We start from the raw sequence: 57671 nt of genomic DNA on the forward strand, positions 1-57671 counted from the left end.
CAGACCCGCTTCAACGTGTGAATGCACCTGGCGCCAAACACGGTTCAAGAAACGGAACGCCCCTTCCACACCTTTGTCCGACCATTCCAAGCTCTGTTCTGGAGGAGCGGCAAACATAATAAACAAGCGAACCGTATCGGCACCAAACTTCTCAATCAAGCCTTGTGGGTCAACCGTATTGCCTTTTGACTTAGACATCTTAGAACCATCCAGCAACACCATACCTTGTGTCAGTAGGTTTTTGAACGGCTCGTCGGATTTCACCAAACCTTGGTCACGCATCAATTTATGGAAGAAACGTGCATACAACAAATGCAAGATAGCGTGTTCAATCCCGCCAATGTATTGATCAACCGGCGCCCAATAATCGGCACGTTCATCCAGCATCGCTTCTGAATTATCTTTTGAGGTATAACGAGCGTGATACCAAGACGATTCAAAGAAGGTGTCGAAAGTATCGGTTTCACGTTTTGCGCGACCGCCACATTGCGGGCATTCGCAGTTTTTAAAGCTATCCATCTTAGCCAATGGCGAACCCGAACCATCCGGCACCACATCTTCTGGCAAACGTACAGGTAATTGGTCTTCAGGAACCGGCAAAGCACCACACGCTGGACAGTAAATCACCGGAATTGGGCAACCCCAATAACGCTGGCGGGAAATTCCCCAATCACGCAGACGGTAGTTGGTTTGCTTCTCACCTAGGTTTTTCTCACCCAATGCTTTTGCCATAGCGTGCAAAGCATCTTTGGACTTTAAGCCATCAAACTGACCAGAGTTGACTAAAATGCCTTTTTCGGTAAAAGCTTGTTCAGTCACGTCGGCCATCTCTTCCGCATTTGGCGCAATCACCGCTTTGATGTCTAAATCGTACTTCTTGGCGAATTCATAATCACGCTGGTCATGGGCTGGCACTGACATCACCGCGCCAGTTCCATAACCCATCAATACAAAGTTAGCCGCCCAAACCGGAACAATCTCACCGGTAATTGGGTGAGCCACACGAACGCCGGTATCGACCCCTTTCTTTTCCATGGTTTCCATGTCGGCTTCAGCGGTAGAAACATGCGAACATTCTTCAATAAAACGCTCTAATGGTTCATTATTCACCGCGGCTTTTTTACACAATGGATGATCTGCGGCAACCGCAACATAAGTCACCCCCATCAAAGTATCAGGGCGAGTGGTGTAAACATCCAAATTGCCGTCTTGGCCTTCGATTGGGAATGAGATTTGCAGACCAGTTGATTTACCGATCCAGTTTCTCTGCATGGTTTTCACTTGTTCTGGCCAGCCGTCCAGCTTATCCAGCCCTTCTAACAGCTCTTCAGCGTAATCGGTAATACGCAAGAACCATTGGGCGATTTCTTTACGCTCAACCGGTGCGCCAGAACGCCAACCTTTACCGTCAATAACCTGTTCATTCGCCAATACCGTCATATCAACCGGATCCCAGTTAACAACTGAAAGTTTGCGATAAACCAAACCTTTTTCCATCAACTTGGTGAACAACCATTGTTCCCAACGGTAATATTCTGGATGACAGGTCGCCACCTCACGAGTCCAATCGTAACCCAAACCTAACGACTTGAGCTGGTTGCGCATGTAATCGATGTTTTCATAAGTCCATTTAGCCGGCGCTACATTGTGCTGCATAGCCGCGTTTTCCGCAGGCAGACCGAACGCATCCCAACCCATTGGTTGCAATACATTTTTACCCTGCATACGCTGAAAACGCGAGATAACATCACCAATGGTATAGTTACGCACATGCCCCATGTGCAGTTTTCCGCTTGGATAAGGAAACATCGACAGGCAGTAATATTTCTCTTTGCTTTGATCTTCCATCACCACAAAGGTCTGGTTGTCGTCCCAAGTTTTTTGGATATCTGCTTCAAGTTGTTGCGGGTTATACTGAACTTCTGACATGGCGTTTTTCTTCTACTTCTTAAACGGTTATGGCAAGTCAAAATTGGAACTTGCTTATTAAATTAAATAAGTTCAATATTATAGTGTATACAACCTCTAAACAGGAGAAAATAATGAGCGACAATAAAATGCTGAAAGCGTACCGTACCCTTTTGAATCATGCGAAAGAATTTGTGATTAAAGCGGAGAATAAAAGTTGGGAAGCTTTAGGTGAAAGCATTCAAAAAGCCGAACAAGCCGACCATGCTTTGGCGGAATTAAGTGCGCAAGAATTCAAACAGGTGCAAGATGATTTACATGCCGATTTACAACAGACCGCTGAGTATTTAGCCGAAGTCGAGCAAGGTGTTGAAGAGTTTATTGAGATGGACTTACCCGTTTTAGAGCAATACCTAGCGGATAAAGCATTAAGTTTAGCCGACCCAACGAATATCACTTTACTACGTTACCGCTTGGCCGCCGCAATGGATGAAAATCACCCGGTATTTTCAAAACCGCATTAGACTCTTCCATACTAAGTTTTGAACTTTGAAGCCACAAAGACGCTGAGTTATTTAAGTCACCAGGCCTGGTAACTTTAGGCTTAGCCTCTTAAAAAATTTAAAAAGCCCTTTCACCTAAAATCTTTGTGTCTTCACAAGGTTGCGACTTACAGCGCTAAACAAAATAATCAGTTAAATCTGCCACGCTGTAAATAGCGTTTTGCCAATAGAAAACCGAAATAGGTAAACAACAAAAACAGAACCGGCATGGTTTTCCATTCAGCGTAAAAAGTCAACCCATCATAAGGTTGGACTTTACCGCGTAACACCCCTGTTTCATAAGCGGGTATCTGCTGCCTGATATTGCCTTTGATATCGACAATCGCGGTATAGCCGGTATTGGTACTTCTGGCAATTTCACGACCTAATTCCAAGGCTCGCATCCGTACTTCTTGTAACTGCTGGGCGGGCTCAAACGTATTGGCAAACCAAGCATCATTACTTACGGTAATCAAATACTTAGCCTCAGGCAATTGATTGGCCAATTCATCACCAAATGCCATCTCATAACAGATGCTTAAGCCCGCTGGCTGGCCACCCAACATCAATGGCTTTTGGTCTTTTTCGCCATGTGTAAAGGTCGCGAATGGAATGTCAAACAGTCCGCTGACAAACTCAAACGCACTGGTAAAAGGAAAATACTCACTAAACGGCACTAAATGGTGCTTGTAATAACGCTCTTCCGGACGATGAACATTGATTAAGGCGTTGTAATAATTATCTGAATCTTTACCCCCCGCAATCACACCCACCAAAATATCGGTTTTCAATAACTTCGCGTCTTTAATAAAACTTTTTAAAGCCCCCTGTTCCACCACGTCATAATACGCGGGCACCGCGGTTTCTGGCCAAACCACCACATCGGCGTCCATATTCAACTTGGTCAAACCTATATAAGTTTTTAAAGTAGGATAAAACTCATTCGGCAACCACTTTTTCTCCTGGGCGATATTGCCCTGAATCAATGCAACCTCAAGCGGTTTGCCAAGAGGTTTAACCCATTGCACATTCTGCAATAGGCCACCAACCGACCAAATCAAACACAAGGAAACGCTTGCCGTTACCCAACTTTTTTGTTTAAACAACCATAACAGCAGGCCTGCTGAAATCGCTAACGCCCAAGAAACTCCCCAGACACCTAAAACAGGGGCATAACCATCCAACCAGGTTCCTAAGTGGGTAGTGCCACTCAATAAAAATGGAAAACCGCCAAAGATGGTTGAGCGAACCAGTTCAATTAAAACCCATACTGCTGGAAACAATAAGATCAAGACCAGGCCTGGTCGGTTTGGATTTTTAAAATACTGGGCAATCCAACCACCAAGAGCAACCGATAAAGCCAGAAAAAGCACAAAACAGAAGGTCAGAACAACCGCTACCGGAAGCATGACTCCCGAATAGAAATACATGCTTGAAAAAAGCCAACTCACCCCTAAGCCAAATTGACCTAAACCGAACCATAAACCGATCTTAGCGGCTTCAAACCGTGTTTCTGCGTCAAGCCAAAGTAGAAACAAGCCCGCAACAGAAGCCAGCATAATAGGTGAAAGATCAAACGGAGCAAAAGCAAAGACACTGATCACACCTAGAAGCAAAGCGAATAGGTGTGATTTTTGAGGGACAAAAACGTTTTTCAAGAATAGGGCGACTGACTTCAAAACAGTTTCCTTTGATTCAAAATAGAGGATTTAGGTTTGCCATAATCTTTACAAGAGTCAGATTGTAAAAAATCATTAAAAACCCGTTAACTGTTTTGAGTTTGTTGTTCAAGCATTTCCTGAGATTGCTCTTCAGTAATCTCAATCATCGATTCTTCAATCGGCTTAACTTCAAAAACTTCTGCACGACGTTCAGTTGCTTTCAAAACTCGAACACATAAACCATGAGTTTCTAAAACTTCACCTACAACAGGCACATGCCCCAGTTCAGAGCCAATGAACCCACCAATGGTTTCGGTATTTTCAGTCTCTATTTCTACATTAAAGAAACTATTGAACTCTTCCAAGGTGGTTAACGCTTGTACAGAAAAAGCACCAGCCGCACGCTTTTGAATATTGGCATCTTCGTCAATATCATGTTCATCTTCAATGTCGCCAACAATCTGTTCCAAAACATCTTCGATGGTGACCAGGCCTGCTAATTCCGCATACTCATCCACTACCAACGCCAAATGGTTACGGCTTGCTTTAAATTCTCGTAGCAAAACATTTAAACGTTTACTTTCAGGGATAAAGATTGGATCACGGTAAATTTTTTGCAAATCTTCTTTGCTATTTAATTCACCCTTAACCACCGCACGTAACACGTCTTTGGCTAATAAAATACCCACGATCTCTTTATCTTGCATAACTGGGTAACGAGAGTGCGAGCTCTCCAACATGGTCTCTAAAATGGATTCTAAAGGTTCGGTAGCATCAATAATCTCAATCTGTAAACGCGGAATCATAATGTCGCGCACCCGGGATTCAGACACATCCAAAACCCCTTCAATCATCAATAATGCATCGGCATCAATCACACCTTGCGATTGCGCTTCTTTTAAAACGGTTACTAGTTCTTCTCGACTCTCCGGTTCATCTGAAAATAAACTTCCAAGACGCTCTAACCACGAAGAGCCGCTACTACTGTCACTCATTTGTTTCTCTTACCTTTTCACTATAAATTCTGTTGTTTGAATGTTTCAAACATTCAATCTTGTTCTAAATAAGGATTTTCATACCCTAGATTTTTCATAATCTCGATTTCAATGCCTTCCATCTCTTCGGCATCGTACTCATCTATATGGTCATAGCCTTGTAAATGCAAGGTACCATGGACAATCATGTGTGCCCAATGTGCTTCTAATGGTTTATTTTGCGCCTCGGCTTCCTCAGCGACCACCTCTGCACAAATCACCAAATCACCCAAATAAGGCAACTCTTCACCGATATCTACCAGGCCTGGTGGTTGTTCAAATTCAAACGACAAGACATTGGTGGGCTTATCCTTACCACGATAATCCGAGTTTAATTGCTGGCTTTCTTCCTTATCAACAATACGGATCGTCATTTCAACCGGTTCAAAACTACGAGGTTCCAACACACTGGCATGCACCCATTTTTGGCACTGCTCCAAGGTAGGAATAGCTTGCTCATCTATACCCCATTGCAAATCTATATCAATCATCTTACGGCACCTTATTGTTGAAAATCGGTTGTATACCAAAAACTTATTGGGAGTTTTGTGCGTCTTTTAACTGTTCTTGCTTACGATCATATTTATCGTATGCTTTCACGATTTTTTTCACGAGGGAGTGGCGAACCACATCATGCGCTTGATAAAAAGTAAAACCAATACCTTCGACACCTTCCAACACTTCAATAACATGCCTTAAGCCTGAACGCTGATGTTTGGGCAAGTCACATTGTGTAATGTCACCGGTAATCACCGCAGTCGAACCAAAACCGATACGCGTCAAAAACATTTTCATCTGCTCTACCGTGGTGTTTTGCGCTTCATCCAAAATGATAAAAGAGTCGTTTAACGTTCTGCCACGCATAAACGCCAATGGAGCAACCTCAATGACGTTTTTCTCCATCAAGCGCTCAACCGTTTCAAAGCCCATCATCTCAAACAAAGCATCAAACAAAGGGCGTAAGTAAGGATCAACCTTTTGGCTTAAATCACCGGGTAAAAAACCTAATTTCTCTCCCGCTTCAACAGCAGGCCTGGTGAGAATGATACGACGAACTTTTTCATTTTCCAATGCCTCAACCGCACAAGCAACCGCCAAATACGTCTTGCCCGTTCCCGCTGGCCCTATACCGAAATTCACATCGTAAGACTGGATGGCCTCAATGTAACTGGCTTGATTGGGGTTACGCGTTTTAATGGTCTTTCGACGCGTTTTTATCAAGATTTGTTCAGCATCTAAAGTCCGCTCGCCATCCAGGCCAAACTCGTGTAACAACAAATGCACTTTAGCTGGCGTTAAGGTTTCACTTTCGGTTTCTGCATACAGATCCCGAATCACCTGCTCGGCTTGTACCGTGCGATTAGCCAAGCCCGTGACCGAAACTTGAAAACCACGGGCATTAATTTCAACGCCCAAACGCAATTCAACCTGGTCAAAATGTTCATTACGCCAACCACATAGGTTTTGCAAACGCTCATTATCTTCAGGATACAACGAAAATTGAATAGTATGTAAAGCTGGCAAGATACGCCTCAAGAGTAAAATTTAATAGTGAAATCATAATAAAAAAACCAACAACATGTTGGTTTAATTACTATTTTCTTCAATCTGAAATTAATAGAATGCAAATTTATATCTATTTATGACAATTATAAAGCGTGATACTGTGGCGCAACGTGTTTGTCAGCTTCGGGTGTTGCCACCAACACACCACGTAAGGAATTGGTTAACGCCTCGGTGATTTCTACATCCACAAATTGACCGATCAACTCTGGTGAACCTTCAAAGTTAACCACACGGTTATTTTCAGTACGGCCGGCCACCTCGGTAAAAGAATTACGTGACAAACGTTCTACCAATACACTCTGTACCGTGCCGATCATGCCATCGCTAATCGCTTGGGTTTGCTTATTTAACTGCTCTTGTAACACAAACAAACGACGTTTCTTCTTTTCCATCGGCTCATCATCAGGGAAACCTGCCGCTGGAGTTCCTGGACGTTCGCTGTAGATAAAGCTAAATGAACGGTCGTAATTCAGTTCCTCAACCAACGCCAAGGTTTCTTTGAAATCATCACAAGTTTCACCCGGGAAACCAATGATAAAATCACCCGACAAACTCAAGTTAGGACGCAATGCACGCACTTTACGAATGGTTGATTTGTACTCCAACACCATATGGTTGCGCTTCATCATCGCCAAGACTTTATCGGAACCCGACTGGATAGGTAAATGCAGATGCGAAACCAACTCAGGGATTTCCGCATAACAATCGATAATGCTCTGTGTCATCTCATTAGGGTGCGAGGTAGTGAAACGAATACGGTCAATGCCGTCAATCGTTCTTACCGCATGCATCAAAATGGCTAAATCGGCAATTTCACCATCCGCCATTTCGCCACGGTAGGCATTGACGTTCTGCCCCAAAAGATTGACTTCACGAACACCCTGTGAGGCCAAAGTGCGAATTTCATGCATTACATCTTCAAACGGACGACTGACCTCTTCACCGCGGGTATAAGGCACCACACAGAAAGTACAGTATTTTGAACAGCCTTCCATAATCGACACCATCGCCGACACACCATTCACTTCGGGTTCAGGCAGGTTATCAAACTTCTCGATTTCAGGGAACGAGATGTCAATGACTGCTTTTTTCTTTTTAATCGAATCATCGCCACGCATTCTCAAGGCTTCATCAATCATCGCTGGCAAGCGGTGTAACGTCTGCGGGCCAAAAATCACATCAACACTCGGAGCACGCTGACGAATCACCTTACCTTCTTGAGAAGCGACACACCCCCCCACACCAATCACACGATTCGGTTTTTTGGCTTTCCACTTAGACCAACGACCCAGCTCAGAAAACACCTTCTCTTGAGCCTTTTCACGCACTGAACAGGTGTTCATCAAAACCACATCGGCGTCTTCTGGTTCGGTGACCAACTTTAAGCCATAGGTTTTTTCCAGCAAGCTGGCCATCTTGTCAGAATCATACTCATTCATCTGACAACCATAAGTAATCACATAAAGTCCGCCGGTAAATGGTGTGGTTTGAGACATATAAATTCCGTAACAATAAAAGGGTAATTCAATAATAAAACGGTTTCTATCTAACTGAATATACTACAGATTTTAATAGAATAGAAATAAGGGCGGGTATTCTAACATAGAACATTATAAAAACCCTAAAAACAAAAAACCCGCCAATTGGCGGGTTAAAAACTAAATTAAAATATACTTTAAAACTCTAGGCAACCAGAAGCTGCAGCACCAGCACCAGTACCAGCATCATATCTAAACTTACCTTCAACAGGATTTCCATCATCCAATTTGATATCCATACCACGAAGAAGCTCTTCAGCATTATCTACCCCAGCAGTATAATTCATGCAAACATAATTTTTATTTGCCTCTACTGTTACAGTTCCAGTAGCACCTGGGTTTGCAATACCAACAGAAATGGTTGCAGCATCATCAACTTCTGGAGTGATATTTGGATCTTTTAAGAATCCTTGCAAACCTAAATCAACAAAGAAATCTCCTGGTAAATCAGTACCTTGAATTGCACTTAGTCCCGCTGTACCACTCGTTACCCAAGGAGTAGCAGTACCTGCACCATTTTCAATTGTTAGCTTATTTGCTGTTAATGTATTTGGAGCCGCAGATCTTGCAGTTCCAGGATAATACCCCATACGATCACGATATGCATATGTACTAGCCTGAATTGCTACTAGCGTGTCAGTATCAGATTTAATCTTTGCTGCATTAATCATCTCCTGCCCCTTAAGCACACCACCTAAAAGCAAACCGATAATAACCAATACAATTGCGATTTCAACTAATGTGAAACCTTTTTGATTTTGTAAGTTTTTAACTTCCATAAGTATCTTCCTTTTTTATATTTCATTACACGTTTCGTGTAGTCTGAATATTACAGCTTTAAAAAGATAAAAAAAGAGTAAATTTTTTTTACTCCTCCAAAAAGGTGTTTAAAAAGTGTTTTTGAGCTTTTTAGATTTTGTCGTTTAGAGTAACCAGGCCTGGTAATTCGATAAGAAAACCAAACTCTGTACCATCATTTTGATAAAAATGTATTTTTCCGTCCACTTGTTTTAATAACTCTCTGGATAAAAACAACCCTAATCCCATACCGCTTTCACTGGTTGTCCAAAAGGGTTCAAACATTCTTTCTGGCATTAATACATCATCAGTGACCTTTTCACTCAAAATGTTTATTTTGATGGATTCTGTCAACGTCTCTTGTGATATAGATATTTGAATTGGTTTATTTGATGATGGATGGTCTCTGAAATTACCGAGAATGTTTTTAAATACTTCTACCAAAACCTGCTTTGGCAAATTGGTTGACACATTGCCTTTTATCTCAACCTCTAAACCATACATTTGTGCGACATCAACCAGCAGGTCTTTTATGGTTTCTACATGACCTTCATAGAACTCTGACAGAGGCTGCTGCATATGCTCAACCGTTTTACGCGCTCTTTTTGCCATAATAGGCAATGTGCCATATAAACGGTTAACTAATTTCACCTTGTTTTCATCGCTGTCAACCGTCTTGACTTGCTCAGATAGTAGCTGAATGAATTGGGCGATATTCTTGATTTCATGCTGAACAAACAGTTGATAACGTTCCAACCTCTTTTGAGAGGTCAAAATCTCAGCTTGTTTGAGCACCAAATCTTGGTCAAGAACATTTAGAAACGTCTTGATCACCAAGCTTGATACACTTTCGTGCTGACTTGCTCCTCTCTTCATATAAACAATCATTTCAAATCGCATATCTTCTCGTGACACAAGATAACTTTTGCTAACAAGCCTGGCTTTAACCGCCGCTCCTTGAACCACACTCTTTCGTTCACCAAACCATTCGATATTTGCTTGAAGCCGTTCACAACCGACCGATTGCAAAACCTTCCAGGCCTGGTCAAAAAAGTCTAGGGCATCTTGATTACAATTTTGATTTAATTCATATAGTCTGGATAAAGCGCTATTCAATCGCTTGGATTGGCGACGAAAGTAATATGCGGTAAAAAACAGTGAAATACCAATCAGGATAAAACCAAGCCAAACGGCATTTACCAGGTTATTAGAGGTTAGTTCATTCACAAAGGCGGTTTCTCGACTCTAAACACAACAGATTGAAAATGAGCAATCATTCATCTCGCTGTAAATTATATTTTTTAATCAGATAATAGACATTCTCGCGCTTAAGACCTAATCGACGAGCCGATTCATGCACATTGAAGTCGGTTTCCAGCAACACTTGTCTAACCAATTTTTCTTCAGCCTGATTACGGATTTGTTTGACTCCACCACCTAAAGGGGCATCGATTTGCATCTTTTGCAAACCTTCTTGCTGTTTAAGCTTTTCTTCCTGAAGGTAAAACATCATGGCTCTTTTAACCGATTGAATTAAAGAGTCGTTGGCAACGGGTTTTTCTAAAAAATCAAATGCACCGTACTTTAGCGCCAAATACGCGGTAGATTCTGGATTTTGCCCGGTAAGCACAATCACTTTAATTTGTGGCTGATGAAGCTGAATCCACTCAAGTACGGCAATACCTTCAGCTGGAGTATGCTCATGCGGTGGCATGCCCATATCGAGTATAGCGACCGGCAAGGTTTGTTTACCCAACAATTCAATCGCCTCTATACGTGAACCCGCTTCCAAGACGTCATAACCAGCTGCTTCTAAAGAAAAACCCAGCATGCCACGCAATGCTGGGTCGTCATCGATTAATAAGATTTCTTCCATCATTTTATGGGGCAACAAAACCACCTGATGAGCTATCATAAACTCTCAAGTCGCTCTCCCCCTCCAAACTTAAATACTCAAAGTTAGAGATAGAACTACTTAAACCACTCCAAGCCGCATCCCATTCAGCACCCGTCATTTCGACATACAGTACATCCGCACCATTGCCGCCATCAATATCGGCTGTTGAACCGATAACCACGGTATTGGTAGCCGCTGTTTTGTTGATTATCAATAAGTCGTTATCCTTACCCATATCGACCAATCCGTTAATCGCGCCATTTAGAGTGATAACATCATTACCATCATTACCATAGATTTTAGCCCCATCATCGACATTACCATCTACGACAAGGGTATCTTTACCATCGGTGGTATCAGTGGTCTCAATAACCACTTCAACACCGGCAATAATAACAATGGAGCTGTCACCCAAATTAACGACCGCCCCATCTTGAATATCTTGTCCAACATAGACCGTATCATCACCAGCACCCATTTTCACATTACCACCGGCTTCAATATCACCTTCGATATGGAAAGTATCATTACCATCCTTAAAAACAACATTGGCATTCAAATCACCCTCTTCCAGATAATTTCCATCGGCATCGGTTGCATCACCATGGTCGATATAAAAGGCATTATCAACCCCATCCGCCACGTTCAAGTCATTGGAACTGTCCATATCCCCTCGAATGATTACGTCATAACCGGCATATTCACTGTCATCAGGATTCTCTGTTGAAGCTGATGGAGGATCTTTAAAATCTCCCAAAGCCTGCTCTTTGATTTCATAGGCAGAAATAGTGACGATTTGGTCGTCATAAACACCTTCATTGAAAACCCCTCGTACCAGCGTCATATCGGCATTACAGTTCTGAGTCTCTCTTGTTTCTGTCGTACCCGCTCCACATGCAGACAAACTAGTTCCATCACCATTCTCGTTAAAGGCTACGATGACCGCAGGAATAAATTCAACCTCAACATCATTTGCACCACTACAATCGTTAGCTGCATAACGTTTACAGACTTGGTAACTATTCACTAAAGAACCGGGGATTGCTACGGTTGGAGGTGTATCTAAATCGAAAGCAGGTGCACCTTTACTATAAAAGTAGCTTCCCGCCTTACCCAACAAGACTGCCGCATCCGCGGCAACATCCACATCCAATCCCATTACCGCACTGGTAGCGGCTTCTTTATGAATACCATAACCAAATAAGTTGCTATAATCATCCGATGCTATCGCTCTGCCAATACCGATATCATCATAGGGAATGGTACCGACATCACTACTACACTCTGTCCCCAAAGCGCCAACCCTGTCTTCATGACCGTCACCATCCGTATCTGGACACGGCATATGCTTATTCACTTTTACATAATTAAGTAAAGCTTGCTTAGTTACCTTTAAACTTCCCATGGTATGCGCCTGCTTTGCGTTATCCAGGTAGGCTCCTAATGTGGTAAAACCGGCGCCAATCAAAAGCCCGACTATCACCAAAACAACGGCCATCTCAACCAAAGTAAAGCCTCTATATTTTGTATTTAGAACATTCATCGAAACTCTCCATTATAAATAAGTGCCATTTTGGCTTGGTTGACCGTAACCCAGGTTATAAAATCACGACCCTCACCGGTTTTGATATCTACAAACACCCGGTCATCATCACAGTTTTCAAGCTCGGCGGCCGTACCGACAACACAACTATTAACCGCATCGTTATAACGATAAGTTTGATCACCGTTAGCCCCCCAAGAAAGGGCCACCGCCACCGTACCATTACCTAAAGGACCGCCAAATGGATCACCATCAGAACCATCATAGGCTGTATCCGACTGCGGATAAATCTGCAAATTATAAGACCCTGCCAAAGAGCCATATGGTGGCGTCGCCAAATGAAAATAAGGCGGAAGCTGATCATTTGTTCTAGGATCAAGTTCGATACAACTAGCTGGAGAACAAACAGAATTACAAGAACCTGTGCCGCCACAATAATAAATATTGGAGTCTGGACATAATCTTAAATCACCTGCACCATCTGCACCCGACTTGACACCACCATTCCCCATAACACTGGCTGAAGAACAGACATCAGTTATATAAGTTACATTTTCAGCCTGCTGGTTCACCCTGTAATAGTAAGGATTCCCCCAAGCATCGACACCATTAATTCCCAAATCCTTATAGGGTAAATACCCCTCCCTGTCGGTGCAGCTGGCATCTGCATCCCGGTTTTCACTACCATCATTATCCGTGTCAGGACAAGGTAAAAACATATTCACAGCCAAAAAAGTATTGAGTGCTTTCTGGACTTTATAAATTCCAACACGTTCAAATTTTTCTTTTTCAGTTTCAGATAATAACTGGAATATACCCGTGAACAGAGTCAATAATAAACCCAATATCACCAGGCCTATAGTCACCTCCAACAGAGAAAACCCTTGATGATTACGATTAAAATTAAACTGTTGGTTTGATTTAATATTCATACTTGCACTTCAAATCCGTACTACGCCAGTTTGCTCCACCCGCGTTGTTGTTGGGGTCATTTAACGTGGTATAAACATAATCGTTGTACCAATGCTTTAAATCTACAGCGATTTCACTAAATGGATTAATCTCATCAGGAGAACCATCTCCGTCTTCGTCTGCATACTCCAATCCTTCATAACGAAAACGCTCCACGCACAACCTACGGTTAATGGCGTTATCTAAGTCTTGCATGGTAATCCCAACAATCTTATCCGCATTAGGATCATCCGACAGATCAGAGGCACGCGAGATAAAATGTCTGTCAACCAAGCCATCGGAAGCATCAACATTATTAGCAGCATCCAATCCATCATCTCCCGCATCGATAATCAATGCAATATAACCGGTCTTACCATTCAGTGTCAGAACGGGTTCAAAAGCATCCAAATTATCGGTTGCGGCGCTGACATCTCCAACGAATTGGGTAGGATTCATCGGCGCATATTTTTGTAAAGCATCATTAATATAATCAGCGGCTGGATTTTGAGTACTGAAACGCTCATCCAAAAAATAATAATATCGACCCGCTTCTGCGAAATGAACCCGATGGGTACTGATGGATTCCGGTACAAAACCTAACACACCACCACTTGGCACAAACCCAGTATTATCTTCATCCGGAATCGTACCTCCAGGAGTAAAAGGATTGGAACAACTACTTTCAGCTCCCTCCACATCGCCATCACCATCTAAATCAGGGCAAGGGAAATACCCCGGGGCAGGAATCTGTGCTGAATTTTGATAAGAACCGCTGTCATCCGTTGTATAAATCTCAGGATGCAACACCGCATACTCCAACAATCTTTTCTTAACCAGCTCCAATTCATAAGAATCGGCTTGAATATCATTGGTTTTAAAAACAGAGATAAGCGAATAATGTTTAGTAGAAAGCCACAAAGCCGCAATAATTGAAATCACAACTATCACCAACAGAATAACAAAACCCTGCTGAAGACTATGTTCATGATTAAGCTGTTTTTTCATAAAACCGCACCTACGTAACTTACAACACAAAACTTAGCAAACAGTTAGCAATATCTAACACCGTAATACTTAAGTTCTTTAATAGTTCATTATAGAACAAAACCCTAGCAATAAAATACTACCCAAAAGTATTAGGCGGTATTACTTAGTAATTCTAACTTTTAATTTCTACTCTCATTAACATATATTCAAAATACGACCAAACATAAGCTATACAAAATAGATGCCGTCTTAGTAAATTTAAATTAAATTGAAATACTTTACCCTTCATACAACTGAAGAAAACCTATTAAAAAATATATATTCTCAAATTACAGGCAAAAAAAAACCCCGCCATAATGACGGGGTTTTACTACAAAGCTTAATCAAACTGCCTTACGACAGCAATTGATTAGAACTTATGCATAAGACCAACAGCTGTTGACTCTACACTTTCACCTTTAGTGAAGTCTTTATCAAACATTGTATATTCAATATATGCAGTAGTCTTTTTACCTAAAGAATAGTCAAGACCTAAAGCAGTTACAGAACCATCTTTACCAGAGTTTTTAGACTCAGAAGTATCAGCCCACTTGATTTTAGGCATCATATTACCCATTTTATAGCCAGCAGAAGCTACTACAGCAGCACCTTTATTTTCTTGGGTTTCGTACATTACGTTAGCAACTAAACCGCCAGTAGCATACTGCGCAGAAAGACGCATTTCTTCTGCATCTTTGAACCCATCACCACCATTATAAGCAGCCGCTAGATAAAGACCTTTTTTTGTAGAACCATACATTGCCGCAATTGAGTACGCATCAGCTAGTTCCGAATCTTCAGCCCCACCTTTTCCATCAGCAGTTCCAGAAACGCCAGCAGCAACCAATTTAATTCCAGCAAAAGATGGAGAAACATAAGCAATTACGTTATCAGCACGAACTTCACCACCAGATGCTAATACTTTAACAACATTACCGTTATCAGTAATACCATCGTTGAAAAGATCTTTAGGTTGTGACATTTTTAATGGAGTATCATTTAATGGAGTATCATGAGTACCCATTAAAACTGTACCGAAACCACCAGCTAAACCAACAAAAGAGTTACGAGCATTCATTTGTTTAGAATCATTACCAGAAAGATCAATATTGAATTCCATCTGGTAGATAGCTTTAAGCCCGTTACCTAAATCTTCGGTACCTTTAATACCAACTCGTGAAGCGACCGAATTTACCGCTAAACCAGGAGATTGCGGACCAGAGCCAAGATTTTTAGTTGCAAAAGCATTTGCTTGAACTGCCATATTAGCAATACCATAAACAACTGGCGCATCAGCCATTACTACTGGCGCAGCAACAGCAGAAGCGATAGCAAAAGCGATAATATTCTTTTTCATTTGAAAATCCTTAATTTAATCATACATTAACAGCGAATAAGCCTAGCTAAAACTATAGTGGATAAAAATACTTATCACAAACTTTGCTTAAAAAAATCAATACATTAATTTATTTTGTTGTACAAATACGACAAATTTAAACCAATCATATAATCCATTCTCTAAACATGCTTTCAACTGTAAAAAAAAACCCCGCCAAAATGACGGGGTTTTACTACAAAGTTTTATCAAACTGCCTTACGACAGAAATTGATTAGAACTTGTGCTGTAGACCAATGCTAGATTTAGTCGTTGTAGTATCACCAGCACCTGCATCAGTATCGAATGAACCGTATTCAATATATGCAGTAGTCTTCTTACCTAAAGAATAGTTAAGACCTACAGCAATAGTTGAAGGGTTAGTATCGTTGTCTAAGTCAGAAGTAGAGTACTTGATTTTAGGCATCATTTTACCCATTTTGTAACCAGCACTTGCAGTGATGTTTGAACCATTAGCTTCAGAATCCTGGAACATTGCGTTAGCAACTAAACCACCAGTAGCATACTGTGCAGAAATACGCATTTCTTCAGCATCTTTAAACTGATCACCACCGTTATAAGCCGCAGCTAAATAAAGACCAGACTTAGTAGAACCATACATAGCAGCAATTGAATATGCATCAGCTAGTTCAGAATCTTCAGTTCCGCCTTTACCATCAGTAGTACCAGCAACTGAAGCAGCTACAATTTTAATACCTGCAAAAGAAGGAGAAACATATGCGATTACGTTATCTGCACGAACTTCACCACCTTTATGCAACGCACCACCATCAGTGTTTGCGTTATCGAAAAGACCGTCGTTGAAAAGGTCTTTAGCCTGAGACATTTTTAATGGAGTATCATGAGTACCCATTAATACTGTACCGAAACCACCAGCTAAACCAACAAAAGAGTTACGAGCATTCATTTGCTTAACATCATTACCAGCTAAATCGATATTGAATTCCATCTGGTAAATCGCTTTAAGACCGTTACCTAAATCTTCAGAACCTTTAACACCTAAACGTGAAGCTACTGATTCAACATTAGAACCTGAATCTTCAACAGTGTTGATTGCCATGTTAGCAATACCATAAACAACTGGAGCATCAGCCATAGCAACTGGAGCAGCGATAGCAGAAGCAACTGCTAGAGCGATAATATTCTTTTTCATTTGAAAATCCTTAAATTAGTTAAAACTGCCTACGCTTGCAGGCTTGTGATGCACTATATTGAATAAGACCATCTGGCGCAACTAAGTTTTATAAAAAAAACCACAAAAATTTTCTGTGTTGTTTTTTTACAACATCACTATTTTACCCGCATCCTCGACAAACCACGAAGGCACGAAGACACGAAGGATTTAAAAGTAAAGAGAGGTAAGTTTTGATTTTTTGATATAGTTTGATAAAAGAAAGTTTACCAGGCCTGGTAATCTTTTAAAAACTTCGTGTCTTCGTGGTTAATATTTATTGTCATGTCTTTGAGGTTAATTTTTTATACAAACCAATATATCAGGCATAAAAAAACCCGCTCTGGCGAACCAGGCGGGTTTCTTTTGTTTCAAATTATAATATCGAAATATTAACGTTTTGAGAACTGAGGACGACGACGTGCTTTGCGTAGACCAACTTTTTTACGTTCAACTTGACGTGCATCACGAGTTAATAAACCACGTGAGCGTAAAGCTGGACGATTACCTTCTTCGTATGCAACTAAAGCACGAGAAAGTCCGTGACGAATTGCACCCGCTTGACCAGTAGTACCACCACCTGCAACAGTGATGTTTGCATCAAACTGTTCTAGGCTAGCCGTTGCTTCTAGAGGCTGGTTAATTACCATTAAGTCTGTTTCACGAGCGAAATACTCAGTGATGTCACGACCGTTTACTGTCATCTTACCTGAACCCGCTTTCAAGAATACGCGAGCTACTGAGCTTTTACGACGACCTGTTCCGTAGTATTGTTCTGTTGCCATTTTTATATTCCTTTATTACAAGTCTAGAGTAGTTGGCTGCTGAGCAGTATGCGGGTGATCTGTACCAGCATATACTTTTAGCTTTTTAAACATTGCGCGACCCAAAGGTCCTTTTGGCAACATTCCTTTAACAGCAAATTCTAGCGGACGATTAGGCGCTTTATCAATTAACTTTTCAAAGTTAGTCGATTTTAAGTGACCAATGAATCCAGTATGGTGATGATACATTTTGTCTTTACGCTTATTACCTGTTACAGCAATTTTTTCTGCGTTAACAACAACAATATAGTCACCACAGTCTGCATGTGGAGTATATTCTGGCTTATGCTTACCACGTAAACGTAAAGCGATTTCAGCAGCTAAACGACCTAAAGTCTTATCTTCTGCATCTACAACATACCAGTCGCGTTTGATTTCAGCTGGTTTTGCAACAAATGTTTTCATAATTTGTTCCTAAATATTTAAATAATCCAAATCCAAGATTTGATTCAACAAAGTTATTTGTCAAACCAAATCCTCTTACTGTTTAACGGGCAATAAGGGGGAAGGATTAACAAGACGCGTGATTATAAAGCAACCTAAATTAATTAGCAAGCTTACAATCAGGTTTATTTCTTTAAATTCAAGAATTCCCACCAGGCCTGGTTACTTTATTTTCAGTGAAAAATAAAACACAAAAAAGCCTGCTAAATATGATTTAACAGGCTTTTAAGGCTTTAACTAATTTTTATAGTTTTTTGAATAAAACTACTCGACTACATTAAATCAAAAGACTTAGACATACCAATCACTAGGTAAGAAGTATCGTCCGCGCCAGCATCACTCATAATGAAGTTAGCTGTTAAATCAACACCCATATCTAAGGTTGTTGCATAACCCACATCTAAATAACCTGCATCTTTAGTTTTAACACCGCCATCCTTATCTGTTTTAGTCACACCATAAGTTAGAGAAACCCCTTCAGCCACAGCTGAAGCATCATAACTTACTGCATAATGGATATAGTTTGTAACATCTGGATCCACATCAAAATCAACAGCCAAAGTAACTGGACCATAACCGATAGAAGTATTAATCTCTTCAAATGAACTCGCACCCGGAGCATATGCAACCTTGTCAGTATAGCTATAGTTAGTATAAGCAATACCTAAATCAATATCACTAACCGTTCCAGCCCAACCAGCATATAAATCATATTCATATTCCTTATCCATTGTTGATGCCCAGACACCTGCATACAAACCCATATCCGTTTCAAAATCCAAACCACCTTGCAACGCAGGCTGACCAGTACCGTCTGCACTTTGGTTAAAACCACGGAAAATATAATCCGTCACCACACCAACGTTAGCAGACACACCTGCTTGCGCAGCAGCCGGAACCATTGCAACTGAAGCCGCACCAGCAACCGCCAAAGATAGAGCTAGAGTTTTTAACTTGAATGTTTTTTTCATTTTTCTCTCCAAAGAAATGATTTAAGTAAAATTAATTTCACAAACCCTATAACCAATTAAGTGCCAAAACATAAATTAACCCATAAAAACAATTGGTTAACTAAATAAATTCACTTCTAAAATTCTCTTATGAAATTTATACGCACCAAAAATAACCTGCTAAAGCACCAATATCAATCAAACAGTTTACTCATTTGTTGTAAAACTAACACTAACTGTTGCTCAACTACCCTAAATTCTTTTATCAGTGCTTTGCCTTTAGGTGTCAAAACACTACCGCCACCTGATTTACCACCTTGGGCTTTTACAATAAGAGGCTCCTCATACATAGAATTCAACTCTTCCACCAGCTTCCAAGCTTTTTTATATGACATTCCCATACTTTTAGCCGCCTGACTCATTGAACCGTAAGTCTCGATCTTTTCCAATAGCTCGATTCTTCCAATGCCAATATGCCCGGCGTTTTTTCCAGTAATCCAAAAACGTGCACGAATATTATCTGAATACGGCTCACCTGGAAGCTTTTCCTTGTCTACAGACATCTACCTTACCTTAATTTATATACATAAAGAAACACGCACCTCACCCCAGCAACACATTAGCAATGACTGCTATTCATTGACAAGCAAAAGACTAATTGCCAATATAATATTCGACAAATACGCTCAACCTGGTTTTAAAGGCAACTTATTCTAGCCAATAAAACCGCTGAAAACCAAATCACATTACCAAACAACGATAAAAAACCGTAACACCATATAATAAGGAGTACATTATGAACGTAGGCACTTTAGATCGTATTATCCGTATTGTTTTAGGATTAGCCTTGATCGCGCTAACCTATACAGGCATCATCGGAGCATGGGGTTATATTGGCATCATACCATTAGCAACAGGCATCCTCAGATGGTGCCCACTTTATACAATCATAGACATACAAACCTGCCCTTTACACGAAACCGTTAAAAGAGATTAGTGTAAACCTACCTGTTTACTATCTAATTTAGATACGCAAACATAAAGCCGAGTAAACCATCTTTACTCGGCTTTTTTATTAAAATAATAAATTTGATACCGCATACTATATTGCATAACAATGATTTCACTCCCTCTGTGAGTAGCAAATTTTCTTGCATTCTCAGGGAAAAGATTCAAAAATAGCAGCACAACACATACAAACATTGAAATTACCATGTCTAAAGATGCCATCCAGAATCTCATTAAGAGATACCATGCCACAGCAGATGACCATAAAGCTGCCAACAAGGTTGCCGAGCAAACGCACAAGCAAATCAAGGACTTGCAAATCTGTGCGACACCCGTCCATTACACACTGATGTATGAAGCCATCAGTGAAATTGACCCTTACTTAGCCAACGAAATACAAAAAGCCATCGCAAATAAATCTTATGACAACAGTACGGCAGAGTCCCTGTTTATCGATTTAATCTCTCAATATGTGCATCCAGGCCTACCTCCAGAAGAAGTGGAAGGTTTGCTTAACGCTCTTTTAGAAGAAATCACCTCTTGGGTAAGCCAAACAAAATCAAAAGAAGAGTTGCTTACTTCAGAAATAGAACAGGTTAGCCGAGAAAACCTCCCTTTGCATATCGCTGAACGACTAGATAAAAAGATACTACCGACTTTACAAAGTTTTTTTTCCGATACCGACAGCTTAAGAAAACAAGTACAAAATTCAGCGATAGAAATCACCCAGCTTAAAAACGAGTTGAAACAAGCTAGAGCGGTTGCAAAGACAGATGAATTAACCAACATCCCTAATCGACGCGGCTTCAATGAAATCATTTTAAGAACGGTGGCCAATGCCGATGCTGAAATGTCGTCATTTGCAATGATAATGATTGATATCGATTACTTTAAGGCAATCAATGACAAATTTGGGCATTTGATTGGTGACAGTGTTCTGCGCTATCTTGCCAAACAATTGCATGAAGAAACCAAAGGTAAAGACTCTGTTGCTCGTATTGGCGGTGAGGAGTTTGTGGTTTTACTACCCAATACCGGTTATGACAACGCCATGAATGTTGCTAATAACTTACGTAAAAAAATTGAAAACAACAAACTCAAAGTCAAAAATCATGAGACAACATTAAAGCTTACTGTTTCGGCTGGCGTATCGACCTATCAATTAGGAGAATCCATTGAAAGCCTTATCAACCGCACCGACCAAGCCTTGTATCAAGCAAAAAACAGCGGGCGAAATAAAGTTTGTGGCGTCTGTTAACCGCCCTCCTCAGGTTTAAAAAAGACAAGATTACACTAGCAAAATTAAGTTGGTAGAAATTAAGCTCGTAAAAAACGTCTAGTTAAATCAAAATGTAAGAGCCAACTCAAAACTTTATGAAAAGACAACCCCACTTATTTTTCATTTTATTTTTTGTAATAGCCCTTACGGGTTATTTTGCATTTAATGAAAACTCGAAAGCGGACGGCAAACAGCCAACCTACATTTCACAAGAGTTTGAGATTTTAGAAAAGCAACAAACAGAAAACCTGATCCAACCCATTCCAGAAAGTTTGCCTCTCAATTCACAGAAGGTGATTTTAGGTGAAAAATTATTTGCTGATAAAAACCTATCGGCAACCAAAACCATATCTTGCTCAAGCTGCCACAACCTTGCTTTAGGAGGCACCGATCAAAAAGCTGTTTCAACAGGAATCCACAATAGACTTGGCACCATAAACGCACCTACCGTATTTAACAGCGGTTTTAATTTTGTTCAATTTTGGGACGGTAGAGCTCCAGATTTAGCGACACAAGCCGTGTCACCTCTTTTCAATGAAAATGAAATGGGAAATACCAACTGGGAATCGATTATTAGTTATCTGAACAAAGACAATGAATACCGGACTCTTTTCCAAAATGCTTATGCCTCTCCAGCCACACCTAAAGCCCTCTTGGATTCTCTCTCCGAATATCAAAAATCATTGATCACACCCAATTCAAAGCTTGACCAGTATCTTAAAGGTGACCACTCTGCTTTAAATACTCTGGAACTGGAAGGTTATCAGCTATTTATCAACCGTGGTTGCATCTCCTGTCATCAAGGCATCAATATGGGAGGGAACCTATATCAAAAAGCAGGCGTCTTTAAAGAGCTCTCCACCACCAAAACAGGGGATTGGGACGGTCGTTACAAGATAACCAAAAACATTCAGGACAAGGGGGTATTCAAAGTTCCCTCATTGAGAAATATCGAGCTTACTGCGCCATACTTTCACGACGGCTCCGCTAAAACCCTTAAGGCGGCCGTTGAATCAATGGCCAAATCCCAGCTGGGCACGGAGCTTACAGAACAAGAGTCTTATAAAATCGTGACATTTTTAAAAGCCTTAACCGGTGAGTATAAAAAACACCCCTTATGACATCATCGACATCATACAAAGCTGAATTTAAACATTAACAAAACGATATAAATTCAAAACCCAACCTATTTAATACAGGCCTTATACCGACAATGACTCAAGCGACTCACCATAAAAGCCAACTTAAAGAACGTTTACTTGCAAACGCTCAATCGGCTTTTGATGTGAAAAAATGGGGCTTTATCATTATTAGCCTGAGCATTATCGGCTTTTTTTACCACAAGACCTTCAACCCTCTCATTGAGAATCGTACCGAAATCTTGCAAGAAGCCTACTTTATCAATGAAATTCAAAACAGAATCATAGAAACCCTCACCCTGAGTCAAATCCTAAAAAATCCAAACTTTGATGCGATTAACTTGCAAGCTAGCTCATTGGAAAAAGTGCTCTTAAAACTGGGGCAAAATCCAGGCATCTTGGTTAACCCTTTTTTACTAGCACACGTAAAGAAATTACTTGATGATGCACATAAACAACACCAGCATATCGAATCATTCAAAAGCTATCTTGCCGTTTTGCAAAACTCTCAAAACTTTTTACCTACCGCCTTCAATGACTGTTTTACAGCGGTAAATACGCCAAACTCAAAACACTACTCCGCCAACGACATCAAATTGATTCAAGACACCTTATTACTGGGATTATCGTCTAATCAAAAAAACAACCGTTTTTCCACATTTGACTTAAAACGCCACTTGTTAATGCTAAGTGAGATTGGGCTAGACGACACCTGCCACAACTTTATTCAGCACAGTCAAATATTGTTGGATTATTCCTCTTTCACCCACAATACATTTGAACAAATCAAAGCACTGAATTTGAACAATTCAATCCATCAATTTTATTTAGATATCGAAAACAAAACCACCAGTGCCGTTGAACAGAACCGCACCTACTATCTGATACTCGCTTTCTTTGCGTTACTGCTTATTTTATATATCGGTAAGACATTGAGCTCGTTATACAAATCCAACCAACAACTATCTAAAACCCTTACCGAACTTTCGGAAGAAAAAGGGCTTTTCTCAACATTGATTAAAGTGAACAGTGCCATAACCAGGGAACATGACCAACAAGCCCTTTTTCAAAAAATCTGTGATATCGCAACCCAAGAAGCCAATTTTGACAATTGCTGGATTGGGTTGTTGCAAGAGAACCAAACTGTCAAACCGATTACCGCATCTGGCGAGGGCCGAGAACTTGTCTTGAAACTCGCCCCGAGTATCGACAATCAAAAGCCGGAAGGCAAAGGGACAATTGCTGAATCCTATAAATCAAGGCGTCCGGTAATAACCAATGACTATCAAACCAGAATGTTCAACACCCCTTGGTTCAAAGATGCTCTTGCCTGGGGTATACAAGGTAGCGCCACCTTGCCGATTTTCATGGATAACGAAATCATTGGGTTTTTAGTGGCCTACACACGTAAACACAACTTTTTCAACACCCAAATCAATCTCTTGTTAGAACAACTTGCCAACGAGATTGGCATTGCATTACAAAACATCCACCTAGAAAAAGAGAAAAAACGCCAGCAACAAAACTTGGCTATCTCTGCTATTGCTTTTGAAAGCCATGAAGCCATCCTGATTACCGACAGCAACCAAAAGATTATTCGTGCCAATAAAGCCTTCACTCAACTTACTGGATTTAGCCTTGAGGATGCCATTGGACAAACCCCTAGAATAATCAAATCAGGATTGCATGATGAAAACTTCTATACAAACTTATGGGAAACCATCAAGAAAACAGGCAAGTGGCAAGGTGAGATTTGGAACCGCAAAAAAGACGGTACACTCTACCCATCTTGGCAAAGTATCAGCACCCTATACAACGACGATAACAGCATTAGCCACTATGTATCGCACGCTCTCGATTTAACAAGGGACAAAGCTTCTCAAAAAGAAATACACTACCTAAACAATCACGACAGCCTGACGCAACTGCCGAACCGTAATCTACTGATTGACCGTCTAGAACAGCAACTCGGACAACACCACCCTCATTACAGTTTTTTATTTTTGATTAATATCAACCGATTCAAAATACTTAATGAATCATTAGGCCATACCGCAGGTGATGAACTGCTTATTAAAGTCGCGCAACGTCTCAAAGAGTTCCATTTCGACGATATCTATAGCCTAACTGTAGCAAGAGTAGGTAGTGATGAATTCAGTCTGTTATGCTTAACCGAATATGCAACGTTAGATGAAGCCACTCTTGAAGCGGGGCATATAGCTGGAAAACTTCAAAACGCACTCGCCAGTGAGTTCAATATACAAAACAACAGTGTTGTAATCGATCTTTCCATAGGTGTGACACTTTTCCAACCCAACGATTCGGAACACGCTAAACAAACACCGGAAAGACTTTTACAAGAGGCTAATACAGCATTACATCGTGCCAAACAGGCGGCTGTTCCTTCTATTCAGTTTTTTGAAGCAAGTATGCAAGAACAGGCTCAGCACAGACTTGCCCTTGAAAACCATTTGCGTAAGGCATTATCCAATAAAGAATTCATTCTTCACTATCAACCTCAGCAATCGCTTAAAACCGGAGAAGTTATCGGCTTAGAGGCTTTGATTCGCTGGCAAAAAAGCCCTGAAAATCTCATTTATCCAGGTGAATTCATTAATGTATTGGAGGAAACCGGCTTAATCAATGCGGTGGGTAGCTGGATAATCGAGGAAGCAATCTCTCAAGCCAAGGTATTCCACAAACACAATTCAGAACTGACCGTTTCAGTGAACCTTTCTGCCATTCAGTTTAATGACAGCCAGCTTGTCGACAAACTCAAAACACTACTTGAAGACAATCACTTTCCTGCGGCACAATTGGAAATCGAGATAACAGAAAGCTTATTAATGACCGATATAGAACAAACGCTGATTAAACTGAATGAACTTGCGTCACTGGGTATTAAAATTGCCATCGATGATTTTGGAACCGGCTACTCTTCACTTGCTTATCTTAAGCGTTTTCCTGTTAACCGCCTTAAAATCGATAAATCTTTTATTGACGACATCACTAATAAAGATGATGCCGACCAAGCCATTGTTAAAGCAACCATACAGATGGCGCACGCTTTACATATTGCTACGATTGCCGAAGGTGTAGAAGAAATAGCACAACTGGAAACCTTGAAAATACTAGGTTGCGATGAAATCCAAGGCTATCATTTAAGCAAGCCTTTGTCATTTCACAATACCCTCCAGTTCTTAAAACAGAATCATCACCTTTAACCCTCTCCGCAACCCAATCAATATAAGACTCAAATTATGTTTCAATCAATTCAAAAACAGACTGCTGTCAACCTCATCACTGGATCATTAGGTGCGGGGAAAACCACCCTGTTGAAAAACCTGATCAAACAAAAACCAGATAATGAAAGCTGGGCAATTTTAGTCAATGAATTTGGTGCGATAGGTATCGATGGTGCCATTTTAGAACAGAACAAAGAAATCACCGTGGCGCAAATCCCAGGAGGCTGTATCTGTTGTACGGCACAAAATGAACTGAAAGATGCCATAGAACAACTATTAAAGGTAGATAGCTTTGACAGATTGTTTATAGAGCCGACAGGCCTAGGTGAGCCGGATATTTTAGTCGACTTGTTACAAAGCCCGTTTTTTCAAAAACGCTTCGATGTACAAACGGTTTTTGCGGTTTTAGATGCTTCGAATACCAGCGTTAAGGAGATAGAACTGTACACCATCATTCAAAACCTCCTTAATATGGCCGATGTGGTTGTACTCAACAAGAGCGACTTGGCATCAGAGGAACAGCTGCTGGCTTTACAAGACTACTGCAAACAACTCTATCCACCCAAAACCGCGGTTTTGTCTACCAATCACTCCCAAATAGACGCTCGCCATATCAATCTGACTGAACTCCACTCCCTAAAAGCGAATCAAGCGCAAAACTTTGCCCTATCGATTACCCAACAAACCATCAGCCAGCAAAACCAACCTAATTCAGCAAGCCCATCAGCGCATCTAAAAAGCGCTGATAAAACAGCATTCGACATTCAATCGAAGGTCGAGTTACCAGGCCTGGTCAATCGACAAAGCCAAAATCAACTCGGCACCATTTCGGTAGGTTGGATATTCAACGACAGTGTCGAATTTGATTGGAAAGTTATCTTAAAGCAGTTTGAAAAACTAAACGATTTAGGCTGCGCGAACAAACCATTACGAGCAAAAGGGGTTTTCAAAGTGGGTAAACCTTGGATGTTATTTCAATGGGTCAATGAGCAAACATCTCGAGAACTCATCGCCCATCGTCGTGATTCAAGAATCGAGATTCTACTACCTGAAAATACCGAGTTCGATTTTGAATCATTTGAAAAAGGATTAAAAAAATCCCAAAAAACGTAAAATCTACACTCAAAACGTCCATGATTATCTTAGTGCAATTCACACCCCTTTTTGATGCAAAACCATTCGTAAAACAACGCATTTTTTAAATTGCGTTATTTTCGAAAATGCAAGTCTTTTTTTTATTTCTATCAATAGATTTTTTTCTAGCCGAATAGAATTTTTTTTCAAAAAAAAATCAGAGATTATCACAGACTTATCCACAGGCTACAAAGTAAGTTTTCTAGGGGATTTGACCGTTTTTTCCACAGTTTTTCGCTCGGTAAAAAGCCAAAATCCAATATTTTTTTAGACTTGCGCGCATTTACAAAATCTACTATATTTTGCGTTACAGTTTTTGCAGTAAAACTAGATGTTGTGTAAAAAGCACAAAGACACACAACACAATTAATATCTTTAATTACAATTGATTTTCTAATATTACGCTAAGCTGATGAATTTATTAAAGATTCGTTTTTCTACTTCTTTTTTAGTTCGTCTTTTTTATACACAGGTTGAAAAAAACGCCCATGACTAATCAAAATATTCAAGTAACCAAACGCAATGGAACCCAAGAACCAATCGATTTGGAAAAAATTCATAGAGTCATTTCATGGGCAGCCGAAGGATTAGAGAACGTTTCTGTTTCTGAAGTGGAATTACGCTCTCACATTCAATTCTACGATGGGATCACCACCTCTGACATTCACGAAACGATTGTTAAATCTGCCGCAGACTTAATCTCAGAAAACGCACCTGACTATCAACACTTATCTGCCCGTTTAGCCATTTTCCATTTACGTAAAAAAGCCTTTGACCGTTTTACCCCTCCAGCTTTATTTGAACACATCAATAAAATGGTACGTAGCGGTCATTATGATAGCCAGATTTTGGAAGACTTCACCAAAGCGGATATTGACGAACTCGATGCATACATCGACCACGCACGTGACCTGACATTCAGTTACGCCGCAGTGAAGCAGTTAGAAGGTAAATACCTTGTTCAGAACCGTGTAACCGGCAAAATCTACGAGAGCCCACAGTTCATCTATATGCTGATTCCAATGTGCCTATTCGCACATTACCCTGCTGAGACACGTCTACAGTATATTAAAGACTTCTACGATGCCTCATCACTGTTTAAACTATCTTTACCAACACCAATCATGTCAGGGGTTCGTACCCCAACACGCCAATTCAGCTCTTGTGTGTTAATCGAGTGTGGTGATTCCTTAGACTCAATCAATGCAACCTCTTCGTCCATTGTTAAGTATGTGTCACAACGTGCCGGGATTGGCGTCAATGTAGGTCGTATTCGTGCTTTAGGTAGTGAAATCCGTGGTGGTGAAGCCTATCACACCGGTATGATTCCATTTATCAAACACTTCCAAACAGCGGTTAAGTCTTGCTCGCAAGGTGGGGTTCGTGGTGGCGCGGCAACCCTGTTCTACCCAATCTGGCACTTAGAAGTCGAATCGCTTATAGTGTTGAAAAACAACCGTGGGGTTGAAGAGAACCGTGCCCGTCACCTTGATTATGGTGTACAGATCAACAAGATGATGTATCAACGCATGATTGAAGGTGGTGAAATCAGTCTGTTCAGCCCTTCTGATGTACCAGGCCTGTACGATGCGTTCTTTGAAGACCAGGTTGAGTTTGAACGTCTGTATAAAATTTACGAAGCCGATGAAAGCATCCGTAAGAAGAAAGTTAAAGCGATTGACCTATTCACCCAAGTCGCTCAAGAACGTGCGCAAACCGGCCGAATTTATATCCAGAACGTCGACCACTGCAACACCCACAGCCCGTTCGACCCAAGTAAAGCACCTGTTCACCAATCCAACTTATGTTTAGAGATTGCTTTGCCGACCAAGCCATTAAACTCGGTTGAAGATCCAAATGGTGAAATTGCACTCTGTACCTTATCAGCCTTTAACCTGGGTGCCTTAGAGAACCTGGAAGAGTTGGAAATCCTATCTGAACTGATTGTACGTGCTTTAGACAGCTTGCTTGACTACCAAGACTACCCGGTTGAAGCGGCACGCCACTCAAGCATGGGACGCCGCACTTTAGGTGTAGGTGTGACCAACATGGCATACTACTTGGCTAAAAACAAAACCAAATATTCTGATGGTTCAGCCAATAATTTGATGCACCGTACTTTTGAAGCTATCCAGTTCAACCTGCTTAAAGCCTCTAACAAATTGGCTCAAGAGCAAGGTGCATGTAGTTATTTTGCAGACACGACCTATTCACAAGGTATTCTGCCAATTGATACCTACAAAAAAGAGTTGGATGAAGTATGCAGTGAACCATTACATCTGGATTGGGAAGGTTTACGTGCTGATATCAAGGCTCATGGCTTACGTAACTCAACCTTAACCGCATTAATGCCATGTGAGACTTCATCGCAAATCACCAACTCAACCAACGGTATCGAGCCTCCACGAGGCTATGTTTCAGTTAAAGCATCTAAGGACGGGATTCTAAAACAGGTTGTTCCCGGCTTCAAAGAACACCGTAATGATTACGAATTACTGTGGCACATTCCAGACAACAAAGGTTACCTTCAGCTTGTGGGAATTATGCAGAAGTTTGTTGACCAAGCGATTTCAGCTAACACCAACTACGATCCAGCACGATTTAATGAAGATAAAGTACCGATTAAACTGGTTCTACAAGATTTGCTGTATGCCTACAAAATGGGCTTAAAAACACTGTATTATCATAATACACGTGATGGTGCGGATGATTCGCAAGAAGATGATGGCTGCGCAGGCGGGGCTTGTAAGCTTTAAAATGGTTGCATTACTCAATCTCCACGTTAGTTAAAGACTCGTTTACAACAGTAAACGTCGCCCTTAACGGCATTGACCTTGAGCAATACACCCCATTTTAACCATAACAATGACTGACTTTTAAACAAGCGATTGGATTCTATAATTCAGTCGCTTTTTGGGTTTATACACTCTAAAGTTATCATTATTGATTTACATCAAATAATATGAATACGATTAGTTTAAGCTGATTACAGCCATTTTTACATAACGTCATCGAATACTGAAATAACCCATGTCCTATAAAACTCAAATTGATGTTGCAGAACAACTGGTACGCAAAATTAGCGCACCGGTTCTGCCTTCCGTTGTGGCGCAATTACAAACTTTGTTTGCAGAGAACGAAATCCCTTCTGCAAGCAAGATCAAAGAGTTACTGATTGTTAACCCGATACTCACTGCAGAAATTGTCGGTTTAGCGAACATTCCCGCTTTAACCAATTCTCCACACATCAAAATCAAAGACATTGATACCGCCATTCTTCGCTTAGGCACCAAATACCTTAAGAATTATGTCATGGCGATTTCAGTTAAAGAGCTTTTAAACACCAGTAAAATCGCTGGCTTAAGTTACCACAGCCAAGTCATCGCCAATATTTCCATGGAAATCGCACGTTATAACAAATTTATTCGTCCTGATGAAGCTTATCTATTGGGACTGATTCATGACATCGGGGCATTTATTCTTGCCGAGATAGATGAGAACTACGGTGCGACTTTTGTGGGTAAACAAACCAACCATTTTGGCCTTGAGGAGGATGAAGAGGCTCGATTTGGTACAACCCATTCTGCAATTGGCTATGTGCTTACGCATGGGTGGAACCTTCCGAACTATATCTCACAGACTTTGCTGTTACATCACTCCCCTTCACTGGATAAAGTGGAAAATGACAAACTGAAAAACATGATCGCCTTGATTGAGTTGGCTCATGCCTTGGCCATCAAGCATCATCACGGAAAACAAGAGAACAAATCAAATGATGATATTTGTAAACTCAGCCAAAAGATACTGGGACTGAGCGACCAGGAGATTAGTCAGATACATAACAAAATTTAGTGTTTCCAACCTTGTTTTAAAACCGACCAGGCCTGGTCGTTTACATGACTTCCGGAAAGTGAGGCCAATGATGGTTTTTATCACCGACCGCGATAAAGAATGGGTTTAACAAAGACTCGGTTTGAATATACTCTAAAGAGTGCCCTGCAGCATTGATTACCGCACCACCCGCCACTTCTAAAATGCATTGTGCGGCGCCGGTATCCCATAAGGATGTGGGCCCAAAACGTGGATAGACATCCGCCTTACCTTCCGCCACCAAACAGGTTTTCAAAGCCGAGCCCATTTTAACGGTAGTGCTATGCCCAAGCTCACCCATAAAACGTTGCAATCGGCTACCATGCCTACGACTTACCGCCACTCTAAATGGTTGGCCTTCACCATGCTGCTGCAACGGTAAATCCGCAACCTGAATGGGTTTTGCCTTGTTGAGCTGGCATTGCCAATCACAATCCAAAGGTAATGAAGATGGAAATAACCCCTCCAACTTACCCACGATTGAATCGACAGACTTCGAATCGGCACCATCTAAATCTTGATAGGCAAAATAGAAGTCGCCCAACTCGGTTCCATAAACCACCCCCATTACAGGATGGTGATTATGAATCAAAGCGATATTGACACTGTACTCTCCCGTTTCAGCGATGAACTCCTTGGTTCCATCCAACGGATCCACCAACCAATACGTTGACCAGGCCTGGCGTTCTGCAAAAGGGACATTACCGATACTCTCTTCAGTGACCAAAGGGATATCTGGCGTTAAATGTTTTAGCGCAATACAGATAAACTCATCAGCGGCCTTATCCGCTTCAGTCACAGGGCTACCATCAGACTTACGTTCAATATCAACCGCTTGGCTTTGATGATAGTAAGTCGATATCAACTGCCCAGCATCATAAGCAATTTGGCAAACGGTGGGCAACCAAGTTTTTAATTGTAAAGTCTTATTCGACATATCGATTCACTACCTATATACATCATTTTAGAAAAATCTAAATATAACCGCGTTCTTTCAATAACAACATCAATGCGGCGTAAGCCCTTCCCTCAGAAAATTCCGGATGCGCAAGTAACTTATGCCAATCGGAGAGATGCCATTTGATGACCTCTAAGGGTTCTGGCTCATCGCCTTCCGCCTCTTGGGGAGACAAACCTGTCGCCAATACGATGTGCGTGTAATGGGTCATATAACCCGCCGCCAAACTGACAGAATCCAGAAGACGAACCTCTTGCGGCAAATGCCCTACCTCTTCTTGGCTTTCGCGAATACTCGCCTCTTTCCAAGTTTCACCGGGGTCGACCTTACCTTTTGGAAAACCCAACTCATAACGACCTACGCCCGCACCATATTCTCGGATTAATAACACATGGTCATCATCCAATAACGGAATAATCAATACCGCACCATCCGTACTTCCCAATAAGCGCTCATAACTCACCTGTGTGCCATTGGCAAACTCAAGCTCTTGCTTTTGTACCGTAAAAATCCGTGACTTGGCGGCAATATTTTCAGCTAAAATGGTAGGCGTTTTCTTAGACATGCAAGCTTACTCGAAAAGATTATCTGCTTAAATTGAGTTCTCTTTAAAGATGCGTATAAAAGCACCAACCGACTCAATGGTTTAATGGATTCATCATAACGCTACAGGATAAAAATTGCCAATGACACAGACAACCTCAAACCACTTAATTGACTGGTCAAAAATCGAAACCGTGCTACTCGATATGGATGGCACCCTGCTTGATTTGCACTTTGATTGGCATTTTTGGATGGATGTGATTCCGCAAGCTTACGCTGAAAAAAACCAGATGACAATTGAACAAGCCAAGGAACTGATTCACAGCAAGATTCACTCGCAAACCGGCACACTTAATTGGTACTGCCTGGACTACTGGAGCGAAACCTTGAATCTACCTATCGCTGCCTTAAAAAGAGAGTTACGCCATCAGATTAAAGTGCATCCAGAAGTCATGGAATTTTTGGCTTTTTTAAAAAAACACAACAAAACCGTGGTTATGGTGACCAATGCGCACCGTGATAGCTTGGCGATAAAACTGGAAATGACCGAGATTGAACCCTACTTCGATAAATTGATTTCAGCACACGATTTCGGCATGCCAAAAGAAGACATTGCTATCTGGTCAGAAATCCAAAAAGTCATCGCCTATAATCCAGATAAAACCCTGTTGATTGATGACAACACCCATGCGCTTAGCACCGCAAAAGAATATGGCATCAAGCACCTGTTATGCGCCACCTTCGTTAGCCCAAAACTCGATAAAATCGATCCAAAAGGCTTTGAGCACTTCAGTAGATACTCAGAGATTATGCCTTCATAAAATCTTCGAAAACCCATGGAAAGCTTCTGAAGTCCCCGGTATTCCACTTTGGTTTTATTAAAAAAACCAAAAGACACTAATTTAAGATGACCAGGCCTGATTGTTTTTTTGGTTTTAAGGTTTATTTAATCTTAGAAATTGAGAAGCCTTTTATTAATGATATACCTTTAATTTTATCTAAAGGCTTCCCGTCACTTTATTTGCTTGTCCAAATAAAGTAACCAAACAAAAGACACCCTGCTGACACACTTGATTTCACTATGCTTGTCCGCTGACATTCCTGAACTCGCTATGCTCAAACAGCAGGAATGTTTAAACGCGTCCTTCACTAAGTTCAATAACAAGTGCTTACAGAAGGGAGTTTTTTTCTACGTTATCTCATTGTTTTATTGTTTGATTTATTTTGGGTTGAAAAATATAACCAGGCCTGGTTCATTTTGTTGTTCTGTAAACTCAGTCACAAACGCCAAAAGTCCCCATTGAACGAAAGCGTGTAAAGTTCTTAACGAAGTGAACGGTAAAAAAACGCTGCTGTTTGAGCGTAGCTTGCGAAGCGAGTTCAGCGTTTTCAGTGAATGAGTTTAGAACTTACCTATTGAGAGAGCGGGGTGTCCTTTTGTGGTTACTATTTTGGACAAGCAAAATAGTAACGGGAAGCCTAAAACTAATATTAAAGGTGTATAAATATACAAAAAGGCTTCTCAACAAAGAAGACTAATCAACTTTTAAAACTAAAAATAAAGCAACCAGGCCTGCTAAGTTTTGCAAACGCTTTTAAAAACTTAAGCCTCACCCATCACCATAGACTCTAAAATTTCCCAACGTTCAAATGCGGCTTCTAATTCACTTTCTTTATCATTCAAGCTTTTCAAAGTCGCTTGCACCACTTCCTCACCTTGCTGGTAAAAGTCGGGTTGCGCGATTTGCTCGTTAAGCGCTTCCAATTCCGCCTCTAAACTCTCCAGCAATTCGGGTAACGCATCGTATTCACGTTGGTCGTTGTAGCTCAGTTTTTTAGGCTTTTTAGCCAGTGTCGTTTCAACGGCTGCCACTTGCGCTACTGGGCTGGGTTTTTCAGCTTCCGGCTGGCGGGTTCCGGTTATTTTGGTCACATCGCCATAATGCGCTGGACGTTGGCGTAACCAGTCGTCGTAACCACCGACATATTCATTGACCACACCCGGAGCATCAAACACCAAACTGCTGGTACACACGTTGTTTAAGAACGCTCGGTCGTGGCTTACAATCAACACCGTGCCTTGATAGTTCATCAATAACTCTTCAAGCAGCTCTAAAGTTTCCACATCTAAATCGTTGGTGGGTTCATCCAATATCAAGAGGTTGGATGGTTTGGCAAATACGCGCGCCAATAAAAGGCGGTTACGTTCACCACCGGATAACGATTTGACCGGCTGACGAGCACGCTCTGGCAGGAATAAGAAATCCGCCAAATAACTCATCACATGCTTACGTTGCCCGTTAATTTCCACATGGTCACTCTCTTCAAGCACACTTTCCACCACCGGCTTGTTTTCATCCAATTGCGCACGATGTTGGTCAAAATAGGCGATATCGATATTGGTACCGAGTTTGACCGTGCCTGAATCGGGTTGCTGTTTACCCAGCAACAGCGCCAGCAAAGTGGATTTACCACAGCCGTTTTCACCGATAATCCCCACCTTGTCGCCACGAATGATCATGGTGCTTAAATCGCTGACAATCGGTTTGTTTGGCCAGTTAAAGGTGAGGTGTTCAATATCAAACACTTGCTTACCAGAAGCATCCGAGCGGTTAACTTGTAAGTTGGCGGTACCTTGCTGACTACGGCGCGCCTTGTGAGTTTCGCGCAGTTTTTCAAGCGCTCTCACGCGGCCTTCATTACGGGTACGACGTGCTTTGATGCCTTGGCGAATCCAAGTCTCTTCCTGCGCGAGCTTTTTATCAAACAGCGCATTTTGTTTGGCTTCCGCTTCCAGGGTTTCGGCCTTACGTTCTAAATAGGTGTGGTAATCGCAGTTCCAATTGCTCAGATTACCGCGATCCAGCTCAATGATACGGGTGGCCAACGCTTGCAAAAAGGCACGGTCGTGGGTAATGAAAATTAGTGAACAGCGAATGTTCTTTAAAAAGCCCTCTAGCCATTGAATGGAGGGGATATCCAAATGGTTAGTCGGCTCATCCAGCAACAGAATGTCCGGGTTTTGCACTAGGGCTTGTGCCAATAACACGCGGCGTTTCATCCCGCCAGAGAGTTTGGAGAACTCACTGTCCTCGGGTAAACCGAGTTTAGAGATGATGGTGTCCACACGTTGTTTCAACTCCCAACCGTTTTGCGCTTCGATGTCTTGCTGGGTTTTGGTGAATTTCTCTAAGACTTCATCACTGTAGTTTTGTTCAAGCGCCAAGCTGAGTTGATGGAACTCTTCCAATAGATGACCTATATTGCCCATACCATCTGCAATGACATGAAACACGCTGCCAGTGGTGTCATGCGGCACTTCCTGCTGCAGTTTGGCGATTTTTACGCCATCTTGCACAATGCGGGTGCCGCCATCGGCTTGCACAATGCCTTCAATCACTTTCAATAATGTGGATTTGCCCTCGCCATTACGGCCAACGATACACACGCGTTCTTGCGGTTCGAGTTGAAAAGAGACCTTATCAAGTAAAGGGGCGGCGCCATAGCTTAAAGAGATGTCGCGTAAAAAAAGTAGTGCCATAAAAATCGTCGCTTAGAGTTCAGTGAATTGAATGAGTTAAATTGTGCTTACAACAGATAGGAAGTCAGTCTTTTACCACTTCCAAAATCAAGTTTTGGCTGGACGAGATATTATAGCGATTTAATGTACAGTCGGTATTTTCATTCTCGATTGTCTGCCAAAATTCTACAACCTCCTGGGTTTCGGAGGTGGTTAACGGTTTGCCATTGGGCTGTTTTTTATCCCATTGATACCAAAGATTAAATACCACCAGGCCTGGCGAGCGTAAAGCTTGCCAGAGATTTTCTTGAAATTGCTGGTCACTGAGTTCGGAGGGTAAACCTTCGGCATTGAATATATCGACAATAATCACATCATAATCGTGTTCATTCTCTTTGATGAACTCGATAGCATTGGCTTGCACGGTTTCAATTTCAGGCTCATTCGGAAGCTGAAAGAATCGGTAAGCACAATCGATTACGGCTTGGCGCAACTCCACCACGGTGATTTGCAAATTAGGCTGGGTGTGGAACAGATGGGTGGCCATCGAGCCGCCGCCTAAGCCGAGCATTAACACTCTAATGGATTGGTTGGCTTTTTTGCCGGAAGCAAAAGCGTGAACCCGTTCAATGATTTTCTCTTGATACTCAAAATTCAACGTCATCGGCGCATTGAGGTATAAACAGCTCTGCTCAATGGGCGAATCAAAATGCAGTTTTCGAGTAACGCGATTATCCACCACCTCGATTAAGCCAAATTCATCACGCGTGCTGTGAATAACCATGCCATCATATTTCATGGTTGAACCCCAGTAATCGGTGTATTTTTATCTACCAAACCTGCCCACCAAAGTCGTAAGCGTAAACCCCAAGCGGTAGTAAAGCCCACCTCAATGAATTTGATTTCACCGTTAGGCGCAACCACAAAATCCGCAGGTACCGCTTTGGCACCAAAGGTTTTGAGCCAATGGCCTTCTAAATCGTTGACGATAAAATCCGGATTCATCTGATTCTCTTGAGCGTAGGTCAGGAGTTGTTCATCGTCTGCCGACTGAGTCGCGATATTGATCACCGCATAGTCTTCGGCAACCGATTCAATACCGCCTTTGCTCACTTGGCAAATCGGACACCAGGTTGCCCAAATATGTACCAATACCGGTTTACCTTGTTGGTTCATCGCCTGCAAATCCAAGGTCTTACCGGTGATAGATGTGACGTGCATGATTGGCGCTTGACCGTGAATCACGTCACCTTGCATAAAAGGGCGAACTGAAAGGAACACCCCAATAAAAATGACTACCGTCAGCAGGTTTTTAAACCAATTCTTTTGCCAGATTTTAAGCGCTGGTTGAGGATGGCTTGAGGGTGAAAACGTGTTGTGATTCTCGTCTTGATTTTTGTCGTGGTTTTTGTCGTGATTCATTGGATTTGGTTCTTGTTTTGAGAAAGCTCAGTTCGGCATCATTGATTAAGTGAAACCCGGCTCTGTGTTAATATATGCCCCATATTATAAAGGCTTAGCTATAAAGGAATGGATTAATGGAAGCAAATTTTTGGCACGATATGTGGGCCAGTGGTGTTGTGGGGTTTCACCAGGCGGATATCAATGAGTATTTGAAAAGTCATTGGCCAAAACTGCAATTAGAGGGTGATGAAAAAGTGTTGGTGCCACTGTGTGGTAAAACGCTGGATATGTTGTGGTTGGCTCAACAAGGCCATGCGGTATTAGGGATTGAATTAAGCCCTAAAGCGTTGGAGGAGTTTTTGGCAGAAAACAATTTGCAAGCCGAAGCGATTCAACAAGCCAACCATTGTGGCTACAAAATGCCGGATATGACGTTATTGTGTGGTGATTTTTTTCATTTAACCGCTGAACAGTGTCAAGATATCAAACTGGTGTACGACCGTGCCGCTTTAGTGGCGTTGCCAGAAAAAATGCGCCAAGACTATGTCTCTCATTTACAGGCAATCTTGCCCGCCAAAACCCAGTACTTATTGGTCACCATGGAATATGACCAATCAAAAATGCCTGGGCCGCCGTTTTCGGTCAGCGAACAAGAAGTCCGTTCACTATTCGAACCGTTTGCCAAAGTCACCAAAGTAGAAGAAAAGCCGTTTAGCCGAAAAGGTGTAGACGCGTTAGAAAAGGTGTTTATCATTAACAGCTAGGTTTTTGCTGTTTTACAAACGCAAAAAATTTAAACCCACCAGGCCTGGTAATATCCAAAATCTTCATTGAAATAGCGAAATACCTTAAGGCTCATTTCGCCAAGATTGCTGCTGGCGTCGTATCACCTCGCATCGCGTTCCAGCGGTTTAGACGCCTTAAGACCCTTAACATTTCATGCGGGGAAATAGGATTGATTAGGCAGTGGGCAAAATAACCGGCTTTCATCAAATCCGCCGAATCACTTATTTGCTGGCTCGAGCCCATCAGAATTAACGGCGCTTTTAAAATGCTCGGATTGACCTTAACGATTTCTGCCCAAGGCTGACTTAAATTATGAGCCAAATCAGCCGAGACAAACACCGCAAAAAAGACTCGATGTGTTGAATAACGACGCGATTCTAAATCGGCCAACATCTCTTGAGCCGTTCTCATCCAAATCACATCAACACCATAATGTTGCAAAAAAGCTTTTATTTCAGCCGCACGGGTTTTATCGGTATCACATACCGCAACCTTCTTACCCTGTAACCAAATCAGCTTTTCTTTGAACGACATGCTTATCCTCTCTGATAGCACTTTGAAACCTAAATGAGATTTCATTATCTGAAATCACAGAGTTAAAGCCAAGCAAAATCGCTTGATTGAGAGTTCGCCATAAAACTTTTATCTTGTGGCATTAAAAAAAACAACCACTATATAGGCGATATAAAGCACAAAAAGGCTCTTTGCGAACTGTTCATAAATACAAAACTGTACTACAATGTTTCGACTAAATTTATTCCCAATACGTATTAGGTGAACAGTACATGAGCTGCCAAGATAAACACACTTATTCTACATTCTGTCGTTCAACTAACGATGCTTTGAAAGAGCCTATGTTCTTTGGGCAAAACGTTAACGTTGCACGTTATGACCAGCAAAAATACCCGTTTTTTGAAAAATTGATTGAAAAGCAATTGAGTTTTTTCTGGCGTCCTGAAGAAGTGGATTTATCGAGCGACCGTACCGAATACTCGGAACTCCCTGAGAACGAAAAACATATTTTCATCAGCAACCTTAAATATCAAACCTTATTGGATTCGGTGCAAGGTCGTTCACCTAACGTGGCTTTATTACCGTTGGTTTCCTTACCGGAACTTGAAACCTGGATTGAAACCTGGGCGTTTTCGGAAACCATCCACAGCCGTTCTTACACCCACATTATCCGCAATATCGTGGCTGACCCATCGTTGGTGTTTGATGATATTGTCACCAATGAAGAGATTGTAAAACGCGCTAAAAGTGTCACTGAGTATTACGATGAACTGATTGCCCTGACCAATCACATGTACGCTAATCAAATCGACATCGCTAAAGACCATGATTTCCGTAAAAAGATTAAGACCATGCTTTACCTGACGATCGTATCGGTTAACGTATTGGAAGCGATTCGTTTTTACGTCTCGTTCGCTTGTAGCTTCTCGTTTGCCGAACGTTCATTGATGGAAGGTAACGCTAAGGTCATCAAGTTGATTGCCCGTGATGAGGCGCTACACCTATCAGGTACTCAAAATATGATTACCATGATGGCCGATGGTAGAGACGATCCGGAAATGGCGGAGATTGCGAAAGAACAATTAGAAGCCACTTACCAAATCTTCCGCGAAGCCGCGGAACAAGAGAAGCAGTGGGCGGAGTACCTGTTTAAAAACGGCTCGATGATTGGTCTGAATGCCAGCATATTGAAAGACTATGTGGAATACATCACCAATGTTCGTCTAAAAGCGATTGGCCTTGAGCCGATTTTCGATAGTAAAAGCAACCCATTACCGTGGATGAACAACTGGTTGGTCAGTGATAACGTACAAGTCGCGCCACAGGAATCAGAAATCAGTTCATACCTGGTTGGACAAGTGGATTCAAAAGTAGGCACTGACGACTTTAGCGATTTCTCCTTATAGCCAACGACTGCAAATATTAAAATAAAAACGGCCATTTAAGCTTATGCTAAATGGCCGTTTTTCATTGGTTTCAACTTGCGGTTTTCACTTCCTAACGGTCTTGAAAATGAATCCTAGCAGGCCTGGTAATTTTATAACCCAGCTATTTGCTTCTTTAATAAAACTTCAAACGCGTTAACGATTTAAGACTATTTAAGACCTTTTAGGGCTTTTTAGGCCTTATTCAGATTTAACTCTATCTCAACTACGGTGGAGTCATCCGCCATGTTTTTAACGGTAAAGTTATGCTGCTTCACCAACTCTATCATTGAACCGTTTTCCGCTAAAACCTCCCCCATCATGATCTGCAGACCTTTTGATTTTGCATGCTGAATCAAACTCGCCAACAATGCGCTGGCCACCCCTTGATGCTGATAGTCATCACGCACCACAACCGCCATTTCACAGCTTTTACCATCTGGATTAGTGGTATAACGTGTTACGCCAATCTCAATATTTTTACCATTTTTGTCTTCCGTGGTGGCAATGAACGCCATTTCACGGTCATAATCAATCTGAGTAAAGCGTGACAGCATCTGTGGTGACAAGGTTTGCAGGCTGTTCATAAAACGCAAATAACGGCTACGCTCCGAGAGGTTATGCACAAAATCCAACTCCAGTTCAGCATCTTCAGGGCGGATTGGGCGCAGGGTAATCGCTAAACCACTATGGGTTTCAAGCGATTTAATCAATTCGCTGGGGTAAGGATGGATCGCCATATGTTGATAGGGCTTGTGGTTAACAGGAGGAGCCTGCACCGTAATACGGGCATCAACGGCCATCACGCCATTCTCATCCGCAAACAGAGGATTAATGTCTAATTCAATAATCTCCGGTAGCTGCGCCACCATATCCGAAATTCTTAGCAACACACTGACAATGGCGGCATGGTCAACTTCCGGCAACCCTCTAAACGCCTTAAGCATTTTGGACACCTTAGTCTGCTTAATCATTTTTTGAGCTAAAAACTCATTTAGCGGCGGTAGCGCGACCGCATTGTCATTAATCACCTCAACACTGGTACCCCCACTTCCAAAGGTAATTGCCGGACCAAAAACCGGGTCACGCATCACGCCAATCAACAACTCACGTACATGCGGGCGTTTAAACATCGGTTCAACCGTCACCCCATGAATGGTGGCTTGCGGTTGCTCAGCTTGAATGCGCTTCACCATCTTGCTATATTCGCTACGCACTTCTTGAACCGTGCTTAAATTGAGCTTAACGCCCCCCACATCCGACTTATGGGTCAGGTCGGGCGAATTGATTTTTAAACTTACCGGAAACCCCAACGACTCTGCAGCAACCATCGCTTGGCTGGGTGAGTTAACTTCTATTGCCGGTGTGATGGGCACGCCAAACGCATGCATGATGGCACGGGTTTCGGTACTGCTTAAAATACTGCGATGTTCGCTCAATACCGTTTCAATAATCGCGCGCGCCCCCGACACATCCGATTGTTTACAACATTGGTCAGCTGGTGCGGGTGATTGCATCAATAACGCCTGGTTCTGATGGTAGGTCGAAATAAAGCTAAACGCCTCCACCGCGGATTCTGGAGTTCTAAAGGTCGGAATTTTGGCTTTACTAAACCGTTCACGCGCCTCACTCACTAAAGACTCACCCAACCAAGCGGTGAAAATAGGCTTAGCGATGTTAGCGGCTTTGCTGTAGTCGATAATCGCTTGGGCTATTCCAGAAGGATCACTCATCGCTTGCGGTGTTAGCAGAATCAAAGTGCCGTCAAATTGCTCATCGTTTTGCAAGACATCCAATGCTTGAACATAACGCTCAGCCGTAGCATCTCCCAAAATATCAACCGGGTTGCCATGCGACCAATGTGCGGGTAAGAACACATTGAGTTTCTGCATGCTCGATTCACTGATTTCCGGCATTTTCACACCCAGTTCAGCGGCACGGTCGGTTGCCATCACCCCAGGCCCGCCGCCATTGGTCAAAATGGCCAAACGGTTGCTCTTTATTTGGATATTATGGGATAGCGATTTCGCGGCGGCAAACAGCTGTGCAATCGATTGTGCACGCACCGCACCAGAACGTTCGATTGCGGCGCTGAATACCTCATCCCCGCCAACCAAAGCGCCCGTATGGGAAACCGCCGCTTTGGAGCCCTCTGGCATACGCCCGGACTTTAACAGCACCACGGGTTTCATTCGTGCAGCGGCTTTCAACCCACTCATAAATTGGCGAGAATTGGCTATACCTTCAATATAGAGCAAAATATTTTTGGTTTGCGGATCAAGTGCCAAAAAATCGAGGATTTCGCCAAAATCGATATCCGCCGCATCCCCGGTTGAAATAACCTGTGAAAAGCCCACTCCATTGGCTTCGGCCCAGTCTAGAACCGCGGTACAGATTGCACCCGATTGTGAAACCAGGGCGAGGTTTCCCGGAATGGCCTGGTTTTTACTGAAGGTGGCATTAAGACCAATTTCCGGACGCAAAATCCCCAAACAGTTGGGGCCGATCAGGCGCATGCCGTAGTTCCTGGCAATGGAAGTCATTTTTTGTTGCAGCACTTTGCCCGCTTTATCTTCAAAACCTGAAGATAAGATCACCGCATTGGCCACACCGCGCTCGCCACAGGCTTGGATAATGGCTGGAATACTTTTGGCTGGCGTGGCAATTACGGCAAGATCAGGGATTTCCGGAACCGACTCTATATTTGGATAACAGACTTGATTTTGTACCCTATCATGCTTAGGATTGATAGGATAAATATCGCCTTTGAATCCCGCTTTAAGCAGATTTTGAAATGCATTACCGCCAACGGATTCCGGGCGTTCACTCGCGCCAAAAACGGCGATGCTACTCGGCTTAAACAATTTAGTCAGATAGTGTGGACCCATAACCAGCCTTAATCGAGAATTGATAAATGAACTTGTATATTAGCAACTCTACATGTCTTTTGCATGACAATGGTTTTGCCCACCCCGAAATGGCTGAACGGCTGAATCGAATTCAAGACCAACTCATCTGTGCACAACTGTTCGATTGGTTTCATCACCATGAATCTAGAGCCGCCAGTGACGAGGAAATCGCCTTGGTTCACCACCCTAAACTTGTAGAACAGCTGGAGAGTTACCTCCCCAAAAAAGGCGTGGTTGAAATCGGTGAAGACGTCCACCTCTGCCCGGATTCAATTCTAGCGGCTCGACATGCGGTCGGTGCGGTTTTAGATGGTGTGGATGCCGTTCATGGCGGAAAATTCAAGCGGGTATTCTGCAATGTCAGACCGCCCGGACATCATGCCGAATACGATGAACCCCAAGGATTTTGCCTGTTTAACAATGTGGCCATTGGTGCGGCTTACGCCATTGAAAAGTACGGTTATGAAAAGGTAGCCATTGTCGATTTTGATGTTCATCACGGCAATGGCACCGAGTCTTATGCGAGAAGACAGCCTAAGCTTTGGTTTGCCTCAAGTTTCGAGTACCCGCTATATCCGTTTACCGAACCCAAGTCAGATATTGAAAACATGGTCAAAATCCCTTTAGAGAAATATTCCAAAGGCGAGGTATTCCAGCTGGCCTGGTCCGAGATTGGCCTACCCGCACTTGCCAACTTTCAACCCGAACTGATTCTAATATCCGCAGGATTTGATGGCCATGCCTTAGACCCTTTAGGCAACCTGTTGCTACACGAATCGGATTTTGTCTGGATTACTGCAGAAATTGGCAAGATTGCCGATGAGTATTGCGACGGAAAAATAGTTTCCGTTCTTGAGGGCGGGTACGATTTAGGTGCGCTGAGTGTCTCAGCGCGTGAACACATTCGCACCCTTTTCGGTTTGGACTGATGTTTTAACGGTGTCACCTTGAACCATAGGATGATGAAGACACGCAGTTCGAACTATCAGCGAAGAGAGGTAGACTGCGAATCGTCACTTTTCATTAATTACCAGGCCTGGTAATGGTTCTTTCAACTAAAATCTAGTCTCTCAAACAAATCTTACCGCTTTGAAGAATCGAATCTGCGCCAGAGCCAACTGCTCCATCGAATTGGCAACAATGGCGACCACTCCGCCTTTAACAGGAATCAACTCGCCTTGATAGCCGCTTTTATGAAACGCCTCAATGGCCGAAACTTGCTGACCAGGTATGACGATAATGGTAATTGGCTGACCTTGCTCCTGCATTACGATATGCAACCCTTGTTGGCCTTCCACATCACACATACCCGCATAACTCATTCCCTCTACCGGTTTGGCTAGTTGCGCCCCCACATTGGCAAACAGCTGCTGTAACTCTTGATTGCTGTTTGGCAATTTGACCGCCGTCATTAAGGTTGGATCTTCCTGGATATGTGCCAAAATGTGGTCAATCGTCGCCTCTCCCGAGAAAGCTTTGAGTGACTGCGGGGTTTGCCATAAACCTAATACAATGGCGAATCCCAAAACACTTGCCGCCAAACCCCATTGCCAAGACCCTAAAGCTTGCGCACTAAACCAACCTCTCTCTGCGCCATTGGTTTCCGCCATTAAATCTGAGGCTTCTCCGCCACCAATCCCATCGGCAATAGCCTTCTTTTCAGCATTTTCTTCCGCTTGATGACTTTCTTGCGACTCATTGTTTTGCTGATTACTCTGATTCAATAATAGACGTGCATGCAATCCCTCTGGCACATCCACCTCCAACACCCCTGCGATTTGTTGTTCAAACTCCCGAGCCTTTTCCAGCAACTGTTTTTTATCTGGATTCTTTTCTATATACGCAAGGATTTCATCATCTAAGTTCTCTGGCTGAGTAAGCAATTTGCCATGGAATGTCATTTCATTCATTTTTTAGCTCCCTTCGGTTCCGGGCTGGAATTAAATGGGGTATTCTCATCGTTCATAATCAGTTTAAGTTGTTGCCTAGCTCTAAAGAGCCGCGTATTGACGGTGGCCAGCTCCAAACCCAATTCCTTGGCGATTTCTTCGCCGCTGAACCCCCACATAACCTGTAATATCAGGGGCTCTTTATACTCATCGGACAGCGTTAAAATCATAAGATGCAACTGCTCTTTTTCCAATTTCTGACTTGGCTCATTGCAATCATCGTCAGCGACTAAATTCTCATCAACTTCCAAAAATTGCGGTTGTTTTTTCTCATATAAGCGCGCATTTTCCCGCCTTAAAATCGTAATTAACCAAGCCTTGGCCGCCTTTTCATCCTTGAGTTTATCAATCGATTTCCAAGCACGGGCAAACGTTTCTTGCACTAAATCCTCTGCTAATGGCGGCTGTTTACATAACCAATAAGCATAACGATAAAGATCGTTTGCATAAGCGGATACGAGCTGTTCGAAAAAAAACTGCTTATTCTGCATGGAACTATCCCATTGGCCTTCGGAGCATAAAGCCTAGGTTAAAAAATCAAGGTCAGTGATTAGTAAGGCCACTAATAAAGACCGCCATGTCGGCAAAAAATTTCAGGCTATCTAAAAAATCAAAACCTTGTTTTCAGCTATGGATTGAATTACAACAAAAGACAAATCAACCTACTCACAGCGAATGGATTGAGTGAATCGCTGACAATTTTTACGTTATTGCAACAAACACGGCAATGTTAATCCCATCAAGCCCTTTTCAAGCTCTTTAGCCAACACTTGGATTTGCCTAAATGTCAGATAGGTTCATCTTCTGTATTCGTAAAGTCAGCCACAATCATTGCCCGTTGATGCCCATCTATAGGCAAGGTTTTAACCTGTAAACCCAGGGTCAAATGAATATTGGGTGGCGTCAAGATACTTTCTGGCGAACCTTCCAGTATAAGATTGCCCTCTTGCAATATTTTGACATTGTCTGCAATCTGGCTGGTGAGATTCAGGTCATGCAGCACCATCACGATACCCAGTCCTTGTTTGGCCCATTGTACGAACTTAGCCGCCAACTGTTGTTGGTGATGTAAATCCAAGCTGCTTGTCCACTCATCCAGGAACAACCACTTACCTAAAAACGGCTGTGCTTGCTGGCTAGCCAAAGCCTGTTGTGGCCAGATTTGAGCCAAGACACGAGCCAGTTGTGCCCGTTTTTGCTCTCCACCAGAAAGGCTCAGAACATCACGTCCGGCTAAATGCGTAATATCGCAAACCTGCATAACCTTTTGAGTGATTTTTTTTATATCTGTTGAATGGCTATGGATTTGTACTTCTGCACCCAATTCCACAAGCTGTTGCACACTAATCGGAAACACCAAGTTTTGTAATTGCGGCAATACAGCACGTTGTTGAGCCAATTCTGCAAATGACACCGAGTCAAGCGATTGATCCTGCCAAAGAACCTGTCCGCTTTGAGCTTCAACCTCCTTGCTTAAAAGTGAGATCAAGGTTGATTTACCCGCCCCGTTTTTGCCTAAGACAACACTGATTTCCCCAGCTTGAAAATCGGTATTTAACTTGTTCAACAAGAGATTGTCCTGGACTCGATAACTGAGGTTATGACAGAGTATCCGCGTCACATAGTGAGCATTATCTGGTTGTACTTTATCTGGGTGTGCCTTATCTGTTTGCGTATGATCCAATTGACCGCTAGCTGACGGCGCATGACGATGAGTAGTATGAGCAAAAGTCATTTATCTGACCAAAAGCTTGCGCTGTTTTAACAGCATCATTAAAAAAAAGGGACCACCGAGCAAAGCCATGAACAGACCAATCGGCAGTTCTGCTGGCGCAATCAGCGTTTTGGCAACCCAATCGGCAAACACCAATAATGAACCTCCTGCTAAGGCACTTAATGGAATTAATTGGCGATGGTCTGAACCCACCCATAAACGCACGATATGCGGCACAATCAATCCCACAAAACCAATCACTCCAACCGTGGCCACCGCCACACCTACCATCAAAGCCGTACCCCACATAATCTGCCATTTAATGCGTCTGGCATCAAATCCCATGTGTAGACTGATGTTTTCACCCAACATAAAGGCGTTCAAAGGTCGTGCTAAACGCCATAAGGCTATCGAGGTCAACAAGGTCACACTGAAAACAATCGCCACCGAACTCCAACTCACATTCGCGAAGGAACCCATCATCCAAAAGATAACACTACGCATCTGCAAATCGTTGGAAACACTGATCAACAATTGTGTACTGGCTCCGGCAATAGCGTTAATGGCAACCCCAGCCAACAACATCAAAGCCACATCGGTTTTACCATAGCGGCTGGCTAAAGCATAGATAAACCAAGTTGCCAGGCCTGCACTCGCAAACGCGGCCACACTCAGCTGCCAATAACTGATGGATTCGAATAACGCTGAACCCAATACAATCATGAACACCGCCCCTAAAGCGGCGCTGCTCGATACACCAATCAACCCGGGTTCCGCCAGAGGATTTCTAAATAAAGCCTGTAAAGCCACTCCAGCGACGGCTAGACCTGCTCCTACAATAGCAACCACAAGCAAACGAGGTAGACGGATTTGCCATAGCACCAAGGATTGTTGGGCGCTGAGCCCCTGTTGATAATCGTGCCAACCAATAGCGATGCTGCCTGAACTGATATGTAACACCAGGCCTAATATCAAAAGCAGAATCAAAACACTGGCCACAAACCCAAACGACTTATACACTTTTTTCCGCTTCACATGACTCACTTGATATTGTCCACATCATCAACAGACGTTGGCGTCAATCGGGGTGTCGAGGTTGCTCCATCGAATGAATTCTCTGTTTCAAGTTGGTTTTCCGCTTGGTGACGCGCATTTTTGTTTTCTCTAATCTGCATCTTGAGCAAAGTCACTACAACTGCACCGTTCCAAATAACAATGAACCACACTAAATACAACCATAATAAAAACAGTGGAACGGCGGCAAAAGCACCATACACAACAGCATAAGTCGGAAACCACTCAACATACAAAGCAAAGCCGGTTTTTAAGAGTTCAAGTTGTAGCATCGCAAATAAGCCGCTTAACAGAGCCACCTTAAAAGGCACTTTGGCAACTGGCACCAATTTATAGAGTGCGGTAAAACCAAGCCACGCCAAAACTAACGGCACAATTTTCATGCCGGATGTCAACTTATCAATCAAAGGAGTCGTGTCGACAATTAGAGGTAAAGCTAATAAAGAGGAGCTTAATACCAAACTCATACCCAACAAGAGAGGGCCAAGCAAACTAATACCTAAATAGTGTAATAAACTGACCCACCATTTTCGTTCTAGGCGTTCTGACCACAGCCCATTCAGCTTTTGGTCGACTTTCCATAGCAACATCAAGGTGGTAAATAACATTACCACCAGGCCTGGTCCTTTTAAACTGGCTGCTTGCAATGAAAACTTGAAGAGATACTCCTCAATCACCGGTTGCGAATTAGGCATAAGATTTCGAACCACCTGCTCCATGACCAGGTTTTCAAACGAAGCAAAGTAACTCGACACCGAAAACAGACCCAGCATCACCGCCAACATAGGTACGATACCAACCAGTGAAGTATAGGCCAAAATCGCCACCGCATCCGTCCCCTGACGGTTTTTGAAATGTAAGAATACCTGCTTCCAGAAATGCCAATCGGCGACCTGCTTCAGTAACGCCAGCATAGTCATTGCTTGAGGTTTTTGCTTATAGGAAGACTTGGACGACAACAGAAACTCCCATGTTTTGAGCCAAAAAATAATTAATTCAATTATCGCATAATCATGAGAACAATAGTTAGTTAGTCACAAAGTTTGACGGGCACACCAAGGCAGCATTGAGCAAACATCAACCATTAAAAAACGGCGTTGCTAAACAAACGGGATTAGAAAGAATGAGCGCTATCCAGAAAACCTAAACTAGCCCTGTTTGACAAGCCCTAAACTTTGAAAATTCTGCAAGGTATGGTGAGCTGAATCAAGCAACTTGGATAGTTCGAAAGAGGGAATTTTGCTTTGCGAATTGCTTTGATTTTGGAAAATTTCCAATAATGCCTGTTTGGCAGAAACTGACTCATCTAAAAGATTGAGCCACTGATAGAGAAGCGGACTGAGCTCTATAAAAGCAATACGTTCAGCTTCGGTACTTTCCCGATAAACCAATAATGAAGTGACCCCAAAAAGTTGGACATTTTAGTTAAGCGGCACTTAAGGCCTGATTTCGATATTCTATCGGAGTCAGGCCTTTTAGTTTCACCTTGATTCGTTTTGTATTGTAATACTCAATATAATCTTTAATCTCTTCCATCAGATGCTCAGCACTATTGAATTTCTTGCGATGGTACATCTCTGTTTTTAAAATCCCAAAAAAGTTCTCAGCAACTGCATTATCTAAGCAGTTCCCTTTTCTTGACATACTCTGAGTTAATCCATTTTCTTTCAGTAGCTTCTGTACATCACTATGCTGATACTGCCAGCCTTGATCACTGTGGAATATGGGTTTGACTTTGCCTGTTAACTTATTGATTGCTTCTTTAAGCATGTCGGTCACCAGTGGTAGCCGTGCACTCTTGGCCACTCGATAACTAATCACTTCTTGGTTAAACAGGTCAATCACCGGGGATAAGTAAACTCGCTGTTCTCCGACTTTAAACTCCGTGACATCGGTTACCCATTTTTTATCCGGTGCATCAACACGGAAGTTTCTTTGAAGCACATTCTCGGCAATTCGGCCTACTTGACCTCTATAGGATCGGTAACGCTTTGGCCTGACGAATGACTTCAAGTTCAGTTCTTGCATTAAACGTTGAACGGCCTTCTTGTTTAAAAAGTGACCTAAGCGTCTTAACGCATAGGTCATGCGTCGATACCCATAACGACCTTTATGTTCATTAAAGAGTTGTTGAATCGCTCTTTTAACGTCCGCATAACGATCAGGCAGCGCACTGCGCGCCTGATGGTAATAAAACACACTTCGTGCAAGCCCTGCGGCCTTGAGAAGATGTTTAAGTGGATAGAACTTTCTAAGCTTATCTATGAGCCCTGCTTTTTCTTGCTTTGGCGTTCTTTTTCCTGAAGCAGGGCATCGAGCTTTTTTAAATAGGCATTCTCCGCTCGACGGTATTCGAGTTCTTCTCGTAACTCTTCTAGGCTCATTTGTTCGGTTGGTTTAATGGTTTCTTGCTTTTGGTTTTTTTTCATTTTTCTACCCTGCTTTTTAGGTTGTAAGCCTGAAAGGCCGAACCGTTCGAATTGAGTGAGCCAAGTAGAAATCGTACCCGCAGAACTCATGTTATAGACAATACTGGTATAACTAATAGACCAGTGATTTTCACGCATGTGTTTTAGGATACGATATTTGTCTTCAAAAGAGTATGGTGTGTTACGTTTGATAAACGCATTTTGACCATGGAAACGATAGACTTGTGTCCAGTAACGGATATAGCGATCTGGAATACCGAGTCGCTTGGAAATGGACAGACTGGATTCATGAGAAAGGCACTGCTTAGCAATCGCCAGTTTAAATTCTCGATTGTATTTGGACATGAAAAACCCCCAAAGTTGGTGTCCAACATTTGGGGGTCACTTCATAAGGTGGTTGCCTGCTGGCTTTTTTGCTTGATCTGATTTTCTTTAGATAACTGGTGCACCGGCCATTCATAAGCCAGTAACCAAGCTAAAGGCGAAACTTTATACGGAGAATCTAAATCTATCGGATGTTGTGAATCTTTTTCAAACCCCAACTCTTCCGAGACAGTTAACGCCAATTCTACCCACTCATAATGAGCAAGCTCCAATAAAAATTTCGGGTCTTCTTCCAACGGAGCGAATTCATTCTGTAAAAACGCTAAAAACTCCTCTCCCAACTGGTGAAACAACGGTGTTTGCGCCTGGTGCTTGAACATGTATTCACGAATCAATAGCATCCATCTTGGCTCACCGAGAATGGATTTACAAACAGGAAATATTTGACTGAAGATGTCTTGAATATTATTGAAAAACAGCTCTCCGTAAACTTTCAATCTGCGGTTTTCAATCTGCGGTTCATTTTCAGGTTGATAGGCATAACGTTGCGGATGACGCATATGTGCAGTAAATTGCAATTGCAACTGCTGGAAATAGGGCAAACTTTGATAGGATTTTGATATACCTACCAGGCCTGGTAAAAGGTCTGACGTTAGATTTTCGGTTTTAGTTAACATAAGCTTGATTCCGCGCTTTTTGATAGGCCCGAATCAACTCAAGCTCTTGCAATAACTCGCCTAAAGGCGGAATATTGAAGTCGCGCTCCAATAGAGTCGGTACTACTCCGTGAAATTGATATGTCTGCTCGAGAAGCTGCCAAACTTCGGCTTTGACAGGTTGACCATGGGTATCGATTTTTAAATCGTCCGCTTCATCAAAATGCCCCGCCATGTGGAAATAGAGCATGCGTTCAGTCGGCATTGCTTGCATATAATCTTGGGCGCTGTATTGATGGTTGATTGAATTGACATAAGTGTTGTTAACATCAAAAAGCAGATTACAATCAGCCTCTTCCAATACCGCTGTAACAAATTCTTGTTCACTCATCTGACTGCTCGGCATTGCGTAAAAAGAGACATTTTCAATACCGATTTTCTGTTCAAGAATGTCCTGCACTCGCTGGATTCTTTGTGAAACATAATGCACAGCCTCTTCGGTAAAAGGAATAGGCATCAAGTCATATAAATGTCCGCTGTCACCACAGTAACTAAGGTGTTCGGTATAAGCCCGAATCTGATGTTGTTCAAAGAACGCTTTAAGAGCGTATAGATAGTTTTCATCCAAAGGTCTAATGCCACCCAAATCCAAGGACAATCCATGACAAACAAAAGGGAAACGTTCGGTTAAAGTCCGTAACTGGCGACCTTGACGACCACCGAAATGCAACCAGTTTTCGGGGGCCATCTCCATAAAGTCAACCGCAAAATCAGGCGTGTTTAGAATTTCATCAAAAAATTTTCTTCTTAAACCTAAACCGACACCCTCAACCGGATAATGATTTGTATGCTGTATAGTCATCGTTTCATTCACCTATCAAATTCAACTAATTGTTAGTCAAATCAATATGAAACTTTTCAAAATGAACAGGCCTGCTAACTCCTCTAACTTATATTCTAGTAATTGAAGGTAATAACTTAAGAGCTAGAACTTAAATACTAGCGCGTGATTTTAAAAAGCTCGATTTAAATCAAACCATGCAAGCATACAATAAGATTCTAGTCTTTCTAAACCCAGCTTTATTGTATGCAAGCTGGTCTGGATAACGTATTTACAATTTAACTTGTTAAGCCACCGCATCTAGCTTCAGGCTGCTTACCTCCGCAAGCTCCTTCAGGTTCTTTAGCACCACAAGTACCTTCTGGTTTTTTGACTCCACATCTACCCTCAGAATCATCTAATTTAGGCATAGCGCCACCATACTTACCTTTCAAAGAGACCTGAGAATAACCCGAATCAAGTTGCTTAAAACCAAATGCATTCTCAGCGGCTGAAGCAACACCTGTTACACTAACCATTGCAGCACCTGCAAGCTTTAAAAAATCTCTACGACTGTTCGATTTCATAAGTTATCTCCTCTTATTGTTAAGTTAAAAATTAACCCTTCAATAATATAAGACCGTTATGAATCCTATTTGTTTCAAAATTAAAACAAAGCTAAATAAATAAGCGGATTTTTTTCACATTGCTTGATTGCTTAATGTTCAACCTAAAAAATGACGTGCTTTAGATTTTTAGCAAACCCTGTTCAACATTGATTCTTTTCTCTTTACCCTTTAACTGCTCCAAAAGTGTCAAAGCAAATTCCATTGCTGTTGCAGGCCCTTGAGAAGTCACCACCTGGCCGTCCTTTACCACGGGCAAATTGATATAATGCATATTTTTAGCAGGCAGTTTATCAATTACACCGGGATAACTGGTCGCATTTTTGCCATCTAACAGCCCTGCGCTTACCAAGACTTTTGGAGCCGCGCAAATGGCGGCCGCAACGCCATTATTGGCAACGGTTGTTTGTAAGATATCGATGACTCGTCTATCGGCATTCAAATAATCTGCACCAGGTAATCCGCCAGGCAAAGCCACCATCGCAAAATGTTCATTTTTAATCTCATCTAAGGTAACTTGGGCAACTAACTGCACTCCGCGACTAGCGGTAATGATTTTATTGTCATCTAAGCTCGCGGTAATAACCTCGACACCACCACGCACTAAAATATCAATTATGGTTACGGCCTCTAATTCTTCACAACCTTGTGCTAAAGGCACCAACACTCTTATCGCATCCATTTCCTTTCTCCTTACTTTGAACCACTGCAGATTATTTTATTCACCCAAAACAAAAAAGCCGCCTATTGAATTGTTCAATAGGCGGCTTTTAATTTAACTTAAAAGACTTTTCATCAAGAGTCTATTTAGCCATTTTTTGAGCCAAGGCCATCGCTTTTACCATGCGTAAGGCTTCATTCAATTCATAGTCCTTGTCCAACAATTTATCCAGTTCAGCAGCCTTTTTTGAATCTTTGGATTCAGGATTGGTTTTGCTGTCTGCATCACCATTCTCTAGATGGCCGGCTAAATCGCTCTCTTTAATATTGGTGACATTATCCTTTTCGACCTTTTCAACCTTAACCAAATCGATATCCAAGTCAGGTTTAATGCCTTCAGCCTGGATTGAACGACCTGACGGAGTATAGTAACGGGCAGTGGTTACTTTGATCGCAGCGCCGTTGTTCAACTGCAACAAGGTCTGCACCGAACCTTTACCAAAACTGGTTCTTCCTGCAATAAGAGCACGTTTTTGATCTTGCAAAGCACCTGCAACGATCTCCGACGCTGATGCTGAACCTTCATTGATCAATACCACAATCGGCTTACCATTCATGATATCGCCCTTCTCAGCTTCAAAGCGCATCTTAGAGTTTTTGATACGACCTTCAGTGTAAACAATTAATCCATCATCCAAAAACGCATCCGACACTTGAACTGCCGCATTTAACACACCACCTGGATTATTTCGTAAATCAAGCACTAAACCTTCTAAAGGACCGCCATTCTCTTTTTCCAGTTTAGCAATCGCCTTAACCAAATCTGGTCCGGTTCTCACTTGGAACTGGCTTATCCTTGCATAACCGACATGGTCTTTTAGCAGACGTTGCTTAAGGCTCTTAACCTTGATTACCGCTCTGGTAATTTCAATTTCCAATGGTGCGTCAGCGCCTTTACGAACAATGGTAAGATTTAACTTTGTTCCTGGTTTTCCACGCATGATTTTAACGGCTTCGCTTAAAGTCTTACCTTTAACAGGCTCTTTACCCAACTTGATAATCAAGTCACCCGCTTTCACACCAGCTTGTTGTGCAGGGGTATCGTCAATTGGAGAGATGACCTTGACAAAGCCGTCTTCCATCCCGACTTCCATTCCCAGACCACCAAACTCACCACGCGTATGCTCTTCCATTTCTTTAAAGTCAGAAGGAGGGAGATAGGCCGAGTGAGGATCTAAATTTGAAAGCATCCCGCTAATCGCACCTTCTAAAAGTTTCTTATCATCAATTTCATCTACATAATCATGAGAGACACGTTCAAACACTTCTACAAAAGCGCGTAGCTCCTGAAGAGGCAAGGTAATTTGGTCTGTTTTAGGCTCTACAGCGACTTCTTTATCGGCCCAAACGGTGGTGCCAACTGCAATTAATGCCCCTAATACAGCCCCGGTTCCGATTAACATGACTTTTTTTATTCCAGATGTGCTCACACCACTCTCCATGGATAAATTGATTTTCTTTTTTACAATCATAATGTTAATTGATTTGTAAAATACATTCCCAAAAATAATTTGTTCATTATAAGTGAACTTTAGGTGACAGATTAGATGGATTTCATTAGAATTTAACACTAATTAATATATCGTTATATAGTGAAATCATAAGCATGGCAATCCAAGACAGCTCATTTTTTGAAATGAAAGAAGACAATATCAACAAAGCATCCAAAGCGCTCAAAGCAATGGGGCACCCTCTAAGACTCAAAATTTTGTGCGTGATTGGTGAGCAAGAATTACCCGTTATGGAAATCGTAAAACAAGTTGGAACAACCCAAAGCAATATCTCTCAGCATATTGATATTTTGCGTGAAAAAGACATCATTACCTCTCGTAGAGAAGGCAGTAAGATTTTATGTAAGGTTCGCGACCATAACATCTTAGTGTTGATGAATGCGATGCAACAAACTTTCTGCCCGGTTAAACAATAAAATCCGTCACAAAACAAAGCTTCCAATAAACTCTGTTTTCATTAGATAGGTTTTCATTAAGTAAGTTTTGAATAGAAAGCTATTTTAAATTTTACTCTATGATGGAAGACGGTGATAACTGCATTCTTAAATCAAATTGCTGTCTTTGTGGATTAATTGAGCCAGAAGAATCATCCGGCTCTCTTCGCTCAATTCTGTTGCTTGACTCTTCACCAGAATTCATCTCGCCTGTTGCATCACTTTTATTGCCATCGCTGCCCTTACCCTCTTCAACTTTGGCAGATGCTATTTCAACTCTAGCTTGCACCATCATTTGTGAGGCAGCCTGCGCCACTTTTAAATCTTGTGACGAAGGTTCTGCTGGAGCCAAAGCAGCCCTTTGAATAACCATCGCCTTTTGCAGAGTCGCTTGCGGATCACCAGGTATTGGAGAAGTATCTATGCCGACCTCACCGCCTATTGCATAACGCTTTCCATCGGGGCCTGTCTGGTAGGTAAAACTCATACCACCCGTAGAATAGCCGCCAGACGCGCTGAGATGAGCCATTTCATGGGCTTTTACTTCTGTATCACGCGCTTTAAGCTGAGCAATAACTTGCTGAACATTTTGCTCTTGTTTGGCTTGTTCACGTTCGAGGCGGGAGTCCTCACTAATTTTTTGAAAACTTTGTTGACCATCCGAACTTGAATCTGGCTTAGATAATACACCTGGCTGTGAACCATTTATTGAACGGTTATCATAAGGAATGTTGACAGGTTTAGCAGACTGGGTTTGCAAAGCAACGGAATTATTCACATTAAATTTTGTGGTTGTTGCCGACTCTGAATTCAGCACAGCACTCGTTGAGGTATTTAACCCTGTTGTATATGCATTATGTGAAACAGGTGGAAACCCATGTATTCCATTCATAATAAAGACACCCAACAAACCACTAAAACGAGAACCAACTTCAGTATAACAAAATAACTTTTTTAATCAATAAGTTACCTATTAACAAGGCTTTTCAAAATCACCCCATATTGCAAACAACTTTCGGTCACTAAATATCACGGCTATTTTTTGAGTTACTTAATAATAATTTTCAGTTATTATTAATTCTAGACGCAATAAGTATTTTTAAGCCCTCCCTTCAGGACACCAGGAAATTACAGCTTACAAATACCCTCTCACAATCTTTTAAGGCCCATTAGTCCATGCAAGAAAAACTCGCTTTAGCCGCAAAAATTTTTTCTAAAGTAAATATTCCGACCATCCCTGAAGAAATTATCTGTTTAAAGGAAGAGTTAAATAAAAAATACCCAAACACCGTGACGATTGCTAATTTGATTAGCCATAATCCTGAACTACTGGGTGATTTTTTAACCTTGGTGAACACCAACATCACCAATGAAAAAACTGAAATAAAAGATGCCAAAGCGGCGGTGAATGTTTTGGGACTAGATGAAATATACAACATATTCCTCTCCAGCAGCCTAACTAAAATCATTGCTCAATCCCCAGATGAAAAAGCGATTCTTACTCATGGCGCTCAATCTGGTTTAGCTGCCGCAGAACTCTCTTACTGGGTATTTGATGTCTCTCGTTCTGAAGCTTATATGGCAGGGTTGATGCAGAATATAGGTGCGATCTATTTTGCTAGATCAGAACCCGAAAGCTATATGGAAATATATAAAGCACAATTATCCAACCCAATTTCCGCCTATGACAAGGAACTTGAAACCTACCATACGACCCATGCCTATTTAGGAACCTTTATTGCAAAAAAATGGCATATCAACCCCGATGTTTATAAATCCATCCTGCTACATCACGACACCAATTTTGCGTCAAAATTAGCCAACGACCAAAAAGTCCGCCATATCGTTTCTTTGATCATGCTATCTAACTATGTTGTCAGCACCAACTCTGGAGAGCAATATATTACTCAAGAACTGAAAGAGTACCGGGATTTGGGTAAACATCAATTAAGCCTACCAGATAATGCTCTCAAGGCGGCGAATGCAGCCGTCATCAAATGGGGTAACTCAGTGGGTCTATCGACAGGAAGTCATTAAATGAGTTCAAAGCACAGTGAGTCGTGCAATAAGATTCATTCAATATTTAAACGGTAAAAACAACAAAGATGGTGGGCCCTCACGGACTTGAACCGTGGACCTATCGATTATGAGTCGAGTGCTCTAACCAACTGAGCTAAGGGCCCCAAATATGGAAATCTATTATTACCAGGCCTGGTAACTTCTAGGTGGCGCTTATTATAGCGAGAGCCATTCGCTTTGTGAATTGTTAAAGCCTAAATTTACAAGAATTAACCGCTTTATATTAAAAAGGCCACGTTTTAATTCATAAAACGCGGCCTTTCTATCATCGACTATGGTCAATTCAATCAGTCAAGAAAGCTTTTTAAACGCTCCGCACGACTTGGATGGCGCAGTTTACGCAACGCCTTC

The 57671-nt window shown here is 42.1% G+C and carries 54 protein-coding genes and 1 tRNA gene (2 of these 55 only partly in view); 14 read left to right on the plus strand and 41 right to left on the minus strand.

Features of this window, described 5'->3' with window-relative positions; translation table 11 throughout:
• Nucleotides 1-1929, minus strand: the 5' portion of a protein-coding gene (leuS, locus tag L6421_RS09205; RefSeq protein ID WP_237261503.1) for a leucine--tRNA ligase. 534 nt of this gene lie to the left of the window's left edge; only the first 1929 of its 2463 coding nucleotides appear in the window; its start codon is at nt 1927-1929; the stop codon falls past the left edge of the window.
• A gap of 113 nt (nt 1930-2042) precedes the next feature.
• On the opposite strand from leuS, the gene L6421_RS09210 reads away from it, so the two are divergent.
• The gene (locus tag L6421_RS09210; RefSeq protein ID WP_237261504.1) at nt 2043-2432 is read left to right on the plus strand and encodes a zinc ribbon-containing protein; all 390 of its coding nucleotides are present in this window, start codon (nt 2043-2045) and stop codon (nt 2430-2432) included.
• Nucleotides 2433-2599: 167 nt separating this feature from the next.
• Here L6421_RS09210 and lnt read toward each other — a convergent pair whose 3' ends face one another.
• The 17 genes from lnt to L6421_RS09295 all read right to left on the minus strand — a co-directional run bounded on the left by lnt (nt 2600) and on the right by L6421_RS09295 (nt 19815).
• Nucleotides 2600-4129 (minus strand): apolipoprotein N-acyltransferase, encoded by a 1530-nt coding sequence (gene lnt, locus L6421_RS09215; protein WP_237261505.1) that lies wholly within the window; start codon nt 4127-4129, stop codon nt 2600-2602.
• An 86-nt stretch (nt 4130-4215) separates the two neighbouring features.
• Nucleotides 4216-5106, minus strand: coding sequence for a CorC family transporter (locus L6421_RS09220; protein WP_237261506.1), 891 nt, complete (start codon nt 5104-5106; stop codon nt 4216-4218).
• Between the two features lie 53 nt (nt 5107-5159).
• On the minus strand, nt 5160-5636 hold the full coding sequence (gene ybeY, locus L6421_RS09225; RefSeq protein ID WP_237261507.1) for an rRNA maturation RNase YbeY: 477 nt from the start codon (nt 5634-5636) through the stop codon (nt 5160-5162).
• Between the two features lie 43 nt (nt 5637-5679).
• Nucleotides 5680-6669, minus strand: a complete 990-nt coding sequence (locus tag L6421_RS09230) for a PhoH family protein (protein ID WP_237261508.1) — start codon at nt 6667-6669, stop codon at nt 5680-5682.
• 125 nt (nt 6670-6794) lie between these two features.
• Nucleotides 6795-8207 (minus strand): tRNA (N6-isopentenyl adenosine(37)-C2)-methylthiotransferase MiaB, encoded by a 1413-nt coding sequence (gene miaB / locus L6421_RS09235; protein ID WP_237261509.1) that lies wholly within the window; start codon nt 8205-8207, stop codon nt 6795-6797.
• Nucleotides 8208-8386: 179 nt separating this feature from the next.
• Nucleotides 8387-9028, minus strand: a complete 642-nt coding sequence (locus L6421_RS09240) for a prepilin-type N-terminal cleavage/methylation domain-containing protein (protein ID WP_237261510.1) — start codon at nt 9026-9028, stop codon at nt 8387-8389.
• Between the two features lie 130 nt (nt 9029-9158).
• Nucleotides 9159-10274: a sensor histidine kinase gene (locus tag L6421_RS09245; protein ID WP_237261511.1), complete on the minus strand. Its 1116-nt coding sequence runs from the start codon at nt 10272-10274 to the stop codon at nt 9159-9161.
• A 46-nt stretch (nt 10275-10320) separates the two neighbouring features.
• Complete coding sequence (locus tag L6421_RS09250) at nt 10321-10938, minus strand: response regulator (RefSeq protein ID WP_237261512.1); 618 nt, start codon at nt 10936-10938, stop codon at nt 10321-10323.
• Complete coding sequence (locus L6421_RS09255) at nt 10928-12487, minus strand: type II secretion system protein (protein WP_237261513.1); 1560 nt, start codon at nt 12485-12487, stop codon at nt 10928-10930. The genes L6421_RS09250 and L6421_RS09255 overlap by 11 nt, the downstream gene beginning before the upstream one ends.
• Nucleotides 12484-13419, minus strand: a complete 936-nt coding sequence (locus L6421_RS09260) for a prepilin-type N-terminal cleavage/methylation domain-containing protein (RefSeq protein WP_237261514.1) — start codon at nt 13417-13419, stop codon at nt 12484-12486. Before L6421_RS09260 ends, L6421_RS09255 begins: the two co-directional genes overlap by 4 nt.
• Nucleotides 13409-14446 (minus strand): hypothetical protein, encoded by a 1038-nt coding sequence (locus tag L6421_RS09265; protein ID WP_237261515.1) that lies wholly within the window; start codon nt 14444-14446, stop codon nt 13409-13411. Before L6421_RS09265 ends, L6421_RS09260 begins: the two co-directional genes overlap by 11 nt.
• A 391-nt stretch (nt 14447-14837) precedes the next feature.
• Nucleotides 14838-15824 (minus strand): porin, encoded by a 987-nt coding sequence (locus L6421_RS09270; protein WP_237261516.1) that lies wholly within the window; start codon nt 15822-15824, stop codon nt 14838-14840.
• 253 nt (nt 15825-16077) lie between these two features.
• Nucleotides 16078-17016, minus strand: a complete 939-nt coding sequence (locus L6421_RS09275) for a porin (RefSeq protein WP_237261517.1) — start codon at nt 17014-17016, stop codon at nt 16078-16080.
• Between the two features lie 410 nt (nt 17017-17426).
• The gene (rpsI, locus tag L6421_RS09280) at nt 17427-17819 is read right to left on the minus strand and encodes a 30S ribosomal protein S9 (RefSeq protein ID WP_237261518.1); all 393 of its coding nucleotides are present in this window, start codon (nt 17817-17819) and stop codon (nt 17427-17429) included.
• A gap of 15 nt (nt 17820-17834) precedes the next feature.
• Nucleotides 17835-18263, minus strand: coding sequence for a 50S ribosomal protein L13 (gene rplM, locus L6421_RS09285; protein ID WP_237261519.1), 429 nt, complete (start codon nt 18261-18263; stop codon nt 17835-17837).
• 311 nt (nt 18264-18574) lie between these two features.
• Nucleotides 18575-19273: a TorF family putative porin gene (locus tag L6421_RS09290; protein ID WP_237261520.1), complete on the minus strand. Its 699-nt coding sequence runs from the start codon at nt 19271-19273 to the stop codon at nt 18575-18577.
• A gap of 173 nt (nt 19274-19446) precedes the next feature.
• Nucleotides 19447-19815: a winged helix-turn-helix domain-containing protein gene (locus L6421_RS09295; protein WP_237261521.1), complete on the minus strand. Its 369-nt coding sequence runs from the start codon at nt 19813-19815 to the stop codon at nt 19447-19449.
• Nucleotides 19816-20048: 233 nt separating this feature from the next.
• Between L6421_RS09295 and L6421_RS09300 the strand changes: the two genes are divergently transcribed.
• The 7 genes from L6421_RS09300 (at nt 20049) to L6421_RS09330 (ending at nt 30909) form a co-directional block, all read left to right on the plus strand.
• Nucleotides 20049-20249 (plus strand): YgaP family membrane protein, encoded by a 201-nt coding sequence (locus L6421_RS09300; protein ID WP_237261522.1) that lies wholly within the window; start codon nt 20049-20051, stop codon nt 20247-20249.
• A gap of 216 nt (nt 20250-20465) precedes the next feature.
• A complete protein-coding gene (locus L6421_RS09305; RefSeq protein ID WP_237261523.1) occupies nt 20466-21518 on the plus strand; it encodes a GGDEF domain-containing protein in 1053 nt (350 codons plus the stop codon).
• Nucleotides 21519-21634: 116 nt separating this feature from the next.
• Nucleotides 21635-22660 (plus strand): cytochrome-c peroxidase, encoded by a 1026-nt coding sequence (locus L6421_RS09310; RefSeq protein ID WP_237261524.1) that lies wholly within the window; start codon nt 21635-21637, stop codon nt 22658-22660.
• Between the two features lie 92 nt (nt 22661-22752).
• Nucleotides 22753-25902: an EAL domain-containing protein gene (locus tag L6421_RS09315; protein ID WP_237261525.1), complete on the plus strand. Its 3150-nt coding sequence runs from the start codon at nt 22753-22755 to the stop codon at nt 25900-25902.
• Between the two features lie 36 nt (nt 25903-25938).
• Nucleotides 25939-27036, plus strand: a complete 1098-nt coding sequence (locus tag L6421_RS09320) for a CobW family GTP-binding protein (protein WP_237261526.1) — start codon at nt 25939-25941, stop codon at nt 27034-27036.
• 509 nt (nt 27037-27545) lie between these two features.
• On the plus strand, nt 27546-29813 hold the full coding sequence (nrdA, locus tag L6421_RS09325; RefSeq protein ID WP_237261527.1) for a class 1a ribonucleoside-diphosphate reductase subunit alpha: 2268 nt from the start codon (nt 27546-27548) through the stop codon (nt 29811-29813).
• A 274-nt stretch (nt 29814-30087) separates the two neighbouring features.
• Nucleotides 30088-30909, plus strand: coding sequence for an HDOD domain-containing protein (locus L6421_RS09330; RefSeq protein WP_237261528.1), 822 nt, complete (start codon nt 30088-30090; stop codon nt 30907-30909).
• Between the two features lie 40 nt (nt 30910-30949).
• Here the strand turns inward: L6421_RS09330 and L6421_RS09335 are convergent, their stop codons facing one another.
• Entirely contained in the window at nt 30950-31864 is a 915-nt protein-coding gene (locus tag L6421_RS09335) for a 3'(2'),5'-bisphosphate nucleotidase CysQ family protein (RefSeq protein WP_237261529.1), read from the minus strand.
• A 37-nt stretch (nt 31865-31901) separates the two neighbouring features.
• Nucleotides 31902-32450 carry an ADP compounds hydrolase NudE gene (gene nudE, locus L6421_RS09340; protein WP_237261530.1) on the minus strand — a complete coding sequence of 183 codons (549 nt, stop codon included), beginning with the start codon at nt 32448-32450 and terminating at the stop codon, nt 31902-31904.
• A 121-nt stretch (nt 32451-32571) separates the two neighbouring features.
• Here nudE and yrfG point away from each other — a divergent pair, with 121 nt between their 5' ends.
• Entirely contained in the window at nt 32572-33249 is a 678-nt protein-coding gene (yrfG, locus tag L6421_RS09345; protein ID WP_237261531.1) for a GMP/IMP nucleotidase, read from the plus strand.
• Between the two features lie 782 nt (nt 33250-34031).
• On the opposite strand, the gene L6421_RS09350 is transcribed toward yrfG, so the two are convergent.
• The 3 genes from L6421_RS09350 to L6421_RS09360 all read right to left on the minus strand — a co-directional run bounded on the left by L6421_RS09350 (nt 34032) and on the right by L6421_RS09360 (nt 37370).
• Nucleotides 34032-35969, minus strand: a complete 1938-nt coding sequence (locus L6421_RS09350) for an ATP-binding cassette domain-containing protein (RefSeq protein WP_237261532.1) — start codon at nt 35967-35969, stop codon at nt 34032-34034.
• Nucleotides 35970-36033: 64 nt separating this feature from the next.
• On the minus strand, nt 36034-36747 hold the full coding sequence (locus tag L6421_RS09355; RefSeq protein WP_237261533.1) for a spermidine synthase: 714 nt from the start codon (nt 36745-36747) through the stop codon (nt 36034-36036).
• Entirely contained in the window at nt 36744-37370 is a 627-nt protein-coding gene (locus tag L6421_RS09360) for a redoxin domain-containing protein (protein WP_237261534.1), read from the minus strand. Before L6421_RS09360 ends, L6421_RS09355 begins: the two co-directional genes overlap by 4 nt.
• A 116-nt stretch (nt 37371-37486) precedes the next feature.
• Between L6421_RS09360 and L6421_RS09365 the strand changes: the two genes are divergently transcribed.
• Nucleotides 37487-38116, plus strand: a complete 630-nt coding sequence (locus L6421_RS09365; protein WP_237261535.1) for a thiopurine S-methyltransferase — start codon at nt 37487-37489, stop codon at nt 38114-38116.
• Nucleotides 38117-38207: 91 nt separating this feature from the next.
• Here the strand turns inward: L6421_RS09365 and L6421_RS09370 are convergent, their stop codons facing one another.
• Nucleotides 38208-38672 (minus strand): DNA-binding transcriptional response regulator, encoded by a 465-nt coding sequence (locus L6421_RS09370; RefSeq protein WP_237261536.1) that lies wholly within the window; start codon nt 38670-38672, stop codon nt 38208-38210.
• Nucleotides 38673-38923: 251 nt separating this feature from the next.
• Between L6421_RS09370 and nrdB the strand changes: the two genes are divergently transcribed.
• The gene (gene nrdB / locus L6421_RS09375) at nt 38924-40057 is read left to right on the plus strand and encodes a class Ia ribonucleoside-diphosphate reductase subunit beta (RefSeq protein ID WP_237261537.1); all 1134 of its coding nucleotides are present in this window, start codon (nt 38924-38926) and stop codon (nt 40055-40057) included.
• Nucleotides 40058-40269: 212 nt separating this feature from the next.
• Here nrdB and L6421_RS09380 read toward each other — a convergent pair whose 3' ends face one another.
• Entirely contained in the window at nt 40270-42963 is a 2694-nt protein-coding gene (locus L6421_RS09380) for a bifunctional acetate--CoA ligase family protein/GNAT family N-acetyltransferase (protein ID WP_237261538.1), read from the minus strand.
• 26 nt (nt 42964-42989) lie between these two features.
• Here L6421_RS09380 and L6421_RS09385 point away from each other — a divergent pair, with 26 nt between their 5' ends.
• Nucleotides 42990-43913 (plus strand): histone deacetylase family protein, encoded by a 924-nt coding sequence (locus L6421_RS09385; protein ID WP_237261539.1) that lies wholly within the window; start codon nt 42990-42992, stop codon nt 43911-43913.
• A 141-nt stretch (nt 43914-44054) separates the two neighbouring features.
• Here the strand turns inward: L6421_RS09385 and L6421_RS09390 are convergent, their stop codons facing one another.
• The 13 genes from L6421_RS09390 to L6421_RS09450 all read right to left on the minus strand — a co-directional run bounded on the left by L6421_RS09390 (nt 44055) and on the right by L6421_RS09450 (nt 54738).
• Nucleotides 44055-44894, minus strand: a complete 840-nt coding sequence (locus L6421_RS09390; RefSeq protein ID WP_237261540.1) for a DUF3379 family protein — start codon at nt 44892-44894, stop codon at nt 44055-44057.
• Entirely contained in the window at nt 44891-45424 is a 534-nt protein-coding gene (locus L6421_RS09395; RefSeq protein WP_237261541.1) for a sigma-70 family RNA polymerase sigma factor, read from the minus strand. The genes L6421_RS09390 and L6421_RS09395 overlap by 4 nt, the downstream gene beginning before the upstream one ends.
• A gap of 296 nt (nt 45425-45720) precedes the next feature.
• Nucleotides 45721-46668 carry an ATP-binding cassette domain-containing protein gene (locus L6421_RS09400; protein WP_237261542.1) on the minus strand — a complete coding sequence of 316 codons (948 nt, stop codon included), beginning with the start codon at nt 46666-46668 and terminating at the stop codon, nt 45721-45723.
• Nucleotides 46669-47667 (minus strand): FecCD family ABC transporter permease, encoded by a 999-nt coding sequence (locus L6421_RS09405; RefSeq protein WP_237261543.1) that lies wholly within the window; start codon nt 47665-47667, stop codon nt 46669-46671.
• Between the two features lie 20 nt (nt 47668-47687).
• Nucleotides 47688-48680, minus strand: coding sequence for a YihY family inner membrane protein (locus tag L6421_RS09410; protein WP_237261544.1), 993 nt, complete (start codon nt 48678-48680; stop codon nt 47688-47690).
• Between the two features lie 189 nt (nt 48681-48869).
• Entirely contained in the window at nt 48870-49112 is a 243-nt protein-coding gene (locus tag L6421_RS09415; protein ID WP_237261545.1) for a hypothetical protein, read from the minus strand.
• Between the two features lie 34 nt (nt 49113-49146).
• Nucleotides 49147-50073, minus strand: coding sequence for an IS3 family transposase (locus tag L6421_RS09420; protein WP_237264481.1), 927 nt, complete (start codon nt 50071-50073; stop codon nt 49147-49149).
• A complete protein-coding gene (locus L6421_RS09425) occupies nt 49983-50495 on the minus strand; it encodes a helix-turn-helix domain-containing protein (protein WP_237260710.1) in 513 nt (170 codons plus the stop codon). Before L6421_RS09425 ends, L6421_RS09420 begins: the two co-directional genes overlap by 91 nt.
• A 41-nt stretch (nt 50496-50536) precedes the next feature.
• Nucleotides 50537-51151, minus strand: a complete 615-nt coding sequence (locus tag L6421_RS09430) for an HvfC family RiPP maturation protein (protein WP_237261546.1) — start codon at nt 51149-51151, stop codon at nt 50537-50539.
• Nucleotides 51141-51992 (minus strand): HvfB family MNIO-type RiPP peptide maturase, encoded by an 852-nt coding sequence (locus tag L6421_RS09435; protein WP_237261547.1) that lies wholly within the window; start codon nt 51990-51992, stop codon nt 51141-51143. The genes L6421_RS09430 and L6421_RS09435 overlap by 11 nt, the downstream gene beginning before the upstream one ends.
• A 257-nt stretch (nt 51993-52249) precedes the next feature.
• Complete coding sequence (locus L6421_RS09440; RefSeq protein ID WP_237261548.1) at nt 52250-52537, minus strand: twin-arginine translocation signal domain-containing protein; 288 nt, start codon at nt 52535-52537, stop codon at nt 52250-52252.
• Between the two features lie 160 nt (nt 52538-52697).
• Nucleotides 52698-53258, minus strand: coding sequence for a DJ-1 family glyoxalase III (locus L6421_RS09445; protein ID WP_237261549.1), 561 nt, complete (start codon nt 53256-53258; stop codon nt 52698-52700).
• A 121-nt stretch (nt 53259-53379) separates the two neighbouring features.
• Nucleotides 53380-54738, minus strand: coding sequence for a S41 family peptidase (locus tag L6421_RS09450; RefSeq protein WP_446033476.1), 1359 nt, complete (start codon nt 54736-54738; stop codon nt 53380-53382).
• Nucleotides 54739-54902: 164 nt separating this feature from the next.
• Here L6421_RS09450 and L6421_RS09455 point away from each other — a divergent pair, with 164 nt between their 5' ends.
• Nucleotides 54903-55223 (plus strand): ArsR/SmtB family transcription factor, encoded by a 321-nt coding sequence (locus L6421_RS09455; RefSeq protein ID WP_375540377.1) that lies wholly within the window; start codon nt 54903-54905, stop codon nt 55221-55223.
• A 91-nt stretch (nt 55224-55314) separates the two neighbouring features.
• Here the strand turns inward: L6421_RS09455 and L6421_RS09460 are convergent, their stop codons facing one another.
• Complete coding sequence (locus L6421_RS09460; protein WP_237261550.1) at nt 55315-56133, minus strand: putative metalloprotease CJM1_0395 family protein; 819 nt, start codon at nt 56131-56133, stop codon at nt 55315-55317.
• A 284-nt stretch (nt 56134-56417) separates the two neighbouring features.
• Between L6421_RS09460 and L6421_RS09465 the strand changes: the two genes are divergently transcribed.
• A complete protein-coding gene (locus tag L6421_RS09465; protein ID WP_237261551.1) occupies nt 56418-57278 on the plus strand; it encodes an HDOD domain-containing protein in 861 nt (286 codons plus the stop codon).
• A gap of 69 nt (nt 57279-57347) precedes the next feature.
• Here L6421_RS09465 and L6421_RS09470 read toward each other — a convergent pair.
• Both L6421_RS09470 and rpoD read right to left on the minus strand, forming a co-directional pair.
• A tRNA-Ile gene (locus L6421_RS09470) sits at nt 57348-57424 on the minus strand.
• Nucleotides 57425-57607: 183 nt separating this feature from the next.
• Nucleotides 57608-57671, minus strand: partial view of an RNA polymerase sigma factor RpoD gene (gene rpoD, locus L6421_RS09475; protein ID WP_237261552.1) — the final stretch only. Its footprint extends 1721 nt past the window's final position; only the last 64 of its 1785 coding nucleotides appear in the window; its start codon lies off the right edge, out of view; it ends in the stop codon at nt 57608-57610.

Source organism: Thiomicrorhabdus immobilis (assembly GCF_021654855.1).
GTDB classification, from domain to species: domain Bacteria; phylum Pseudomonadota; class Gammaproteobacteria; order Thiomicrospirales; family Thiomicrospiraceae; genus Thiomicrorhabdus; species Thiomicrorhabdus immobilis.

What these genes read in the sequence shown, in the direction of transcription:
- L6421_RS09370 (WP_237261536.1), bottom strand. Translation starts at nt 38,672, where the DNA reads ATGTCGTTCAAAGAAAAGCTGATTTGGTTACAGGGTAAGAAGGTTGCG.
- nudE (WP_237261530.1), bottom strand. Translation starts at nt 32,450, where the DNA reads ATGTCTAAGAAAACGCCTACCATTTTAGCTGAAAATATTGCCGCCAAG.
- L6421_RS09300 (WP_237261522.1), top strand. Translation starts at nt 20,049, where the DNA reads ATGAACGTAGGCACTTTAGATCGTATTATCCGTATTGTTTTAGGATTA.
- L6421_RS09290 (WP_237261520.1), bottom strand. Translation starts at nt 19,273, where the DNA reads ATGAAAAAAACATTCAAGTTAAAAACTCTAGCTCTATCTTTGGCGGTT.
- L6421_RS09355 (WP_237261533.1), bottom strand. Translation starts at nt 36,747, where the DNA reads ATGAAATATGATGGCATGGTTATTCACAGCACGCGTGATGAATTTGGC.
- nrdB (WP_237261537.1), top strand. Translation starts at nt 38,924, where the DNA reads ATGAGCTGCCAAGATAAACACACTTATTCTACATTCTGTCGTTCAACT.
- L6421_RS09330 (WP_237261528.1), top strand. Translation starts at nt 30,088, where the DNA reads ATGTCCTATAAAACTCAAATTGATGTTGCAGAACAACTGGTACGCAAA.
- L6421_RS09390 (WP_237261540.1), bottom strand. Translation starts at nt 44,894, where the DNA reads ATGAATGAAATGACATTCCATGGCAAATTGCTTACTCAGCCAGAGAAC.
- L6421_RS09445 (WP_237261549.1), bottom strand. Translation starts at nt 53,258, where the DNA reads ATGGATGCGATAAGAGTGTTGGTGCCTTTAGCACAAGGTTGTGAAGAA.
- L6421_RS09220 (WP_237261506.1), bottom strand. Translation starts at nt 5,106, where the DNA reads ATGAGTGACAGTAGTAGCGGCTCTTCGTGGTTAGAGCGTCTTGGAAGT.
- L6421_RS09260 (WP_237261514.1), bottom strand. Translation starts at nt 13,419, where the DNA reads ATGAATATTAAATCAAACCAACAGTTTAATTTTAATCGTAATCATCAA.
- rplM (WP_237261519.1), bottom strand. Translation starts at nt 18,263, where the DNA reads ATGAAAACATTTGTTGCAAAACCAGCTGAAATCAAACGCGACTGGTAT.
- L6421_RS09435 (WP_237261547.1), bottom strand. Translation starts at nt 51,992, where the DNA reads ATGACTATACAGCATACAAATCATTATCCGGTTGAGGGTGTCGGTTTA.
- L6421_RS09395 (WP_237261541.1), bottom strand. Translation starts at nt 45,424, where the DNA reads ATGCAGAATAAGCAGTTTTTTTTCGAACAGCTCGTATCCGCTTATGCA.
- L6421_RS09310 (WP_237261524.1), top strand. Translation starts at nt 21,635, where the DNA reads ATGAAAAGACAACCCCACTTATTTTTCATTTTATTTTTTGTAATAGCC.
- L6421_RS09425 (WP_237260710.1), bottom strand. Translation starts at nt 50,495, where the DNA reads ATGTCCAAATACAATCGAGAATTTAAACTGGCGATTGCTAAGCAGTGC.
- L6421_RS09350 (WP_237261532.1), bottom strand. Translation starts at nt 35,969, where the DNA reads ATGGCACTACTTTTTTTACGCGACATCTCTTTAAGCTATGGCGCCGCC.
- L6421_RS09450 (WP_446033476.1), bottom strand. Translation starts at nt 54,738, where the DNA reads ATGGAGAGTGGTGTGAGCACATCTGGAATAAAAAAAGTCATGTTAATC.
- rpsI (WP_237261518.1), bottom strand. Translation starts at nt 17,819, where the DNA reads ATGGCAACAGAACAATACTACGGAACAGGTCGTCGTAAAAGCTCAGTA.
- L6421_RS09265 (WP_237261515.1), bottom strand. Translation starts at nt 14,446, where the DNA reads ATGAAAAAACAGCTTAATCATGAACATAGTCTTCAGCAGGGTTTTGTT.
- L6421_RS09465 (WP_237261551.1), top strand. Translation starts at nt 56,418, where the DNA reads ATGCAAGAAAAACTCGCTTTAGCCGCAAAAATTTTTTCTAAAGTAAAT.
- L6421_RS09365 (WP_237261535.1), top strand. Translation starts at nt 37,487, where the DNA reads ATGGAAGCAAATTTTTGGCACGATATGTGGGCCAGTGGTGTTGTGGGG.
- nrdA (WP_237261527.1), top strand. Translation starts at nt 27,546, where the DNA reads ATGACTAATCAAAATATTCAAGTAACCAAACGCAATGGAACCCAAGAA.
- L6421_RS09400 (WP_237261542.1), bottom strand. Translation starts at nt 46,668, where the DNA reads ATGACTTTTGCTCATACTACTCATCGTCATGCGCCGTCAGCTAGCGGT.
- L6421_RS09305 (WP_237261523.1), top strand. Translation starts at nt 20,466, where the DNA reads ATGTCTAAAGATGCCATCCAGAATCTCATTAAGAGATACCATGCCACA.
- L6421_RS09380 (WP_237261538.1), bottom strand. Translation starts at nt 42,963, where the DNA reads ATGGGTCCACACTATCTGACTAAATTGTTTAAGCCGAGTAGCATCGCC.
- L6421_RS09430 (WP_237261546.1), bottom strand. Translation starts at nt 51,151, where the DNA reads ATGTTAACTAAAACCGAAAATCTAACGTCAGACCTTTTACCAGGCCTG.
- miaB (WP_237261509.1), bottom strand. Translation starts at nt 8,207, where the DNA reads ATGTCTCAAACCACACCATTTACCGGCGGACTTTATGTGATTACTTAT.
- L6421_RS09440 (WP_237261548.1), bottom strand. Translation starts at nt 52,537, where the DNA reads ATGAAATCGAACAGTCGTAGAGATTTTTTAAAGCTTGCAGGTGCTGCA.
- L6421_RS09455 (WP_375540377.1), top strand. Translation starts at nt 54,903, where the DNA reads ATGGCAATCCAAGACAGCTCATTTTTTGAAATGAAAGAAGACAATATC.
- L6421_RS09315 (WP_237261525.1), top strand. Translation starts at nt 22,753, where the DNA reads ATGACTCAAGCGACTCACCATAAAAGCCAACTTAAAGAACGTTTACTT.
- L6421_RS09255 (WP_237261513.1), bottom strand. Translation starts at nt 12,487, where the DNA reads ATGAATGTTCTAAATACAAAATATAGAGGCTTTACTTTGGTTGAGATG.
- L6421_RS09270 (WP_237261516.1), bottom strand. Translation starts at nt 15,824, where the DNA reads ATGAAAAAGAATATTATCGCTTTTGCTATCGCTTCTGCTGTTGCTGCG.
- L6421_RS09275 (WP_237261517.1), bottom strand. Translation starts at nt 17,016, where the DNA reads ATGAAAAAGAATATTATCGCTCTAGCAGTTGCTTCTGCTATCGCTGCT.
- ybeY (WP_237261507.1), bottom strand. Translation starts at nt 5,636, where the DNA reads ATGATTGATATAGATTTGCAATGGGGTATAGATGAGCAAGCTATTCCT.
- L6421_RS09385 (WP_237261539.1), top strand. Translation starts at nt 42,990, where the DNA reads ATGAACTTGTATATTAGCAACTCTACATGTCTTTTGCATGACAATGGT.
- L6421_RS09320 (WP_237261526.1), top strand. Translation starts at nt 25,939, where the DNA reads ATGTTTCAATCAATTCAAAAACAGACTGCTGTCAACCTCATCACTGGA.
- L6421_RS09210 (WP_237261504.1), top strand. Translation starts at nt 2,043, where the DNA reads ATGAGCGACAATAAAATGCTGAAAGCGTACCGTACCCTTTTGAATCAT.
- L6421_RS09460 (WP_237261550.1), bottom strand. Translation starts at nt 56,133, where the DNA reads ATGAATGGAATACATGGGTTTCCACCTGTTTCACATAATGCATATACA.
- L6421_RS09295 (WP_237261521.1), bottom strand. Translation starts at nt 19,815, where the DNA reads ATGTCTGTAGACAAGGAAAAGCTTCCAGGTGAGCCGTATTCAGATAAT.
- yrfG (WP_237261531.1), top strand. Translation starts at nt 32,572, where the DNA reads ATGACACAGACAACCTCAAACCACTTAATTGACTGGTCAAAAATCGAA.
- L6421_RS09240 (WP_237261510.1), bottom strand. Translation starts at nt 9,028, where the DNA reads ATGGAAGTTAAAAACTTACAAAATCAAAAAGGTTTCACATTAGTTGAA.
- L6421_RS09360 (WP_237261534.1), bottom strand. Translation starts at nt 37,370, where the DNA reads ATGAATCACGACAAAAACCACGACAAAAATCAAGACGAGAATCACAAC.
- L6421_RS09335 (WP_237261529.1), bottom strand. Translation starts at nt 31,864, where the DNA reads ATGTCGAATAAGACTTTACAATTAAAAACTTGGTTGCCCACCGTTTGC.